At 67.5% G+C, this 56,030-nt stretch carries 55 protein-coding genes and 1 tRNA gene (1 of these 56 running past the window's edge); 31 read left to right on the forward strand and 25 right to left on the reverse strand.

Going from position 1 to position 56,030, the window contains the following annotated elements:
• Window positions 1–254 precede the first annotated feature (254 nt).
• Window positions 255–1,751 carry a M81 family metallopeptidase gene (locus tag J0J01_RS28770; protein ID WP_296387064.1) on the reverse strand — a complete coding sequence of 499 codons (1,497 nt, stop codon included), beginning with the start codon at window positions 1,749–1,751 and terminating at the stop codon, window positions 255–257.
• Window positions 1,752–2,024: 273 nt separating this feature from the next.
• Entirely contained in the window at window positions 2,025–2,912 is an 888-nt protein-coding gene (locus J0J01_RS28775; protein ID WP_296387065.1) for an N-formylglutamate amidohydrolase, read from the reverse strand.
• Between the two features lie 95 nt (window positions 2,913–3,007).
• On the opposite strand from J0J01_RS28775, the gene J0J01_RS28780 reads away from it, so the two are divergent.
• The 7 genes from J0J01_RS28780 to J0J01_RS28810 all read left to right on the forward strand — a co-directional run bounded on the left by J0J01_RS28780 (window position 3,008) and on the right by J0J01_RS28810 (window position 9,039).
• Window positions 3,008–3,082 (forward strand) — tRNA-Val (locus tag J0J01_RS28780).
• 39 nt (window positions 3,083–3,121) lie between these two features.
• On the forward strand, window positions 3,122–5,164 hold the full coding sequence (locus J0J01_RS28785; protein ID WP_296387125.1) for an NAD(+) synthase: 2,043 nt from the start codon (window positions 3,122–3,124) through the stop codon (window positions 5,162–5,164).
• A 172-nt stretch (window positions 5,165–5,336) separates the two neighbouring features.
• On the forward strand, window positions 5,337–5,744 hold the full coding sequence (locus tag J0J01_RS28790; protein WP_296387066.1) for a rhodanese-like domain-containing protein: 408 nt from the start codon (window positions 5,337–5,339) through the stop codon (window positions 5,742–5,744).
• 4 nt (window positions 5,745–5,748) lie between these two features.
• Window positions 5,749–7,362, forward strand: coding sequence for a class I adenylate-forming enzyme family protein (locus J0J01_RS28795; protein ID WP_296387067.1), 1,614 nt, complete (start codon window positions 5,749–5,751; stop codon window positions 7,360–7,362).
• An 8-nt stretch (window positions 7,363–7,370) separates the two neighbouring features.
• Window positions 7,371–7,841: a DUF3237 domain-containing protein gene (locus J0J01_RS28800; protein WP_296387068.1), complete on the forward strand. Its 471-nt coding sequence runs from the start codon at window positions 7,371–7,373 to the stop codon at window positions 7,839–7,841.
• The gene (locus J0J01_RS28805) at window positions 7,838–8,428 is read left to right on the forward strand and encodes a DUF1989 domain-containing protein (RefSeq protein WP_296387069.1); all 591 of its coding nucleotides are present in this window, start codon (window positions 7,838–7,840) and stop codon (window positions 8,426–8,428) included. The genes J0J01_RS28800 and J0J01_RS28805 overlap by 4 nt, the downstream gene beginning before the upstream one ends.
• A 20-nt stretch (window positions 8,429–8,448) precedes the next feature.
• Entirely contained in the window at window positions 8,449–9,039 is a 591-nt protein-coding gene (locus tag J0J01_RS28810) for an urea carboxylase-associated family protein (RefSeq protein ID WP_296387070.1), read from the forward strand.
• Here J0J01_RS28810 and J0J01_RS28815 read toward each other — a convergent pair.
• Genes J0J01_RS28815 through J0J01_RS28850 form a run of 8 tightly spaced genes read right to left on the reverse strand, consistent with a single transcriptional unit; the run spans window position 9,029 to window position 15,497 of the window.
• Window positions 9,029–9,886 carry an alpha/beta hydrolase gene (locus J0J01_RS28815; RefSeq protein WP_296387071.1) on the reverse strand — a complete coding sequence of 286 codons (858 nt, stop codon included), beginning with the start codon at window positions 9,884–9,886 and terminating at the stop codon, window positions 9,029–9,031. The two genes, J0J01_RS28810 and J0J01_RS28815, sit on opposite strands and share 11 nt — an antisense overlap.
• Window positions 9,886–10,263 carry a hypothetical protein gene (locus tag J0J01_RS28820; protein WP_296387072.1) on the reverse strand — a complete coding sequence of 126 codons (378 nt, stop codon included), beginning with the start codon at window positions 10,261–10,263 and terminating at the stop codon, window positions 9,886–9,888. The genes J0J01_RS28815 and J0J01_RS28820 overlap by 1 nt, the downstream gene beginning before the upstream one ends.
• Entirely contained in the window at window positions 10,260–10,952 is a 693-nt protein-coding gene (locus J0J01_RS28825; RefSeq protein ID WP_296387073.1) for a DUF6134 family protein, read from the reverse strand. Before J0J01_RS28825 ends, J0J01_RS28820 begins: the two co-directional genes overlap by 4 nt.
• 40 nt (window positions 10,953–10,992) lie before the next feature.
• Entirely contained in the window at window positions 10,993–12,177 is a 1,185-nt protein-coding gene (locus J0J01_RS28830; protein WP_296387074.1) for a CoA transferase, read from the reverse strand.
• An 18-nt stretch (window positions 12,178–12,195) separates the two neighbouring features.
• Window positions 12,196–12,558, reverse strand: a complete 363-nt coding sequence (locus tag J0J01_RS28835) for a cupin domain-containing protein (protein WP_296387075.1) — start codon at window positions 12,556–12,558, stop codon at window positions 12,196–12,198.
• Window positions 12,555–13,523, reverse strand: a complete 969-nt coding sequence (locus J0J01_RS28840; protein WP_296387076.1) for a hydroxymethylglutaryl-CoA lyase — start codon at window positions 13,521–13,523, stop codon at window positions 12,555–12,557. Before J0J01_RS28840 ends, J0J01_RS28835 begins: the two co-directional genes overlap by 4 nt.
• Window positions 13,524–13,543: 20 nt before the next feature.
• The gene (locus J0J01_RS28845; RefSeq protein WP_296387077.1) at window positions 13,544–15,046 is read right to left on the reverse strand and encodes a tripartite tricarboxylate transporter permease; all 1,503 of its coding nucleotides are present in this window, start codon (window positions 15,044–15,046) and stop codon (window positions 13,544–13,546) included.
• 1 nt (window position 15,047) lies between these two features.
• Window positions 15,048–15,497, reverse strand: coding sequence for a tripartite tricarboxylate transporter TctB family protein (locus J0J01_RS28850; protein ID WP_296387078.1), 450 nt, complete (start codon window positions 15,495–15,497; stop codon window positions 15,048–15,050).
• Between the two features lie 588 nt (window positions 15,498–16,085).
• Between J0J01_RS28850 and J0J01_RS28855 the strand changes: the two genes are divergently transcribed.
• From J0J01_RS28855 to J0J01_RS28865, 3 genes are read left to right on the forward strand one after another with little or no spacing between them, the layout of a single operon-like run.
• Window positions 16,086–17,132, forward strand: a complete 1,047-nt coding sequence (locus J0J01_RS28855; RefSeq protein ID WP_296387126.1) for a phosphotransferase — start codon at window positions 16,086–16,088, stop codon at window positions 17,130–17,132.
• Entirely contained in the window at window positions 17,129–17,776 is a 648-nt protein-coding gene (locus tag J0J01_RS28860) for a TetR/AcrR family transcriptional regulator (protein WP_296387079.1), read from the forward strand. Before J0J01_RS28855 ends, J0J01_RS28860 begins: the two co-directional genes overlap by 4 nt.
• Window positions 17,777–17,786: 10 nt before the next feature.
• Entirely contained in the window at window positions 17,787–18,542 is a 756-nt protein-coding gene (locus tag J0J01_RS28865) for a C13 family peptidase (protein WP_296387080.1), read from the forward strand.
• A gap of 843 nt (window positions 18,543–19,385) precedes the next feature.
• Here the strand turns inward: J0J01_RS28865 and J0J01_RS28870 are convergent.
• On the reverse strand, window positions 19,386–19,772 hold the full coding sequence (locus J0J01_RS28870; protein ID WP_296387081.1) for a RidA family protein: 387 nt from the start codon (window positions 19,770–19,772) through the stop codon (window positions 19,386–19,388).
• Between the two features lie 14 nt (window positions 19,773–19,786).
• Window positions 19,787–21,001 carry an ABC transporter substrate-binding protein gene (locus J0J01_RS28875; protein WP_296387082.1) on the reverse strand — a complete coding sequence of 405 codons (1,215 nt, stop codon included), beginning with the start codon at window positions 20,999–21,001 and terminating at the stop codon, window positions 19,787–19,789.
• 52 nt (window positions 21,002–21,053) lie between these two features.
• Here J0J01_RS28875 and J0J01_RS28880 point away from each other — a divergent pair, with 52 nt between their 5' ends.
• Window positions 21,054–21,836 carry an enoyl-CoA hydratase/isomerase family protein gene (locus J0J01_RS28880; RefSeq protein WP_296387083.1) on the forward strand — a complete coding sequence of 261 codons (783 nt, stop codon included), beginning with the start codon at window positions 21,054–21,056 and terminating at the stop codon, window positions 21,834–21,836.
• A 2-nt stretch (window positions 21,837–21,838) separates the two neighbouring features.
• A complete protein-coding gene (locus J0J01_RS28885; RefSeq protein WP_296387084.1) occupies window positions 21,839–23,044 on the forward strand; it encodes a cobalamin-independent methionine synthase II family protein in 1,206 nt (401 codons plus the stop codon).
• Window positions 23,045–23,135: 91 nt separating this feature from the next.
• On the opposite strand, the gene J0J01_RS28890 is transcribed toward J0J01_RS28885, so the two are convergent.
• Window positions 23,136–24,737 carry an AMP-binding protein gene (locus tag J0J01_RS28890; protein WP_296387085.1) on the reverse strand — a complete coding sequence of 534 codons (1,602 nt, stop codon included), beginning with the start codon at window positions 24,735–24,737 and terminating at the stop codon, window positions 23,136–23,138.
• An 80-nt stretch (window positions 24,738–24,817) separates the two neighbouring features.
• Between J0J01_RS28890 and J0J01_RS28895 the strand changes: the two genes are divergently transcribed.
• From J0J01_RS28895 to J0J01_RS28905, 3 genes are all read left to right on the forward strand, one after another.
• Entirely contained in the window at window positions 24,818–25,786 is a 969-nt protein-coding gene (locus J0J01_RS28895) for a tripartite tricarboxylate transporter substrate binding protein (protein ID WP_296387086.1), read from the forward strand.
• Complete coding sequence (locus J0J01_RS28900; RefSeq protein WP_296387087.1) at window positions 25,783–27,861, forward strand: hydantoinase/oxoprolinase family protein; 2,079 nt, start codon at window positions 25,783–25,785, stop codon at window positions 27,859–27,861. The genes J0J01_RS28895 and J0J01_RS28900 overlap by 4 nt, the downstream gene beginning before the upstream one ends.
• A gap of 106 nt (window positions 27,862–27,967) precedes the next feature.
• A complete protein-coding gene (locus J0J01_RS28905) occupies window positions 27,968–29,590 on the forward strand; it encodes a hydantoinase B/oxoprolinase family protein (RefSeq protein WP_296387088.1) in 1,623 nt (540 codons plus the stop codon).
• Window positions 29,591–29,594: 4 nt separating this feature from the next.
• On the opposite strand, the gene J0J01_RS28910 is transcribed toward J0J01_RS28905, so the two are convergent.
• Window positions 29,595–29,999 (reverse strand): DUF202 domain-containing protein, encoded by a 405-nt coding sequence (locus J0J01_RS28910; RefSeq protein WP_296387089.1) that lies wholly within the window; start codon window positions 29,997–29,999, stop codon window positions 29,595–29,597.
• A gap of 69 nt (window positions 30,000–30,068) precedes the next feature.
• On the opposite strand from J0J01_RS28910, the gene J0J01_RS28915 reads away from it, so the two are divergent.
• From J0J01_RS28915 to clpS, 12 genes are all read left to right on the forward strand, one after another.
• Entirely contained in the window at window positions 30,069–31,049 is a 981-nt protein-coding gene (locus tag J0J01_RS28915) for a tripartite tricarboxylate transporter substrate-binding protein (protein ID WP_296387090.1), read from the forward strand.
• 4 nt (window positions 31,050–31,053) lie between these two features.
• Window positions 31,054–31,521 (forward strand): tripartite tricarboxylate transporter TctB family protein, encoded by a 468-nt coding sequence (locus J0J01_RS28920; protein WP_296387091.1) that lies wholly within the window; start codon window positions 31,054–31,056, stop codon window positions 31,519–31,521.
• Window positions 31,522–31,523: 2 nt separating this feature from the next.
• The gene (locus J0J01_RS28925) at window positions 31,524–33,023 is read left to right on the forward strand and encodes a tripartite tricarboxylate transporter permease (protein ID WP_296387127.1); all 1,500 of its coding nucleotides are present in this window, start codon (window positions 31,524–31,526) and stop codon (window positions 33,021–33,023) included.
• Between the two features lie 81 nt (window positions 33,024–33,104).
• Complete coding sequence (locus tag J0J01_RS28930; protein ID WP_296387092.1) at window positions 33,105–34,781, forward strand: MlaD family protein; 1,677 nt, start codon at window positions 33,105–33,107, stop codon at window positions 34,779–34,781.
• A 101-nt stretch (window positions 34,782–34,882) separates the two neighbouring features.
• Window positions 34,883–35,359, forward strand: coding sequence for a PqiC family protein (locus J0J01_RS28935; RefSeq protein ID WP_296387093.1), 477 nt, complete (start codon window positions 34,883–34,885; stop codon window positions 35,357–35,359).
• Complete coding sequence (locus tag J0J01_RS28940; RefSeq protein ID WP_296387094.1) at window positions 35,356–36,672, forward strand: paraquat-inducible protein A; 1,317 nt, start codon at window positions 35,356–35,358, stop codon at window positions 36,670–36,672. The genes J0J01_RS28935 and J0J01_RS28940 overlap by 4 nt, the downstream gene beginning before the upstream one ends.
• 32 nt (window positions 36,673–36,704) lie before the next feature.
• A complete protein-coding gene (locus J0J01_RS28945) occupies window positions 36,705–37,301 on the forward strand; it encodes a glutathione S-transferase family protein (protein ID WP_296387095.1) in 597 nt (198 codons plus the stop codon).
• Between the two features lie 25 nt (window positions 37,302–37,326).
• Window positions 37,327–38,766 carry a 4-hydroxyphenylacetate 3-hydroxylase N-terminal domain-containing protein gene (locus tag J0J01_RS28950; protein ID WP_296387096.1) on the forward strand — a complete coding sequence of 480 codons (1,440 nt, stop codon included), beginning with the start codon at window positions 37,327–37,329 and terminating at the stop codon, window positions 38,764–38,766.
• Window positions 38,767–38,772: 6 nt separating this feature from the next.
• The gene (locus J0J01_RS28955) at window positions 38,773–39,786 is read left to right on the forward strand and encodes an ABC transporter substrate-binding protein (RefSeq protein ID WP_296387097.1); all 1,014 of its coding nucleotides are present in this window, start codon (window positions 38,773–38,775) and stop codon (window positions 39,784–39,786) included.
• Window positions 39,787–40,533 carry an ABC transporter ATP-binding protein gene (locus J0J01_RS28960; protein WP_296387098.1) on the forward strand — a complete coding sequence of 249 codons (747 nt, stop codon included), beginning with the start codon at window positions 39,787–39,789 and terminating at the stop codon, window positions 40,531–40,533.
• Window positions 40,526–41,311 carry an ABC transporter permease gene (locus J0J01_RS28965; protein ID WP_296387099.1) on the forward strand — a complete coding sequence of 262 codons (786 nt, stop codon included), beginning with the start codon at window positions 40,526–40,528 and terminating at the stop codon, window positions 41,309–41,311. Before J0J01_RS28960 ends, J0J01_RS28965 begins: the two co-directional genes overlap by 8 nt.
• Window positions 41,312–41,377: 66 nt before the next feature.
• Window positions 41,378–41,689 carry an ATP-dependent Clp protease adapter ClpS gene (gene clpS / locus J0J01_RS28970; protein ID WP_296387100.1) on the forward strand — a complete coding sequence of 104 codons (312 nt, stop codon included), beginning with the start codon at window positions 41,378–41,380 and terminating at the stop codon, window positions 41,687–41,689.
• 120 nt (window positions 41,690–41,809) lie between these two features.
• On the opposite strand, the gene J0J01_RS28975 is transcribed toward clpS, so the two are convergent.
• Both J0J01_RS28975 and J0J01_RS28980 read right to left on the reverse strand, forming a co-directional pair.
• A complete protein-coding gene (locus J0J01_RS28975) occupies window positions 41,810–43,012 on the reverse strand; it encodes a pyridoxal phosphate-dependent aminotransferase (RefSeq protein ID WP_296387101.1) in 1,203 nt (400 codons plus the stop codon).
• A gap of 85 nt (window positions 43,013–43,097) precedes the next feature.
• A complete protein-coding gene (locus tag J0J01_RS28980) occupies window positions 43,098–43,523 on the reverse strand; it encodes a heme-binding protein (RefSeq protein WP_296387102.1) in 426 nt (141 codons plus the stop codon).
• Window positions 43,524–43,586: 63 nt separating this feature from the next.
• Between J0J01_RS28980 and J0J01_RS28985 the strand changes: the two genes are divergently transcribed.
• From J0J01_RS28985 to glcE, 4 genes are all read left to right on the forward strand, one after another.
• Window positions 43,587–44,117, forward strand: coding sequence for a hypothetical protein (locus tag J0J01_RS28985; RefSeq protein WP_296387103.1), 531 nt, complete (start codon window positions 43,587–43,589; stop codon window positions 44,115–44,117).
• A gap of 82 nt (window positions 44,118–44,199) precedes the next feature.
• Window positions 44,200–44,325, forward strand: a complete 126-nt coding sequence (ykgO, locus tag J0J01_RS28990) for a type B 50S ribosomal protein L36 (protein ID WP_296387104.1) — start codon at window positions 44,200–44,202, stop codon at window positions 44,323–44,325.
• A gap of 95 nt (window positions 44,326–44,420) precedes the next feature.
• On the forward strand, window positions 44,421–45,908 hold the full coding sequence (locus tag J0J01_RS28995) for an FAD-linked oxidase C-terminal domain-containing protein (RefSeq protein WP_296387105.1): 1,488 nt from the start codon (window positions 44,421–44,423) through the stop codon (window positions 45,906–45,908).
• A 4-nt stretch (window positions 45,909–45,912) separates the two neighbouring features.
• Window positions 45,913–47,061, forward strand: a complete 1,149-nt coding sequence (gene glcE / locus J0J01_RS29000; protein WP_296387106.1) for a glycolate oxidase subunit GlcE — start codon at window positions 45,913–45,915, stop codon at window positions 47,059–47,061.
• Between the two features lie 24 nt (window positions 47,062–47,085).
• Here glcE and J0J01_RS29005 read toward each other — a convergent pair whose 3' ends face one another.
• The 9 genes from J0J01_RS29005 to pyk form a co-directional block, all read right to left on the reverse strand.
• Window positions 47,086–47,367: a hypothetical protein gene (locus tag J0J01_RS29005; RefSeq protein WP_296387107.1), complete on the reverse strand. Its 282-nt coding sequence runs from the start codon at window positions 47,365–47,367 to the stop codon at window positions 47,086–47,088.
• Window positions 47,368–47,466: 99 nt separating this feature from the next.
• Window positions 47,467–47,871 carry a GFA family protein gene (locus tag J0J01_RS29010; protein WP_296387108.1) on the reverse strand — a complete coding sequence of 135 codons (405 nt, stop codon included), beginning with the start codon at window positions 47,869–47,871 and terminating at the stop codon, window positions 47,467–47,469.
• 48 nt (window positions 47,872–47,919) lie between these two features.
• Window positions 47,920–49,200, reverse strand: a complete 1,281-nt coding sequence (gene paaK, locus J0J01_RS29015) for a phenylacetate--CoA ligase PaaK (RefSeq protein WP_296387109.1) — start codon at window positions 49,198–49,200, stop codon at window positions 47,920–47,922.
• Between the two features lie 3 nt (window positions 49,201–49,203).
• Window positions 49,204–51,762 (reverse strand): DUF2339 domain-containing protein, encoded by a 2,559-nt coding sequence (locus J0J01_RS29020; RefSeq protein ID WP_296387110.1) that lies wholly within the window; start codon window positions 51,760–51,762, stop codon window positions 49,204–49,206.
• A 30-nt stretch (window positions 51,763–51,792) separates the two neighbouring features.
• Entirely contained in the window at window positions 51,793–53,025 is a 1,233-nt protein-coding gene (locus J0J01_RS29025; protein WP_296387111.1) for an amidohydrolase family protein, read from the reverse strand.
• Window positions 53,026–53,056: 31 nt separating this feature from the next.
• A complete protein-coding gene (locus J0J01_RS29030) occupies window positions 53,057–53,641 on the reverse strand; it encodes a tetratricopeptide repeat protein (RefSeq protein ID WP_296387112.1) in 585 nt (194 codons plus the stop codon).
• Window positions 53,638–54,948, reverse strand: a complete 1,311-nt coding sequence (gene glcF / locus J0J01_RS29035; protein ID WP_296387113.1) for a glycolate oxidase subunit GlcF — start codon at window positions 54,946–54,948, stop codon at window positions 53,638–53,640. Before glcF ends, J0J01_RS29030 begins: the two co-directional genes overlap by 4 nt.
• 21 nt (window positions 54,949–54,969) lie before the next feature.
• Complete coding sequence (locus J0J01_RS29040) at window positions 54,970–55,230, reverse strand: hypothetical protein (protein ID WP_296387114.1); 261 nt, start codon at window positions 55,228–55,230, stop codon at window positions 54,970–54,972.
• 68 nt (window positions 55,231–55,298) lie between these two features.
• Window positions 55,299–56,030, reverse strand: partial view of a pyruvate kinase gene (gene pyk / locus J0J01_RS29045; protein WP_296387128.1) — the 3' portion only. 681 nt of this gene lie beyond the right edge of the window; only the last 732 of its 1,413 coding nucleotides appear in the window; the start codon falls outside the window, past its right edge; its stop codon occupies window positions 55,299–55,301.

A 56,030-nucleotide genomic window follows, 5' to 3' on the forward strand; every position in this document is an offset into this window, starting at 1 on the left:
TCGGGTTTGCGAAGACAACGGCCGGGGCCCAAGCTCCCCAACGACGTGCAGTCTTGGTGCCAGACGGGCTCTCCTGCCGCGCCAGAGGATCGGGTGCGAGCCGATCCTCTGGCGACCGCAGTCTGCACCCATTCCAAGACACAAGGTGCTCCGAAGGAGCGGAGGGGTCAGAGGCCACAGTGAGGCTCATGACCCCTCCGTCCGCTTCGTGGACACCTCCCCAACGCTACGCGTTAGGGAGGAGGATTGAACCCTCAATCGTTGCGGCCGAGCCGCATGTCCAGATCGAACGGATAGAGCGGCCGCTTGACCCGCTCGTACTTGAAGAGCTTGAGGTCCGACGCCGTGCAGCCGTCGCCGTCGCACATCACGATGTGCCTGGCGATCGGCTCGAAGCCGGCGCGGAAATGCTGGCGCGACTTGATCAGCACGTACTTCTTGCGCCGCGGGTCGATGCCGCAATGGGTGAAGACGCCGAGGTCGTAGGGCTCGGCGCGCTTCTCCGAGACCACGATCTGCATCTTGCCGGTGTCGAGCACGGCGGTGCGGCCCATGCGCACCGTGGTGCCGGTCGCCATCGGGCCGGTGACGACGAAGCTGCCGTCGGTGATCGCCTTGACCTTGCCGCTGACCTTGAGCGGCTTGCCCTTGAGCCCCATGGCCGGCATGTCGACCTTGCCGCCAAGCTCGAGCGTCACCTCGTTGCCGACGCCGGCCTTGATCATCTGGTCGACGCAGGCCGGGTCGCAGATCGGGCCGGCGACGGCGTCCTCGAGGCCCTGCTTCATCGCCTCCTCGATCACGCTCATGACGTCCTGCGTGCCGCCCGAGGCGGTGTTGTCGCCATGGTCGGCCATCACCACCGGGCCCTCGGCATAGCCCTTGGCGCGCGCCACCTGGACCGACAGCGGCTCGGGATGGAACAGGAAGCCCTCGCGCTTCTCCCACGCCGTATCGAGGATCCTGTTCAGCAGCACCTCGCCCTCGGCGGTGCGCTTGTCGCAGACGATCGCCGACGACAGGGCGAGGTGAGGGATGTCGGCCTGCGGGAAGCCGCCGAACACCGAGGCGTTCAGCACCTGGCCGGTGTCCTCGGCCTGGTTGGCCATGCCCATCAGGGTCTTCATCGGCTCGCGCGAGGGCGTGTGGACCAGCGAGCTGCTCATGATCGGGCGGGTGCCCCACACGATCTTCGGCTCGATCTCGCCGTCGAGCATGCGCAGCAGGGTGCGGCCGGCGCGGCGAGCGGTGTCGGCCATGTCGATGTGCGGGTAGGTGCGGTAGCCGGTCATGATCGTGGCGCCCTTGATCATCGCCTCGGTCATCTGGGTGTGGAAGTCGAGCGCGACGGCGATCGGCACGTCGGGCGCGATCTTGCGGAGGCGGTTCAAGAGCTCGCCTTCGCCGTCGTCATGGTGCTCGGCGACCATGGCGCCGTGCAGGGCGAGCAGGACGGCATCGCAGCCCTTCCTCACCGCATCGACGATCGCCGTGGTCATCTGCTCGTAGGCGGCCTTGGTGACCAGGCCGGACGGGTGGGCGGACGCGGCCATCGGGACTGTAAATTCGGCGCCGGCCTTGCGGGCGACCTCGATGAACCCGCCGAGGGAGGTGTTGGTGCCCTCCGAGTCCTTGATCGCGGTCGCGCCGGTCAGGGCGCCGTGGCGGGCAAAGGAGTCGATGGGAGTAGGGAGCGGCGAGAACGTGTTGGTCTCGTGCATCATCATCGCAACAACAAACTTCTTCGCCACAGCCAGTCTCCCCTTGAAACGCTCTAACCTATTGAACCTTCTGGATTTGTGTGCGTTGCAGAAAAGCCACACTGTCCGCACATCTGAAAAAATCTGTAAGCATGTGAATTAAAGAGGCTTTTTGCCTCTTGCATTCACTTCGCAGGTGCACCATTGTTTGGGGGCAGCAAACGCCGCCTCGGCGGCCTCTTTGTTTGCTGTATGCCCGTCTTGGGCGTTTCCTCCCTAAACTCGGGCCGTGCTTGTCACGGCCCCTTTTTTTTGCCTGAACGCTTACTCGGCGGCCATTGGACGGGGCAGCAGCGCCTCGAGGGCGCCCTGGCCGATCGCGTCGAGCAGGCCCGCGATCAGCCGCTGGGTGGCGCCGAAGGTCGGCAGCTTGGTGTGCCGGGCCTCGTCCATGTAGAGCGCCCGGTTGATTTCGATCTGCAGGGTGTGGCGGCCGACGGCCGGCCGGCCGTAGCGCTGGGTGGTGAAGCCGCCGGCATAGGGCTGGTTGCGCCGCACCCTGAGACCCTGGGCGGCCAGCCAGCGCTCGACCGCGTCGACCAGGAGCGGCGCGCAGGCCTCGCCGTGATTGTCGCCCAGCACGACGTCGACGCCATGCTCGCGCAGGCTGAGCCCGGAGGCCGAGGACGGCATCGAATGGGCATCGATCAGCAGCACGCCGCCGAACTGGGCATAGGTCTGCTCGATCAGCCCCGACAGCGCCACGTGATAGGGCCGCCAGCAGGTCTCCAGCCGGCGCTCGATCTCGATGGCCGGCACGCGGCCGCGATAGATCGCCTCGCCGCTCGCCGCCACCCGCGGGATCATGCCGAGGCCGGCGGCAACCCGCGTGGTGCGGTGATTGAGCGCGTGCGGCAGCGGCCCCTCGAACATGCCCGGATCGAGCTCATAGGGCTCGCGGTTGGCATCGACGTAGGAGCGCGGGAAACGGGCCGCCAGCAGCGGGATGCCGAGGCCCGGTGCGGAGGCGAACAGCTCGTCGACGAAGGCATCCTCGGCGCGGCGGAGCGCGGTCAGCGGCACGGCGGCCTGGGCCAGGAATTCGGAGGGGTAGAGCGCGCCGCTGTGCGGCGAGGCCACGACCAGGGGCAGCGACTGGCGGTCGGGCAGGCGGCAATCCAGGGAGTCGTGATCGACCGGCGACAAACTCATGAAAATTGTCATACCGCGCGCAGACCGGCCCGTCACTTGTCGCAGTCACTTGCCAACGCGAAAGTGTCATTGTAGACGAACCGCCTTCCGGCGATGGGCGCGTAGCTCAGCGGTAGAGCACTGTCTTGACATGGCAGTGGCCACAGGTTCGATCCCTGTCGCGCCCACCACCGCCGGGGGGAGCCTTAGCCGCTGGACCCCATCCCTTGATCCCGAATTTCTACTCGCTCTACTCCCATGAGTTCGTGCGCGTCGCGTGCTGCGTTCCGCGCACGCGCGTGGCCGACGCCGGATACAATCTCGGCCAGACGCTGCGGCTCGCCAAGCAGGGCGACGACTCTCGCACTGCGATCATGATTTTCCCCGAGCTGGGGCTGTCGTCCTACGCCATCGACGACCTGCTGATGCAGGACGCGCTGCTCGACGAGATCGAAGAATCGGTCGCCAAGGTGGTCGAGGCGTCGAAGAACCTGTTCCCGATCCTGGTGGTCGGCGCGCCGCTGCGGGTGACCGACCGACTGTACAATACCGCGATCGTCATCCATCGCGGCAGGATCCTGGGCGCGGTGCCCAAGATGTACCTGCCGAACTACCGCGAGTTCTACGAGAAGCGGCACTTCGTGTCGGGCGCCAACACGATCACGAGCGAGACCGAGCTGGCAGGGCAGACGGTGCCCTTCGGCACCGACCTGCTGTTCCGCTCGACCGGCTCGGTGCCCGTCACCTTTCACGTGGAGATCTGCGAGGACATCTGGATGCCGGTGCCGCCGTCGAGCCATGCGGCGCTCGCCGGCGCAGAGGTGCTGCTGAACCTCTCGGCCAGCAACATCACCATCGGCAAGGCGGAGATGCGGCGCCTGTTGTGCGGCAGCCAGTCGGCGCGCGCGAGTGCGGCCTACGCCTACTCGGCCTCGGGCCCGGGTGAATCGACGACCGATCTCGCCTGGGACGGCCATGCCGCGCTCTACGAATGCGGCGATCAGCTCGCGGAGTCCGAGCGCTTCGAGAAGGACTCCACGATCGTGTCGGCCGACATCGATCTCGGCCGCATCCGCCAGGAGCGGCTGCGCAACGGCGGCTTCGCCGACTGCGCGGCGCAGGAGAAGGACCGCGTGGCGCGCTTCCGCACCGTGCGGTTCGAGCTCGAGGCGCCGCAGGAGAGCGTGGCGCTGGCGCGGCCGATCGAACGCTTCCCCTATGTGCCGTCCGATCCGGCCAAGCTGCGCGACAATTGCTACGAGGCCTACAACATCCAGGTCCAGGGCCTGGCGCAGCGCCTTCACTCGAGCGGCACCAAGAATGCCGTGATCGGCGTCTCCGGCGGCCTCGATTCGACGCATGCGCTGATCGTGACCTGCCGGGCGATGGACCAGCTCGGCCTGCCGCGGGCGAACGTGAAGGCGTTCACCCTGCCGGGCTTCGGCACGACCGACAAAACCCACAGCAACGCCTGGAAGCTGATGAAGGCGCTGGGCGTCAGCGCCGACGAGATCGACATCAAGCCGGCGGCGAAACAGATGCTGGCCGACATCGGCCATCCCTTCGCCAAGGGCGAGAAGGTCTATGACGTAACCTTCGAGAACGTGCAGGCGGGGTTGCGCACCGATTACCTGTTCCGGCTGGCCAACCAGCATCGCGGCATGGTGGTCGGCACCGGCGATCTCTCCGAGCTCGGGCTCGGCTGGTGCACCTACGGTGTCGGCGATCACATGTCGCACTACAACCCGAACGGCTCGGTGTCGAAGACGCTGATCCAGCACCTGATCCGCTTCGTCGCGGCTTCGGGCGATGTCGACAGGAACACCGCCGACATCCTGCACGACATCCTGAGCACCGAGATCTCGCCCGAGCTGATCCCCGGCGACAACGGCGCGGTGCAGGCGACCGAGAGCTTCGTCGGCCCCTATGCTCTGCAGGATTTCAACCTGTTCTATCTGACACGGCTCGGCTACCGGCCGTCGAAGATCGCCTTCCTCGCCTGGAATGCCTGGCACGACGCCAGGAAGGGCGCATGGCCCGCGAACGTCCCCGATACGGCGCAGCGCGCCTATTCGATGGAAGAGATCCATCGCTGGCTCGAGCTGTTCCTCAAGCGCTTCTTCGGCAACCAGTTCAAACGCTCGGCGTTGCCCAATGGACCGAAGATATCGTCGGGCGGTTCGCTGTCGCCGCGCGGCGATTGGCGTGCGCCCTCGGACGGCAGCCCCGATGTCTGGTTGGCAGAGCTGAAGGCGTCCGTCCCCGCCAAGTAGGAAGGGTGATGCTCGGGTTCGACGTGCAGGACGTCGACGCCGAGCGCGAGAAAGCCGACCTGGTCGGCGAGGGGCTGTCGCAGTTCGGATTTTCGTGTGTCGAATTCGAAATCAATCGCCTCTGAGCGCGAGCGTTAGTACAAATACCGCATCGGACCGGGAGGGAATGCCGATGCCGCTCAAGATGAAGAAGACCGTGCAGCAGATGGTCGACGAGGCCAGCGCCGAGATCGAGACCGTGCCGGTTGCCGACGCGATCAAGCTGGTCGGCCAGCCGGGCGTCACCTTCATCGACATCCGAGATCCGCGCGAGCTGTGGCGCGACGGCAGCATCCCGGGCGCGATCAACGTCACGCGCGGCATGCTCGAGATGTGGATCGATCCCGAGAGCCCGTACGCCAAGGACTACTTCCAGAGCGGCAACAAGTTCATCTTCTTCTGCGCCGGCGCCTGGCGCTCGGCGCTCGCGACCAAGACGGCGCAGGACATGGGCCTGATGCCGGTCGCACATCTCGAAGGCGGCCTCGGCGCCTGGAAGAAGGCGGGCGGCCCCGTGGCGAAGGTCGAGCCGAAGAAGTAAGGCGATGGCGCCCGACGCACTGCCCGGCGAACTCCTGGTGCCGCAGCCGACGCTCGCGGATTTTCCCGACTTCGTCTCCATTCCCGTCCGCATCGCGCGCCACGCCGAGGCCTGGCCGGACAGGCGCGCCGTGGTATGCGAGGGCAAGACCCGCACCTGGCGCGAGCTCGACCACCGCATCAACAAGATCGCCCGCACCCTCGCCGGCATGGGCATCGGCAAGGGCGACAAGATCGCGATCCTCGCCGGCAACTCGGTCGAGTATGTCGAGACCTTCATGGGCGGCCTGCGCGCCGGCGCCTGCGTCGTGCCGCTCTCGACCATGGCGGCGGCCGACGCGCTCGAGAAGATGCTCGACGATTGCGATGCCAAGCTGCTGTTTCTGTCCGACCAGTACCGCGCGCTGGTCGAGCCCTACGATGCGCGCCTCGGCAAGCTGATCCCCGGCGGCCGCATCGCCTACGACTTCGAGCGGCCGGGCTGGCACGACTTCGAGACCTGGCTCGCCGGGGCGAGCGACCTGCCGTTCGAGCTGCCGATCGAGCAGCTCGACGACTTCAACATCATCTATTCCTCGGGCACGACCGGCCTACCCAAGGGCATCCTGCACACCCATGCCATGCGCGACCTGCTGGCGGTGCGGTTCACGGCCTTCGACTACGATCCGGAGTCGATCTCGCTCGCCTCGACGCCGCTCTATTCCAACACCACGTTGGTCGCGGTGCTGGCGACCCTGGGTGTCGGCGGCACGACCATCCTGATGCCCAAGTCGGACGTGGTGAAGTTCCTGGAGATCGCCCAGAAGGAGCGGGTGACCCACGCCATGCTGGTGCCGGTGCAGTACCAGCGCATCCTGGCGTATCCGGACTTCGACAAGTACGACCTCAGCTCCTTCAAGTGCAAGCTGTCGACCAGCGCGCCGCTGCGCGCCCATATCAAGGCCGATGCGGTGAAGCGCTGGCCGGGCCGGCTGATCGAGATCTATGGTCTGACCGAAGGCGGCGGCTCCTGCACGCTCGAGGCCAACCTTCATCCCGACAAGCTCCATACCGTCGGCAAGCCCGGCCTCGGTGCCGAGATCGTGGTGCTGGACGAGCAGGGCAAGGTGCTGCAGCAGGGCTGTATCGGCGAGCTGGCCGGCCGGGCCCAGGCCATGATGAAGGGCTATTACAAGCAGGACGACAAGACGCGCGAGCTGTTCTGGTACGACGACCAGGGGCGGCTCTACTTCAAGTCCGGCGACATGGGCCGCATCGACGAGGACGGCTTCGTCATCCTGCTCGACCGCAAGAAGGACATGATCATTTCCGGCGGCTTCAACGTCTATGCCGCCGACATCGAGGTGCTGCTGCTGAAGCATTCCGACGTCGTCGACGTCGCGGTGATCGGCATCCCGAGCGAGCAGTGGGGCGAGTCGCCGCTGGCGCTCTGCGTGCGCCGCGACGGCGCCAGCGTGACCGAAGCCGAGGTCATGGCCTGGACCAACGACCAGCTCAGCAAGACCCAGAGGCTGGTCGGCGTCGAGTTCCGCGACTCGCTTCCGCGCAGCACCATCGGCAAGATCATGAAGCGCGAGCTGCGCGAGCCCTACTGGGCCGGCCGCAGCGCCCGCATTTGAGGCCCTTGATGAGCAAAGCCGAGCTCCGTTCCAACCATCTCTTCACTTTGTCGTTGACGGTCGATCCCAACATGACCGACGTCGGCGAGACGCCGTACGGCCGCCGCCGCATCGCCGCCGTCACCGGCGGCACCTTCGAGGGCGAGGAGATCCGCGGCACCGTGCTGCCGGCGCCGGCCGGCGACTGGCTGCTGCTGCGGCGCGACGGCATCCTGATGCTGAACGTGCGGCTGACGCTCAAGACCGACGACGGCCACCTGATCTACATGCGCTACGAGGGCATGCGGCACGGCCCGCAATGGGTGATCGAGGCGCTCAACAAGGGCGAGAAGGTCGACCCGAACCAGTATTACTTCCGCACCACGCCGTGGTTCGAGACGGCGTCGGAGAAGTACCGCTTCCTCAACCGCATCGTCTGCGTCGCCACCGGGCGGCGCGATCCGAGCGGGCCGGTCTACGAGGTCTTCCACATCCTGTGAGCACGATCGTTCCTGCCGGCGCGCCCTGGTCGGGCATCGTCCACCGGGGCCAGGTGCTGCGGATCACCGACCTCGAGGGCCAGCAGGCGGTCGACTTCCTCTGCTACAACGCGGCGGACCCGCAGGAGCGCTATCACGCGCCCAACACGCTGAAGGCCGCCGGCACGATCTTCCTGACTGCCGGCCACAAGCTCTATTCCGATGTCGCGCGGCCGATCTTCACCATCGTCGAGGACCAGTTCGGCGGCCACGATACGATCGGCGGCTGCTGCAGCGCACCATCGAACGAGATGCTCTACGGTGTGAAGAACTGCCCCGGCTGCCGCGAGAATTTCCTGGCGGCGCTGTCGCGGCACGGCCTCGGCCGCAAGGACATCGTGCCCAACATCAACTGGTTCATGCGCGTGCCGGTGACGGCGGAGGGTGGCGCGGCGATTGCTTCGGGAGTCTCGCCGCCGGGCTGCCAGGTGGCGCTGCGGGCCGAGATGGATGCGCTGGCGGTGATCTCGAACTGCCCACAGGTCAACAATCCGTGCAACGGCTTCAAGCCGACAGCGATCCGGGTGGAGATCGCCGGCCAAGGGTAGTGAAGAGGGGAGGAGGATCGATGGAGACCATTCCCGCCCGCCGCGGCAAGGCGGCCTACGTGAAGCAGGGACAGTCGATCCGCATCGTCAACACGCACGGCAGCCAGGTGGTCGATACCTGGGCCTTCACCGCCGGCATGCTGACTGAGTTCATGTCGATGGAGCATACGCGGGCGACGATCACCAGGATGATCCCGCGGCCGGGCGACGGGCTCTACACCAACCGCCGCCGCAGGATCCTGACCATGACCGCGGACACCAGCCTCGGCGCCCACGACACGCTGATGGCCGCCTGCGACAGCGAACGCTACATCCTGCTCGGCGTGAAAGAGTACCACGACAACTGCACCGACAACCTGTTCGCCGCCATGCAGAGCCTTGGCCTCGTGCCGCCGGAATGCCCGAGCCCGCTCAATCTCTTCATGAACATTCCGTGGACGCCGACCGGGGCGCTGTCGTTCGATCCGCCGACCAGCAAGCCCGGCGATGCCGTCACCTTGCGCGCCGAGCTCGACTGCATCGTCGCCCTGTCGGCTTGCCCGCAGGACATCCTGCCGATCAACGGCACGAGCGGCCAGCCGAACGAGGCGCACTACGAGATCATCGGCTGATCTTGTCGAGCACCGGCAGGATGTATTTGCGGAACTGGGCCGGGTTCTCGCTCATCGGGAAGTGGCCGACCTCCTTCATGATCGTCACCTCGACGCCCGGGATCTGCTTGGCGGTGCGCAGCGTGTCCTCGGGCGTGCAGGAGAAGTCGTACTCGCCGGTCAGCAGGTAGAGCGGGCAGACCCTGGTATCGATCGTCTTGACCTTCTCGCGCAGGTCGCCGTCGACGCGATAGAAGTAGAGATCGCCTTTGAAGATGCCGGGGCCGCCCTGCATGTACATCCACAGCGTCTCGTGGCGGCTCACTGCCGGGCTCTGCGGCGCGACCAGGCCCGAGACCAGCGCGGCGCAGACCTCGCCGCCATGAACGTCGGGCCGGTGCAGCCAGGCGGTGTCGTACCAGGGCTGCTGGAAATCGGCGGCCTCGAGCGCGATCAGGGCGCGGAACTCCGCGGCATGCGCGATCGCGAGATTGAGCACGATGCGGCCGCCGATCGAGCAGCCCATGACGACCGGCTTGTCGAGCTCCAGGGCCTGGCAGAAGGCGCGGATCGCGGCGGTGTAGGACTGCGTGGTGAGGCGGTATTCGCCGCGTTCCCAGCCGTCCGGCGGCGTCGACTTGCCGTGCCACGGCAGGTCGAAAGCGAGCACGCGGAAGCGGCTCGTGATCTCGGGATCGGCCATCAGGTGGCGGTACTGGCGGTTGTCGGCGCCGGCGGTGTGCAGGCAGACCAGCGGGATGCCCCCTCCGTCCTTGGGTCCGGCCTCTTCGAAGTAGACGCGGTGCGGCACGCCATCGATCTCGAGCCGCACGTAGCGGCCGACCATGGGCTCCAGTGCGGGCGCCATCAGACGGCCTCCCGGCGCGGCAGGGCGAGCAGGTCCTTGAAGTACTGCAGGTTCTGCAGCAGCGGCCGCAGGTCGCCGTCCATCGAGGCCGCGCCGCGCTTGGTCAGGGCGAAGAGGTCGTGCCAGCCGGGCTCGGGGATCGGCTTCCAATAGTTGGTCCAGGCCTCGTCGGTGGCGCGATAGGAGAAGGCCGTGGATCGCATCAGCCGGGCGCCGCGGTCGAGCGCGGTGAGGGCGCCTTCGCGGATCGACAGGAAGAACGGTTCGCTCCCGACATCGACGCGGCAGTCGACGGCGAGCCAGCGGCCGCGGCGGATCAGGTCGGTGTCGGCGGGGAGGAGGTCGGTCAGGCGCGCGAAGCGGTCGGCAGGCGTCATTCCTGCAGAATGTACTCGATCGTCGATCCGTCGAAAGCGGTGAATGTCCCCTTGATCCAGCGGCCCTTGGCGTCGAACCACTGCTCCATCTTCAGGTCGCCGGTGTAGCGATAGCGCGTGGTCTCGACGCTGCCGGATGGCAGCCGCACCATCTCCTGGCCGGCCGGCGTCACTTGCACGTGGGCGATCTTGCCGTTCTCGGTGTTGAGCAGCGAGGACTGCTTCACCTGCCCGAAATTCCAGCCGCTGGTCGGCAGGAGATTGCCGGGCAGCACCTGCCGGCTGGCGTCCGGCCCCTGGTAGCCCTGGTCGAGCGCTGCGCTCGCCGTCGGGGCCGGCGCCGTGCGATCGACCACCAGCTCACCGCCACGCCGCTCGGCCGCTACCGTGAACCGCTTGCCGTTGTCGTCGGTCTGGGCCTGCAGCGCCTGCAGCTGATCGCCGTTCCATTCCTCTTGGCCGCGATGGCTGTAGCGGTAGGCCGCGACGCCGAGTGCCTTCACCTCGACCTGGCAGTCGACGGTGACGACCTTCAGCGGTCCGCTGTGCCCGAACGTGACCGTGTGCCGGCCGATCGGCTGACCGTCGCGATAGATGGCGTAGGTGATCTTGGACGGATATGGGTCTGCCGCAAAGGCCACCGGGCCTGCCAACAGCAGGGCGACTGTCAAAACAATCAGTCGCAGCATTCCGGAACGACCCTCCAACACCACAGACGCGCCTCAGGGTTCAGACGACGCGGTCGGCCCTCAGCTTTTCGATAACGGCTGCCTCGTAGCCGAGTTCCCGAAGAATCTGATCGGTGTGCTCGCCGAGCTTGGGCGCGCGGCGGCGGATGCTCAGCGGCGTGCGCGAGAGCTTCACCGGCTCCTGCAGCACGGGCACGGGCTTGGCCGCGCCGGGGAAGTCCATCGAATGGAAGAAGCCCGCCTCGTTGACGTGGCGGTCGTCGAGCGCCTGCTGCGGCGTGTAGACGGCGCCGGCCGGGATGCGGTTGGCCTCCAGCAGCGCCAGCGCCTCGGCCACGGTACGGCCATCGCACCACTTCTGCATGATCGCCGACAGCGCCTCGCCGTTGTCACCACGGGCCAAATCGTCCTTGAAGCGCGGGTCGGCGGTGAGATCCTCGTTGCCCATCAGGCGGCACCAGCGCACGAACAGCGGCTGGCCGATGGTCATGGCGTAGATCCAGCCGTCCTTGCACTTGAAGGTGTCGGACGGGCCGGCGGTGAAGCCGCGGTTGAGGGTGGCGATGCGGTCGAGGCTGAGCATCGCCTGCTCGATCAGATGGCTGTTGGTGATGTTGATGGCGGTGCGCAGCAGTGCGGTTTCGACCTTCTGGCCCTTGCCGGTCTTGGCGCGGTCCATCAGGGCGGCCAGCACGCCGACGGTGCTGAGCAGGGCCGAGCCGAAATCGACGTAGGGCGCGTTGGCGCGGGTCGGCACCTTGCCGTCGCCCGAGAGGTGCATGGCCCCCGACATCGCCTGGCCGATCGTGTCGAAGCCGACGCGGGTGGCGTAGGGACCTTCCGAGCCGAAGGTCGAGTTGGTGGCGAGGATGATGCGCGGGTTGATCGCTGAGATGGTGTCGTAGTCGATGCCCATCTTCCTGAGGTCTTCGTAGGGCAGGTTGGCGATCACCACGTCGGACACGGCGACCAGCTTCTGCACCACCTCGCGGCCGGCGGGCTTCACCGGGTTCAGAGTCATGCCGAGCTTGTTGCGGCCCATCTGGAGGAACATCGCGCCTTCGCCGCCGTCGGCGACCGGCGTGACCCAGCGGTCCTCGCTGCCCTCGAGCTTCTCGATGCGGATCACCTCGGCGCCGAGGTCGCCCAGCATGGTGCCGCAGAAGGGCCCGGCGATGTACCGACCGAAATCGAGGACGCGAATTCCTTCCAGCACGCCAGGCATCGGACGCTCGCTAACCGTTCAGTCGAAGAACTTGTTGGGCTTCAGGAACACCGCCAGCATCAGGCAGCCTTCCTTGGTCCAGGCGTCGTGCCGGCTGCCGGCGCGGCGCCAGACATAGTTGCCGGCGGTGCAGGTGCCGGCATGGTCGGAGAAGGAGCCCGACAGCACGTAGGTCTGCTCGATCTCGACATGCTCGTGCAGCGGCAGGCGGGCGCCCGGCGCCCAGCGCATCAGCAGGGTGGCGAGGCCGGTCTCCGCGTTCTCCATCAGGGTCTTGGCCTCGACCCCGGGGAAGCGGGTCTTCACCCACGGCACATTGTCGATATCGACGTAGGTCGAGTCGGGGATCAAGCCTCCGAGTGGCATGGTCTCGGCGTTCATGCGGCGGCCTTCTGGGCGGCTTTCGCCTTGGCGGCCTTGAGCGTGCCGCCGCGCATTACATGACCGGGCAGCAGGCGGCCGACGACTTCTTCGGCGATCTTGGCGGTTTCGATCAGCTTGTCGATGTCGAGGCCGGTCTCCACGCCCATCTCCTCGCACATGAAGGCGAAGTCCTCGGTGCAGATGTTGCCGGCCGCGCCGTCGGTCGCTGCGAACGGACAGCCGCCCAAGCCGGCGATCGAGGCGTCGAACTGGGTGACGCCAAGCTGCAGGCCGGCGTAGGCCGCCGCCATGCCGGTGCCGCGGGTGTCGTGCAGGTGCAGCGAGACCTCGAGTTCCGGCCACTTGGTCCGGATCGCGCCGATCAGGCGATAGACCGATGCCGGCGTTGCCCAGCCCATGGCGTCGGTGAGCTTGATGCCCTTGAGCCTGAAGCCCGCCAGCTCGGCCTCGTCGAGCGCCTGCTGGACGCGATGCAGGATCAGCTCGGTCGACAGCTCGCCCTCGTAGTTGCAGCCGAAGGCGCCGAGGATGATGCCCCATTCGACCGGCATGCCGCGGTCCTTGAAGGTCTTGAGCGACATCCGCTGCTCGACCAGGGCATCGGCAACCGCCTTGCCGATGTTCCTCTTGGAGAAGGTGTCGGAGGCGGTGACCCGCACGCCGCCGTCGACGTGCAGGGGGCCGCGCAGCGCGCGCTCGAGGCCCTGCTGGTTGAGCCACAGGGCGCTGTACTCGATGCCCGGCTTCTGCCGGATCGCCTGCGCCACTTCCTCGGCGTCGGCCATGGTCGGCACGCGCTTGGGGTTGACGTAGGAGACGCAGGCGATGTGCTTGAGCCCGGTCTCGGCAAGTGCCTCGATGAGGCGGACCTTGTCCGCGACCGGGATCATCTTCTTCTCCGACTGGAAACCCTCGCGAGGGCCTTCCTCGGAGATGCTCACACGCTTGGGCAGGTCGGACATCCGCTACTCCTTCGTGGGCGTCAGCCCTCTTCCTGGAACGCTTCCTCGCGTGCCTTCTTGATGCTCGGCAGGGCCATCAGCACCAGCAGGATCGCGGTGGCGATCAGCAGGCCGAGACTGATCGGCCGTTGGATGAAGACCATCGGGTCGCCGCGCGACAGTAGCATGGCGCGCCGGAAATACTCCTCCATCTGCGGTCCGAGCACGAGGCCCAGCAGGAACGGCGCTCCCTCGCAGCCGAGTCGCACGAAGATGTAGCCGAGCACGCCGAAGATCGCGACCTGCACGACGTGGAACGTGCTGTTCTGCAGGCTGTAGGCGCCGATGCAGCAGAACAGCAGGATCGCCGGGGCCAGGAAGCGGTAGGGCACCGTCAGCAGCTTCACCCACATGCCGATCATCGGCAGGTTGATGATGACCAGCATCAGGTTGCCGATCCACATCGAGGCGATCATGCCCCAGAACAGGTCCGGCTTCTTGGTCATGACCTCGGGGCCGGGCTGGATGCCCTGGATGATCATGGCGCCGACCATCAGCGCCATCACGGCGTTGGACGGGATGCCGAGCGTCAGCATCGGGATGAACGATGTCTGCGCCGCGGCGTTGTTGGCGGCTTCCGGCGCCGCCACGCCCTCGACCGCGCCCTTGCCGAAGATCTGCGGCGTCTTGGAGAGCTTCTTCTCCAGCGTATAGGCCGAGAAGGCGCCGAGAGTCGGGCCGCCGCCGGGCAGCACGCCCAGGATCGAGCCGAGCGCCGTGCCGCGCACGACGGCAGGCCAGGCGCGACGGGCTTCGTCGCGGGTCGGCCAGAGCGACGTCACCTTGATCGCGCCGGAGCGCGACATTCGTCGTTCGAGGTTGACCACGATCTCGGCGATGCCGAACAGGCCCATGGCGATCGGCGCGAAGTCGATGCCGTCCGAAAGCTCGGGGATGTCGAAGGTGAAGCGCTGGGCGCCGGTGTTCACGTCGGTGCCGACCAGGCCGAACAGCAGGCCGAGGAACACCATGGCGATCGCCTTGAGCACCGAGCCGCTGGCCAGCACGACGGCCGCCACGAGCCCCAGGGCCATCAGCGAGCAGTAATCGGCGGGGCCGAATTTCTGCGCCATGCGCGTCAGCGGCTCGGCGAAGATCACGATGATGATCGTGCCTACCGTGCCCGCGAAGAACGAGCCGAGGGCCGAGATCGACAGCGCCGCACCGGCGCGGCCGTTGCGGGCCATCTGATAGCCGTCGAGGCAGGTCACCACGGACGATGCTTCGCCCGGCAGGTTGACCAGGATCGAGGTCGTCGAGCCGCCGTACTGCGCGCCGTAATAGATGCCGGCCAGCATGATCAGCGCCGCGGTCGGCGGCAGGTGGAAGGTGATCGGCAGCAGCATGGCGATGGTCGCCACCGGGCCGATGCCGGGCAGAACGCCGATCAGCGTGCCGACCATGCAGCCGACCAGCGCATAGAGCAGGTTCTGGAAGCTGAGCGCGACGCCGAGGCCGAGGCTGAGGTTGTGCAGCAGGTCCATCTCACCAGACTCCGCGGATGACGGAGATGTTCATGCTGAGGCCGACCTTGAACACGATGATACAGAGGATCGCCAACACGACCATGTTCAGGAGCACTTCCGTGAGCTTGAACTCGTCGCCACCCAGTGAGGCGATCAGGATCAGCACGATCAGCGCCGGGATCAGGCCGGCCGATTCGAACAGCAGGGCGAAACAGACGATGCCGATCGTCACCATGGTGATCGGCTTCCACTTCGGCGCCTCGGTGATCTCGCCCGGCGTCAGCAGCGCCACCACGACGATGATGCCGCCCAGCGCCATCATGATGTAGGCGAGCATGTGCGGCACGTAACCCGGGCCCATGCGCACCGTGGTGCCCATTGCCAGATGGCGTCCAAACCAAAGGGCCGTAAGCCCGAAGGCGATGAACATCACCCCGGACAAGAAGTCCTTGCTTAGCAATCGGCTCAACGATGCCTCCCCAACGCAGACACGTTATCGAGATTTTGGGCCCAGAACGCCGGGCCAACAGTCCCAATAAACACGATTCGTCCGCTCAGCCCAAGCCCCAATCTCACGACCGCATCAGAATGCGGACGGCGATGGCGCGCACAGGCAGAGTGCGAACGCCTGTCGCAATAGCATGACCGGAACCCGAGTCGGCCAGCGCTCGGCAATGGGCGCGACAAAGAGCGCGGGGAAAGAGCGCGCCACGCAAAACAAGGCGGCGAGGACCGCCTCGAAGCGAACGGCGGCGACGCTCGCGGAAGCCGAGCGGAGCATCCCGACAGACGACGCGTGAGAACGAGACGCGGGGCGCAAGGCCGGTACGGAACGGCAGACCACGGCGCGTCCGCGATGACGCGGACCGGACGATTGACGCGGACCGGCACAATCCCTTCGAAGGAGGGCGCGCCGGCCGGGCGTGCCGAAAAGTACCGGCGCCAGAACGCCTTATTGTATTCGCCGGACCGGGCGAGCAAACTCGACGGCAAAGTGAACAGGCGTTCAGGCGGGGACCTTTCAGTGGCGAGACGTGGCGCGGACTATGTCGGCACGATGCCGGTGCAGGAGAAGCACCGTTTCGACGAGCGGCGGCTCGCCAGCTTCATGGCGGAGCACGTTGCTGGCTTCACGGCGCCTGCCACGGTCGAGCAGTTCAAGGGCGGCCAGTCCAACCCGACCTATCGCCTGACCGACGGCGCCGGCCGGCGTTACGTGCTGCGGCGCAAGCCGCCGGGCAAGCTGCTGCCGTCGGCGCATGCGGTCGACCGCGAATTTCGCGTGATCTCCGCGTTGAATAGGACCGACGTGCCGACGCCCAGGGCCTACGCGCTGTGTGAGGACGACAGCGTTGTCGGAACGGCATTTTACATCATGGAATTTTGCGACGGCCGCGTGCTGTGGGATCCGCTGCTGCCCGAGGTGCCCAAGGAAGGCCGGCTGGCGATCTACCGGGCGAAGTTCGACGTGCTCGCCCGCCTGCACGCCGTCGACTATGCCGGCCTCGGCCTCGCCGATTTCGGCCGGCCGGGCAGCTACGTCGCGCGCCAGATCTCGCGCTGGGGCAAGCAGTACAAGGCGTCGGAGACCGAGGCCATCGAGGCGATGGACAGGCTGCTCGAGTGGCTGCCCGCGCACCTGCCGCAGAACGACGAGACCGTGCTGGTCCACGGCGACTACCGGCTCGACAACATGGTGTTCCATCCGAGCGAGCCGCGGGTACTGGGGGTGATCGACTGGGAGATCTCGACCCTGGGCGATCCGCTGGCCGAGCTATCCTATCTCTGCATGCTGTGGCGCACGCCCAAGGACTGGGGCGGCCTGCACGGCCACGACCTCGACGCGCTCGGCCTGCCGACCGAGCAAGAGATGGTCGCCTACTACTGCTCTCTGTCGAAACGCGCCGTGCCCGCTCCGGCGCTCTGGGAATTCTACATGGCCTACAATCTGTTCCGTGTCTCGTGCATCCGGCAGGGCGTGTATGCCCGCGCGCTCGACGGCACCGCCTCCAACATGCGCGCCGCCGAGTCGGGCAAGCTGGTGCGGCCCGCAGCCGAGCTTGCCTGGCAGCTTGTCGACCGCATCGCGGGAGCGGCGCGATGAGCAAGCGCAAGATCGCCGTCGTCGAATCGACGCCCGCCCCGGATCGCGACAACCGCCCGCCGGTCGAGGCGATCCGCGCGGCGGCCTTCCAGCAGTTCGCCGAGCGCGGCTATCCGGTGGTGACGGTGCGCGACATCATGAAGGCCTGCGGCCTGACGCAGGGCGCGCTGTACAACCACTTCAAGTCCAAGGACGAGCTGCTGCACGACATCATCGCCTCGACCCAGGCCGAGCTCGAGCGGGTCTGCCAGCAGGCGGTGTCGGGCGCGGGCAGCGACCCGCGCGCCAAGCTGGCGGCGTTCGTGCGCGCCTATGTCATGCGCCACTGCCGGCTCAGGATCGAGGCGCTGGTCGCCAACCGCGAGATCAGCTGGCTCGACGCCGAGCGGGTGAGGGACATCCGCCGCAGCCGCCGTGCCATCCGCGACATCGTCGTCGGCATCCTGACCGAAGGCCTCGAGAAGGGCGTGCTCGATCCGCCGCAGGTCGACGGCCGGCGCGACCTCAAGGCGCTGGCGATGGCGATGCTCGACCAGTGGACGAACGTCTCGATGTGGTACACGCCGGGCGGCCGGATGTCGGAGGAGCAGATGGCGCGGCTCTATGTCGACATGGCCTTGCGCGCCGCCGGGGCGAAGGCCTAATCACCCGTCCGTGTTCAAGCGTCTCCTCGCCGCTGCTCTTGCTGCCAGCCTCGCCGCGGGCTGCGCCGGCGTCTCCGACGAGCCGCCGCTGTCGGCCCAGGCGGTGGCGGCCGCGCCGTCCCTCAGCATTCCGGCAGGCAGGTGGCGCGCGGTGCTGGTGGCCGGCGACAATTCGAGCCCGGCCTTCGACAACGGCATCGACACCCTGCGCGAGCGCTTCGCGGCGCTGGGCGTGCGCAACATCACCCTGCTGGCGGCGTCGCAGGCGCGCGGCGCCCGATTGGCCAGCGCGCGCGCCATCGACGGCAGCTTGCGCGCGGCCGGCGGCGAGGCGTGCTTCGTCTACATGACCAGCCACGGCGACGAGAGCGGCTTCTTCCTGCGCGCCGAGCGGCGGACGCTGAGCCCGGGCGCGCTCGACCAGGCCTTGAGCGCGGGCTGCGGCGAGCGGCCGACGGTGCTGGTCGTCTCGGCCTGTCACAGCGGTACCTTCATCAACGCCGAGACCCGGCGGCCCAACCGCATCATCGTCGCGGCCGCCGCGACCGATCGCACGAGCTTCGGCTGCGGCGCCGACGACGACTACACCTACTACGACCAGTGCTTCCAGCAGTCGCTCGACGGTGCCGCGACCTGGCGCGAGCTCGCCCAGGCGACGCGTGCCTGCGTGGCAACGCTCGAGCGTCGGCTCGGCGTGCGCCGCGAATCGCGGCCGCAGGTCTTCGTCGGACCCGCGGTCGCGAACCTGCGGCTGCCGGGCCGCTAACGATTAGTCGGAAATGCCGGAATTCGATTTTCCGCATTTCCGGCTAATGAATGAGGCTCTCCAACCTTTCCAGGTGAGCAAGTCGAAGACTCCATCTCTCTCCAACTGAAAGGAAGAGAGGGGCTTGGACGACTCTTCTACCCCGGACTCCGACAAGCGCGGACCTTATCCATTAGCCGCAAATGCGGAAAACCGAGTGTGCGCTTTTGAAGTCAGTCGCCTTCAGCATAGCTGATGATGACTTCTTGGATTGTCGGATCGCCGTAGGGCGACTGTTCGCTCGAGTCCTTGTAGTTCATGGACGGTCCACGCAAGTGGATGTGTGAGGCTCCCATGCCTGCCAACTCGGCCAAAGCAGCAAGGTCGCCATACCTTGCCTGTCACGGTCGATTTCAACTGTCCCAGAGTTCACGACGCGAAAACTGAGCACGGGCATCTCCTGGCCGGACATGATCCATTTACGGCTAGTCGATGAGGTCCTCCAGCCTCCCGAGTCGGCGGGGTAAGTCGAAGACTCCGTCTCTCCTCCACTGAAAAAGGGGAGAGCCTTGGACGACTCTTCCATCCCCGGCCCGACGAGCGTGGGCCTTATTCATCAGCCATAAATGCGGAAAATCGAATTTGCGCATTTACGGCCAATCGATACGTCCTCGTGTCGTGCCCTGGCCTGCGCCACGCCGTTTAGGCGACTTGGGCAAAACGGTGAAGAACGGTCGAAAACGGCCCGGTCCCGCGACGGGAAAGAATTTCCGCATTTTCGGCTAATGGATGACCCCGTCGCCCTCGTATGACGAGGGCACTTCTCCTTGCCGGACTCCGGCAAGGAGAAGCAGGCTGACCCGACTAACCGATCACGGCCATGAAATCGCAGGTCACATGGTTGGGATTGTTGGCACCCAGCGCCAGCGTGTGGCGGGCCGGCCGCGAGGCGGTATCGGGAAACATCTCGGTCCATGGGCCATTCAGCATCTTGCGGCCGACTGCGGGATCCTTGACCCAGAAGTTGATCTTGATGACGTCCTCGACCGTGCCGCCGGCGGCTTCGACGCAGAGGCGGATCTGCTTGAAGATGTTGGCGACCTGAGCCTCGGCCTCGGGCGGCATGGTGTGGGTGTCGGGATCGCGGCCGCTGATGATGCTCGACATCAGGATGTTGCCGATCCTGCTGGCGTTGGGGATCGGGTTCTCGTGCTTGAAACCCGGCCAGTTGATGCTCTTGCGCTTGGCCATCTCGTCCTTCTCCTTCACTTCACTCTTGCACTCAGCAGCTCGCCGAACACCTCGAACCGCTCGCCGTTGAAGCGCTGCAACAGCATCTCCTCCATCGGCTGGTAGTCGTCGGGGGCGGTCGTCATGTTGATGCCCTTGAGCAGCATGGCGGGATGGAAGTCCCTGAGGTTGGCCGCCTGCTTCATGACGTTCTCGCGGGTCAGCAGGTCGCCGCACTGCTTCAGGACCTGCACGATCGCCTGGGCCTGCACGTAGCCCACCACGTTCTGCGGGTCCTCGAGGCTGCCGGCGGGATAGTACTTCTTCATCCAGGTGACCCAGGCCTGGAACTCGGGGTCTTCCTTGTATTGCGGGTCGGTCGGGTCCTTCACGAAGGCGGCCGAGACGATGCCTTTGGAGGCCTCGACGCCGGCCGGCCGCATGACGATGCCGATCGAGGCCGCCGGGTTGTCGATGAACTGCATCGGCTTCCAGCCCAGATCGTGCGCCTTGCGGATCGCTTGCACCGCGAACTTGGGCGTCGTGATGTTGAGGAACACATTGGCCTTGGTCGAGGCGAGATCGATGATCTGCGAATCCACCGTGGCGTCGGTGACCTCGTAGCTCACGGCGCGCACGACGATATCCTTGGCCTTCGGGCCCAGCCGCTCGCCGAAACCCTTGAGGAAGTCCTTTCCGAAATCGTCGTTCTGGTAGAGCACGGCGACCTTCGGGTCCTTCACTTCCTTCATGACGTAGGCGGCGTAGATGCTGGCCTCTGCCGTGTAGATCGGCGTCAAGGTCATCGTGTAGGGAAAGTTCTTGGGATCGTTCCAGCGCGCGGCGCCGGTCGCGAGGAAGAGCTGCGGCACCTTTTTCTGGTTGAGGTACTTTTGCACCGCGGCGTTGGTCGCCGTGCCGAGCGAGCCGGAGATCGCCAGCACCTGGTCTTCTTCGACCAGCTTGCGGGTCTGCTCGACCGTCTTGGGCGGGCTGAAGCCGTCGTCGAGCGAGATCATCCTGATCTTGCGGCCGTTCACGCCGGCCTGGGCGTTGATCATGTCGAAATAGGCTAGCTCGGCCTTGGCGAGCGTGATGAATCCCGACAGCGGGCCCGAGTAGGGCATGGTCTGGCCGAGCTTGATCTCGGTGTCGGAGGCGCCGGGATCGTACTTCTTCTGAGCATACGCGAGGCTGACGCTGAACGCGAACGCAACGCACGCGGCTGTCGCTTTTGCGATCATGCCCATGGTTTCCTCCCGATCTCGTCGGTTAGCATGGCACAACCGAACGGAGGAAACGATGGCGCTCGTGAACTATGAGCAGGATGGGCAGGTGGTGACGCTCACCCTGAACCGCCCCGAGAAACTGAATGCCTTCAGCGACGAGCTGGTCGGCGCGCTCGGCGACGCACTGCACCGCTTCGACACCGACGAGACCGCGCACATCGCGATCCTGTGCGGCACCGGCCGCGCCTTCTCGAGCGGTGCCGACGTGCAGCAGCGCCAGCTCCGCAGTCGCGAGGAGTTCCTCAAGCTCGGCGGGCCGCAGGGCCGCGGCACGCATTCTTCCGACCTGCTGACCAAGGCGGTGAACTGGAAGCCCGTGATCGCCGCCGCGCACGGCTACGTGCTCGGCCTGTCGGTCGGCATCGTGCTCGAATGCGACCTGATCGTCGCCGAGGAGGGGACGCGCTTCCAGATCACCGAGACCTCGCGCGGCCTGGGCGCCGGCAAGTACTGGGCGCTGATGCACTATCGCGGCGGCGGCGCCTTCACAATGGAGGCGGCGCTGACCGGCCGGTTCTTCACCGCCGAGGAGGCGTTCAGGGCCAACCTGATCAACCGCGTGGCGCCGAAGGGCGAATATCTCAAGGTCGCACGAGGGCTGGCCGGCGAGGTGCTGAAGAACCCGCCGCTCAGCGTGCGTTCGACCGTGCGCATGCGCCGCTACTACATGGACCGCCTCAGCCGCGAGGTGATGTTCATGGGCGCGCCGGAGAAGCTCTATCTCTCCGAGGATTTCGGCGAGGCCGCGCGCGCCTTCGCCGAGAAGCGCAAGCCCATCGCCTTCAAGGGACGCTGACCATGCGCCGCAGCACCGACGCCATCCTGACCAGCCATGCCGGCAGCCTGCCGCGCCCCGGCGACCTGATCGAGGCCAATCACCAGCGCGAGCTGGGCAAGGTCGACGAGGCAGGCTTCCAGAAGACGCTCACCGAGTCGGTCAGCGATGTCGTGCGCCGCCAGGTCGCCGCCGGCATCGCCGTGCCGGGTGACGGCGAGTACGGCAAGTCGATGGGCTCCAAGGTCAACTACCGCGCATGGTGGAGCTACTCGTTCGAGCGGCTCAGCAACCTCAAGATCGAGGACATCGACCGCGACACCCTGCCGGTCCAGCGCTCGTCGCCGGGCAATACGGTGCTGTCGACCTTCGCCGACCGCCGCGACCGCATCCGTTTCAAGACGGCCTACGGCGATCCCGAATCGGGCATCACGACCGGTCCGCGGCCGCTCAACTGGCCGTTCGCCGTCGGGCCGGTCCGCTATACCGGCCAGGACGCCATTGCCCATGACATCGCGAACTTCAAGGCGGCCTTGAAGGCGAACGGCGTGCAGGAAGGCTTCATGACCTCGATCGGGCCAGCGAGCTGCGCGCGCATCGGCAACCGGCACTACAAGACCGACGATGAGTTCGTGTTCGCCTGCGCCGATGCCATGCACGAGGAATACAAAGCGATCGTCGATGCCGGGCTGATCCTGCAGATCGACGATCCGGCGATCGCCGAGAACTTCGACCAGATCAATCCCGCGCCGACCTACGAGGAATACCGCAAGTTCACCGAGCCCAAGATCGAGGCATTGAACCAGGCGCTGAAGGGCCTGCCGCAGGACCGCATCCGCTTCCATCTCTGCTGGGGTAGCTGGCACGGCCCGCACATGACCGACATCCCGATGAAGGAGATCGTCGGCCTGATGCTGAAGATCAACGCCGGCGCCTACTCTTTCGAGGCGGGCAACGTTCGCCACGAGCATGAATGGTCGGTGTGGAAGGACACCAGGCTGCCCGACGACAAGATCATCCTGCCGGGCGTGGTGAGCCATGCCACCAACGTGGTCGAGCATCCCGAGCTGGTCGCCGAGCGCATCGGCCGCTTCGCCAAGCTGGTCGGCAAGGAGCGCGTGATCGCCTCGACCGACTGCGGCCTGGGCGGCCGCGTCTATCCCGACATCGCCTGGGCCAAGCTCGAGACGCTCGCACAGGGAGCGGCGATCGCCAGCAAGCAGCTGTAGAGAAGAATGAAGGAGACAGGAAAACTGTCATCCTGAGCGTAGCGAAGGATCTCATGCCGGTTGCAAGCGACGATGAGGTCCTTCGCTTCGCTCAGGACGACAGAAAAGCCTCCGCCATCTCGCGCAGCTTGGCGCGCTGGATCTTGAAGCCGTTGGGCGAGGGCGTCTTGGGGAAGTCGTCGATCGCGAACACGCGCGGCGGCACCTTGTAGTTGGCGAGCCCGCGCTTGCAGTGGGCGATGACGTCGGCCTCGTCGAGCGCGGCGCCGGGCTTCAGCATCACGAACGATACGGCGCGCACACCCTCGGGTCGCGGCACGGCGATGGTCTGGCAGCCCTCGATCGCCGGCAGCTTCTGGATGTGGGTCTCGATCTCCAGCGGGTTGACCAGGAAGCCTGAGAGCCGAAGCACGTCGCCCATGCGGCTCAGGAAGGTGAAGCTGCCGTCGGCTTCGATCTGACCGAGATCGCCGGTGCGCACATAGCCATCGGGCGTCATTGCGTCGGCCGTCGCTTTCGCGTTGCCGTAGTAGCCGACCATCAGCGACGGCCCCGTGCATTCCAGCGCGCCGGGCTGGCCGACGCCCAGCAGTTCGCCGGTCTCGGGATCGCGCACCCGGACATGGGCGAAGGGCGAGCTCACGATGCCGCCGCCCTTCTTGCGCTGCGCCACCGGCGCATCGATCGGCTGAATGGCGTACAGCGCCTGCACTTCGCTCATGCCGTAGGGCCCGCGCAGGATCAGGCCGCGTTGCTCGGCGACCTCGGCGATGTTCTCCAGCGCGGCGTTGAAGCCGGCGTAACCCATCCACTTCACCGAAGGGAACGGCCGCTTGCCCGGCACCAGCTCGAGCAGGCGCGCGATCATGTCGTCGCTACCGAGCAGCGACGTCGGCCGGTGCTGCGCGATCAGCCGCGCGATCTCCTCGATCTCGTAGGACTCGACCAGCACGCACGGCTTGCCCGCCGCGAGGGTGGTCATGGTCTGGTTGAAGCCGAACACGCCGCACAGCGGCAGGATGGACAGCGCCAGCGTCTCGGGCGCGTCGAAGCCGAGGGCGCGCGCCACCTCCTGTGCGTGCGTGGCGATGGCGCCCTGGCGATGCAGCACGAACTTCGGCGCGCTGGTGGTGCCCGAGGTGGTGAAGATGTTGCACGGCGCGTTCGGCGCGGCGTGACTGGCGCCATGGCGCGGCCGCGACAGCAGGCGGTCATAGGGCACGCGCCGCAAGCGTTCGATCGCCGGCGGCGTGGTAGGCGGTTCGTCGCCGACGATGACGATCGCGGCGAGGCGCTCGAGCGCGCGCGGCTCGACCTCGGCCAGGATCGACAGGAAGTCGATGCGCCGGAAGCCGGGGGCGCAGGCCAGCACCTTGGCGCCCGAGCGGCCGACGATGTCGGCGACCTCCACCGCCCGGAAGCGCGTGTTGACCGCGACCGCGATCGCGCCCAACCGCGCGCAGGCGAAATAGAGGATCGGATAGGCCGGGATGTTGGGCAGCCACAGCGCCACGCGATCGCCCGGCTCGACGCCGAGATCGGAAAGACCGCGCGCCGCGCGCAGCGACAGCTCGTGCAATTCCGCAAAGGAGATCGTCCTTTCGCCCTGCAGCAGGGCGGTCGCGTCGGGCGTCTGCTCGGCCCATTCGGCGAGCAAGGTCCAGACATCGGCAGCGGGCATGGCGAGGGGCATGGCGAAACCCTAGCGCAAAGTCGGTTGACCGGGCACGGACCTTGCTCGACCTTCGGTCTCGGGAGGATGGGGGATTTCGTATGCTGCGTCGTAGCCTTCTTGCCGCGCCGATGATCCTGGCCGCCGCGTCGGCGCGCGCCGCCGACTGGGTGCCCAAGCAACCGATCAAGATCCTCGTCGGCTATGCGCCGGGCGGTACGGCCGACATCGCGGCGCGCATCGCTGCCGACACCTTGGCCAAGAAGCACGGCCTCACCGTCGTGGTCGACAACAAGACCGGCGCCGGCGGCTTCATCGCCCTGAAGGCGGTCGTGCAGGCGCCGGCCGACGGCTACACCGTGGGCATCGGCATCATGGGCCAGCTCGCGGTCGGGCCGGTGGTGCCGGGCTCGGCCATTCCGCTGGATCTCGACAGGGAGCTGGTGCCGATCGCCAACCTGGTCGGGGTGCCGATGGCGCTGATCGTGCGCATGGATGCGCCGTTCAAGACCATCCCCGAGCTGATCGCTTACGCCAAAGCCAATCCCGGCAAGGTGTCTTATGCCTCGACCGGTCTCGGCTCGACCAACCAGCTCGCCGCCGAGTTTCTTGCCGCGGAGTCCGGCGGGCTGAAGATGATCCACGTACCGTATCGCGGCGGCGCGCCGGCGATCGCTGACGTGGCGGCCGGCAACTGCGACCTGTTCTTCGCCAACGTGTCGGAGATCATGGGCATGGTGAACGGCGGCAAGGTCCGCGCGCTCGCTCTGGCCGCGACCAAGCCGTCGCCGCTCGCGCCCGACCTGCCGCTGCTGACCAAGGACATTCCCTCGCTCGACATCAACAACTGGTTCGGCCTCGTCGGACCGGCGGCGCTGCCGGCCGACATCAAGGCGGGAGTCGCCAAGCTGTTCCTCGAGGCGGTTGCCGATCCGTCGAACAAGGACACGCTCGAGAAGCAGGGGCTCGAGGCGATCGGACAGGGGCCCGAGGCTTTCGCAGCGTACATCCACAAGGACCGCGAGCGCTGGGCGAAGGTGGTCAAAGCGGGCAATATCAAAGCGGAATGAGTACAGAAGCAGCGCCGTTGTCCCTCGGCATCGATATCGGGGGCACCTTCACCGATCTCGTCATCCACGATCCGCGCGACGGGCGCGCCGTCATCTGGAAGGAGAGCACCACGCCCGACGATCCGGCGCGCGGCGCCCTCTTGGGCACGCGCCGGGTGCTGCAGAAGGCGGGCGCCAGGCCCGAGCAGGTCGGCCGCGTCGTGCATGCCACGACGCTGTTCACCAACGCGCTGATCGAACGCAAGGGGGCGAAGACCGGCTTGCTCACTACGGCCGGTTTCCGCGACGTGCTGGAGATCGGCCGCGAGCGCAAGTACGAGCTCTACGATCTCTTCATCGAGATGCCCAAGCCCTTGGTTCCGCGGCCGTGGCGGCGCGAGGCTGAAGAGCGGCTGGCCGCCGACGGCTCGGTCGAGAAGCCGATCGAGTTGGACGGTGCGCTGAAGGAGGTCGCCGAGCTGGTCGAGCAGGGCGTCGAGAGCCTCGCCATCTGCTTCCTGCACAGCTACGCCAACGCCGCGCACGAGCGCGCGGTCGGCGCGGCGATCGCCGAGCGCTACCAGAACCTTTCGATCTCCTTGTCGTCCGACGTCGCGCCGGAGATCCGCGAGTATCTGCGCGCATCGACGACGGTCGCCAACGCCTATATCCGGCCGCTGGCCGAGGTCTATCTCGAACGGCTCGAGCAGGCGCTGCGCGCCGAGGGTATCCCCGGCGGCCTGTTCCTGATGCTGTCCAACGGCGGTCTCACCCATGTCAGCGAAGCCAAGCGTGCCCCCGTGCAACTGCTGGAAAGCGGCCCGGCGGCAGGCGCGCTGGCCGGCGCCTGGTTCGGCCGCAACGCCGGGCTGGAGCGCGTACTGGCTTTCGACATGGGCGGCACGACCGCCAAGCTGGCACTGGTCGACGATGGCGAGCCGCTGGTCGCCTACGGCTTCGAGGCGGCGCGCGAGAAGCGTTTTTTGCGCGGCTCCGGATTGCCCATGCAGATCGCTACCGTCGAGCTGATCGAGATCGGCGCCGGCGGCGGCTCGATCGCCCACAAGAGCGACCTTGGCACGCTCAATGTCGGCCCCGAGAGCAGCGGCGCCCAGCCGGGCCCGGCCTGCTACGGCCGCGGCGGCACCAACGCGACGGTGACGGATGCCGACCTGACGCTCGGCTATCTCAACGCCGACTTCTTCCTGGGCGGCGCGATGAAGATCGACCGCGCCGCGACCGACACGGCGTTCGGTGAGTTGGCCGGTGAACTCGCGGTCGAGCCGTCGCGCGCCGCTTTCGGCGTGCACGACGTGGTAAACGAGAACATGGCGGGCGCCGCCCGCGTCGCGATCGCCGAGCGCGGCCGCGTGCCGTCGGAATACGCGTTGCTGGCGACCGGCGGGGCAGGCCCCGTCCACGCCTGGCACGTCGCGCGCAAGCTCGGCGTCAAGCGCGTGGTCTGTCCGCCGGGGGCGGGGGCAGGCAGCACCATCGGCATGCTGATGGCGCCGGCGCGCGTCGATCGCGTCGCGAGCTTCAGCCAGCCGCTGGCCGGTGCCGACCTGAAGGAAGCCGAGGGCATCTTTGCGGCGCTGGAGAAAGAATCGCTCGAGGTGCTGCGCCTGACCGGCGCCGATGTCGAGGCGCGCACGGTGAAGCGCCTCGCCGACATGCGCTACATCGGGCAGGGCAGCGAGATCACGGTGTCGATGCCGGCTCCGCTCAGCGATGCCGGCGTCCGCACCGAGTTCGAGGCAGCCTACAAGGCGCTGTTCGCGCGCACGCCGCCCGGCGCGAGCATCCAGTTTGTCGCGTTGCGCCTCTCGGTTGCGGCGCCGATGCCGGGCACCGGCGGCAAGCTCGAACTACCGCGCCATGCCTCGGCCGATGCGCAAAAGGGCATGCGGCCAGTGTTCTTCCCCGACGAGAACAAGACAGTGCCGACCAGGGTCTGGGATCGCTATGCGCTGAAGCCCGGCGTCACGATCGACGGGCCCGCGGTGTTCGAGGAAGACGAAAGCACCTTCATCGTCGGCCCGGGCGCCACGGCGCGGTTGCTGGCCGACGGTTCCATCCTGGCGGAGGCAACCTGATGTCTTCGCTGGGAGCGCGCCACTCCAGTGGCGCATCTTCTTGTCTCGTTGGGGCACCCCATGAGCGCCGCTGGAGTGGCGCGCTCCCAGCCATGAGTACCTCACCATGACCCGCACGTTCGATCCGATCGAGCTGGAGCTCCTGTGGCGGCGGTTGATCTCGGCCGTCGACGAGGCGGCGGTCGCCATGGTGCGCACCAGCTTCTCGACCCTGGTGCGCGAGAGCTACGACTTCTCCTGCGTCATCACCGACCAGGACGGCCAGTCGCTGGTGCAGGCCTCGGAGAGCATCCCGAGCTTCATCGGCACCTTGCCGGAGACGGTGAAGCACTTCCTGCGCGCCTTCCCGCCGGGCAAGCTCGAGCCGGGCGACGTGCTGATCACCAACGACATCTGGCTCGGCACCGGCCACCTGCCCGACATCACGCTGGCCAAGCCGATCTTCAAGGACGGCAAGCTGATCGCCTTCAGCGCAACGACGGCCCACGCGCCGGATATCGGCGGCAAGATCCGCAGCCCCGAGCCGCGCGAGGTGTTCGAGGAGGGCCTGCAGATCCCGCCGATGAAGATGATCGCCGCCGGCAAGACCGACGAGACGCTGGTCACCATCATCCGCAAGAACGTCCGCACGCCCGACCAGACGATGGGCGACCTCTATGCCCAGATCGTCGCGCTCGACGTCATGGAAGACCGGCTGCGCACGCTGATGGCCAACTACGGCCTCGACGACATCACCGACCTCGCGCGCGAGATCCAGGGCCGCTGCGAGCAGGCGATGCGGTTGGCGATCCGCGCGCTGCCCGACGGCACCTATCGCAGCGAGCTCAAGACTGACGGCGTGCACGACACGCCGATCACCATGAAGCTCGAGCTGACGATCAAGGGCGACGAGATCGCCATGGACTTCGCCGGCACGGACCCGCAGGTCGACCGGGCGATCAACTGCGCGCTTTGCTACACCAACGCCATGGCGATGTACGGGGTCAAGGTCTGCACCAGCCCCAACCTGCCCAACAACGAGGGCGCGTGGCGGCCGATCAAGCTCACGGCGCCCGAAGGCTGCATCGTCAATCCGGTGTTCCCGGCCTCGGGCGGCTCGCGCATGCTGATCGGCCACTACGTGCCGACGCTGGTGTTCGGCTGCCTCGGCCAGATCGTGCCGGAGCGGGTGATGGCCGCCTGCGGCAGCCCGATGTGGGGCATGAACCAGTCGGGCGTGAGGAACGGCCGGCCCTACGCCAACATGTTCTTCTACAACGGCGGCATGGGCGCCAACACGCAGGGCGACGGCGTCACCTGCCTGTCGTGGCCGTCCAACGTCTCGTCGACCTCGATCGAGATCAGCGAGCACATCGCGCCGTTGCGCTTCCATCACAAGAAGCTGCGGTCCGATTCCGGCGGCGCCGGCCGCCATCGCGGCGGTCTGGGGCAGGAGATCCTGATCGAGAGCCTGAGCGAATCGCCGATCGCGGTGTCCTTCCTCGCCGAGCGCACGGTATTCCCGGCCTTCGGCATCGAGGGCGGCAGCGACGGCGCGCCGGGCGAGCTGCGCATCAACGGCGAGAAGACCGACCCCAAGAAACAGTACGTCTTGCAGAAGGGCGACACAGTGGCACTCGGCACGCCGGGCGGCGGCGGGCATGGCGATCCCAGGAAGCGCGGCGCCGCGGCGCTCGCGGCCGATTTTGCTGCAGGCTACGTGACGGACCGGGCGGCGTACGGGCGCTAGCCCGTCACCACAGCAGCCACACCAGGCTCGCGCCGCCGAGCAGGACGACGACCAGCGACGGCACCACGATCCGGACGCGCGAGGCCCGGTAGTTTCCCTCGTCGATCGCCCGGGCGACGTCGAGATAGTGCCAGATGCCGCCCAGCATCACGACGACACCCAGGATCACCAGGCCGATGCCGAGCTCCTCGGCGTGGGTGTTGGCGGTGCGGCCGCCGGGCACCCCACTGGGCACGATGCGGCTGAATTCGACCAGGAACAGGCTGAAGCGGTTGATCGCGATGCCCAGGGTGATGATCGCGATGGCGGTGCGGACCCAGGCGAGGATCGTGCGCTCGTTGGCGAGATGCTCCGGGACGTGGTGCGGTTCCGCCTGCTGCTGCGGATGCTCGATATTGTTGTCGGCCATGCTAGCCTCCTGCCGCTGCGCCAGCATAGTGTGCCGGCAATCAAGAACGATCCATCCGGAGGAACCTCTTTGCGTACCCTGACCTTCGCCGTCGTCGCGGCCTCGCTCGTCGCCGCGCCGGCCTTCGCCTGGCAGCCGACCAAGGCGATCGAGTTCGTCGCCACCGCCGGTCCGGGCGGCGGCACCGACAATTTCGCGCGCGCGGTGCAGGCGGCGATCGTCAAGAACAAGCTGCTCGACCAGCCGATCGTCGTGGTCAACAAGGGCGGCGGCAGTGGCGCCGAGGGCTACACCTACGTCAAGGGCATGGCGGGCGATCCGTACCACCTGGTGTTCGGCACCTCGAACACCTGGCAGCAGCCGATGGTGTCCAAGGTCGCCTTCAAGGCGAGCGACTTCACGCCGATCGCCGCCATGGTGCAGGACGAGTTCCTGCTGTGGGTGAAGCAGGACGGCCCGAAGGACGTGAAGGAATATCTCGCGGCGATGAAGGCCAAGGGCAGCAGCGCCAAGATGGGCGGCGCGCAGTCCAAGGACACCGACGAGCTGCTGACCCGCATGATCGAGAAGACCGCGGGGCTGAAGTTCATCTACGTGCCGTTCAAGAGCGGCGCCGAGGCCGCGGTGCAGCTCGCCGGCGGCCATGTCGACAGCCACGTCAACAATCCGAGCGAGAGCATCGGCCAGTGGAAGGGCAACACGCAGCGGCCGATCTGCGTCTTCAACGCCAAGCGTCTCGCCGCGGGTCCGAAGGTCACGGCGGCCGAGGGCTGGAGCGACATCCCGACCTGCCAGGAGGCCGGGCTCGCGATCCCGCTGTTCCAGCAGCCGCGCACCGTGTGGCTGCCGCTCAAGGTGACGCCCGAGCAGGTCGCCTTCTACGTCGACCTGATGAAGAAGGTGCAGGCGACCGCTGAGTGGAAGGACTATGTCGAGAAGAGCTCGCAGAGCCAGGTGTTCCTGACCGGCCAGGAATTCACCGACTACATGACCCAGGACAGCGGGCGCGTGCACAAGGTCGCGGAGGAGCAGGGCTGGCTGGTCAAGTAGCCTGATGTTCTCGCGCCGCGCCCTCGAGGCGCTGACGGCCGCGATCACCGGCGCGTTCGGGATCGCGGTCATCGTCCAGAGCCTGGACAACGGCATCGGCTGGTCGACCGCCGGTGTCGAGTCCGGGACCTTTCCCTTCATGACCGGCCTGATCGTCGCCGCCGGCAGCCTGTACAACCTGGCGCGCGGCTGGCTGCGCGGCCGCGAGATCATCGTCGACCGGGTGGCGTTCCGGCGCACGCTGGCGCTGTTCCTGCCGGCGGCGGTGTTCGTCGCGGCGATCCCGCTGGTCGGCATGTATGTGGCCTCGGCGGGCTACCTGCTGGCGACCCTACGGATGCAGAGCGGGCTGGCGTGGCTGCGCGCGCTGGCGATCGCCATCCTGGTCGCGATCGGCCTGTACGTCGTGTTCGAATGGAGCTTCCAGGTGGCGTTGCCGCACGGCCTGCTCGGCGCGTGGCTGGAGCACTGAAGATGGAGAATTTCGACCTCCTGCTGCACGGCTTCTCGATCGCGATCTCCGTCGATCACGTCGCGCTGATGATCGGCGGCGTGCTGCTCGGCATCCTGGTCGGCGTGCTGCCGGGGTTGGGGGCGCCGAACGGCGTGTCGCTGCTGCTGCCGATCACCTTCGGCATGCAGCCGGTGTCGGCGATCATCCTGCTGTCGAGCATCTACTGGGGCGCGCTGTTCGGCGGCTCGGTGACCTCGATCCTGTTCAACATCCCGGGCGAGCCCTCGTCGGTGGCGACGACCTTCGACGGCTATCCGATGGCGCGCAGCGGCCGGCCGACCCAGGCGCTGGCAACGGCCTTCGGCTCGGCGGCGTTCGGCGCGCTGGTCGGCGTGGTGCTGATCACCTGCCTCGCCTCGTGGATCGCCGGCGTGGCGCTGAAGTTCGGCCCGGCGGAGTACTTCGCCGTCTATTTCCTCGCTTTCTCGAGCTTCATCGGCGTGGGCGGGGCGCCGCCGATCAAGACCGTGGTGTCGCTGACCCTGGGCTTCGCGATCGCCGCCATCGGCATGGACACCGTTTCGGGCCAGGTCCGCCTGACCATGGGCGTCGACGAGCTGGTCAAGGGCGTCAACTTCGTCGTCGCCGTCATGGGCCTGTTCGGCATCGGCGAGCTCTTGATCGCGGTCGAGGAGGAGATGCACGCCCGCGCCGTATCCTCGCGCATCGACTGGCGCGAGGTCTTCCGCACCATCGCCAGCCTGCCGCGCTACGGCTGGGTGCTGCTGCGCAGCGCCGCGGTCGGCTGCTGGATGGGCATCACGCCGGGCGGCCCGACCGCCGCCTCGTTCATGAGCTACGGCATCGCCAAGCGCGTGTCGCGCCGGCGCGACAAGTTCGGCACTGGCGAGCCCGAGGGTATCATTGCGCCCGAAACCGCGGACCACGCCGCCGGCACCAGCGCGCTGCTGCCGATGCTGTCGCTCGGCATCCCGGGCTCGGCGACCGCCGCCGTCATGATGGGCGGGCTGATGATCTGGGGCCTCAATCCCGGCCCGGCGCTGTTCATCGAGCAGCCGGATTTCGTCTGGGGCCTGATCGCCTCGATGTATCTCGGCAACATCGTCGCGGTCGTGCTGGTCCTGCTGACCGTGCCGATCTTCGCGGCCCTGATGCGGCTGCCGTTCTTCTTCATCGCGCCGCTGATCTTCATCGTCTGCGTGGTCGGCGCCTATTCGGTATCGAACTCCTATCTCGACGTGCTGCTGATGATGGGCTTCGGGGTGCTGGGCTACCTGTTCAAGAAGCTCGACTATCCGCTGGCGCCCTTGGTTCTTGCAGTGGTGATCGGCGACAAGGCCGAGGACGCCTTCCGCCAGTCGATGCTGATGTCCCAGGGCTCGCTGCGCATCTTCGTCGACAACGCCCTGGTCTCGACCCTGGTCGGGCTGGGATTCGCCCTGTTGCTGGTGCCGCCGCTGGCGCGCACTTTCGGCCGGTTGCGCAAGCGCGCGGCCTGAGTGTGCGGAAATGCACAGGCACCCATATCGATCCTGGGTTAGTTTGTTGGCCAGTGAACGGATGAGGGGCGACGGAGGGAAATGATCGACGGTCAGGTTCCGACCGCGAGCACGCATCGGCGGCGACGTATTTCGCTGATCTGGCTGGTGCCGCTGGTGACCGCGCTGATCGCGGGTTGGCTGGCGTGGGACACCTTCTCCAAGCGCGGCCCCACCATCACCCTCTCGTTCAACACCGCCGAAGGGCTCCAGGCCGGCCAGTCCCAGCTCAAGTTCCGCGACGTCACCATGGGCACGGTGAAGGGCATCAGGATCGCGCCCGACCTGTCCAGGGTGCTGGTCACGGTCGAGACGGTCCGCGAGGCGACGCCGCTGCTGACCGACAAGACGGTCTTCTGGGTGGTCAAGCCGCAGCTCTTCGCGGGCAACGTGCAGGGCCTCGATACGCTGCTGTCCGGCTCCTACATCGGCATGCTGCCGTCGACCGCGGAGGGCACGCCGCAACGCGAGTTCGTCGGCAGCGAGGATCCGCCGATCCTGCAGACCGCGATTCCCGGCACGACCTTCCAGCTGCGCACCAAACGGCTGGGCTCGCTGAGCCTGGGGTCGCCGATCTTCTTCCGCGACCTGGCCGTCGGCACCGTGCTGGGCTGGGACCAGAGCGACCTCGTGAACGGCGTCACGGTCAGCGCGTTCGTGCGCGCGCCGTTCGACAAGTACGTGCGCGAGGATTCGCTGTTCTGGAATGCGTCGGGCATGTCGCTCAAGTTCGCGTCGGGCGGCGTCCGCGTGCAGATCGAATCGATGCGCGCCCTGCTGCTCGGCGGCATCGCCTTCGACACGCCGGCCGATTCGAAGGCGGCCGTCGCTACCGCCGACCATCGCTTCCCCCTCTACGCCAGCGCCGACGCCGCGCAGTCGGCCGGCTTCGGCCGGCACATGGAGTTCGTGTCGTACTTCACGGGCTCGGTCGCCGGCCTCGATCCGGGCGCCGAGGTGACCTTCCACGGCCTCAAGATCGGCGAGGTCACCAATGTCGACCTCGTCTACGACCCCAAGAGCGACAAGATCAGGGTCCCGGTGCATTTCCGCGTCGAGGCGGCGCGGATCGCCAACATTGCCCCGATGCAGGGCATCCCTGCGGGCGCTCTCGCGGCCGAGATGGTGAGACGCGGTCTGCGCGCCACCCTGCAGGCCCCCAACATGCTCACCGGCTCGAAAGTCGTGGCCCTGGTGCTGATGCCCGAGGCGCCCGCCGCCGAGATGACGCGCGAAGGCGACACCTTCGTCCTGCCATCGGACGAGGGCGGCGGCTTCGACAGCATCACCCGCGGCGCGTCGGAGCTGTTGTCGAAGATCAACCGCATCGACTTCGATGCGATCGGCGCCAACATCGCCAGCGCCGCCAAGGGCCTCGACACTACGATCAACGGGCCGGAGCTGAGGCAGTCCCTGGCGTCGCTCAACGCCACGATGGCCGACGTGAAGGACCTGGCGCACAAGCTCGACGCCGACGCCGGTCCGGCCCTCAAGCGCCTGCCCGAGATCTCCGCGCAGCTCCAGGACGCGCTGACCCGGATCGGCCGGCTGGCCGGCTCGCTCAACACCGGATACGGCGACGATTCCCGGTTCAACCGCGACATGACCCGCCTGATGGCGCAGCTCAGCGACACCGCGCGCTCGTTGCGCACGCTGACCGACCTGCTGTCGCGCAATCCCGAAGCCCTGATCCAGGGCCGCTCCGACAAGGGGAAGTGACGATGCCGATGCCGCTCCGCCGGCGCGGGTTGATGAGCCTGCTGCCTCCGCTTGCATTGGCCGCCTGTTCCTCGCCGGACCCTGGTCTCTATGTCATTGCCGTGCGGTCGGGACAGGCCATGCCGTCGGCGCCGCCGGTCGTGCAACTGCGCGACATCGGCCTGCCGAGCTACCTCGATCGCCGCGAGATCGTGCGCTCGTCGGAGGACTACAAGATCGGCGTCCGGTCGAACGACTGGTGGGCCGAGCCGCTGGGGTCGATGCTGAGCCGTGTCCTCTCCCTCGAGCTGTCGCAGCGCCTGCCGGGCAGCAACGTCTATCGCGAGGGCGGCGCCATCAATGCCGATCCCAACGCCATCGTCGCGGTGAACGTCCAGCGCCTGGACGTCGATCCATCGCGCACCCTGCAGTTGCTGGCCCAGGTCGCGGTCGAGTTCAACCGGCCGCGCCGCACGGCGTCGCGCACCTTCACGATCGCCAAGCCGGTATCGGCCGCCACGGTCGTGGCCGAGGTCGCCGCCGCCAGCGACGCGGTGGCCGAGCTGGCCGACGGCATCGCCCAGATGCTGCAGCGATGACCGAGCCGCAGCTGCGCGAGTGCTTCGGCTGCGGCCTGTTCCAGCTCGTGCCGGCGCTCGGCCCGGACATGCGCTCGAATTGCCTGCGCTGCGGCACGACGCTGCGGCACACGCGCGCCAATTCGCTGGACCATTGCCTGGCGGTGACGGCGGGCGGCCTGGTCGCCTTCATCGTGCTGTGGACGGCGACTCTGATGCAGGTCTCGCAGGTCGGCATCGTGCATGAGACGAACCTGATGTCCGGCCCGGCCGAGCTGGTCCGGCATGGGCTATGGCCGTTGGCGCTCGCGGTCGCCTTTACGACGGCGATCGCGCCGTTGGCCATGTTCGCCGGCACGCTCTACGTGCTGGTCGGTCTGCGGATGAGGCGGCCGCCGCCGGGGCTGGCGCGCGTCTTCCTGTTCGCGCGCAAGATGGGCGTCTGGGCGATGCTCGAGGTGCTGCTGCTCGGCGTGTTCGTCGCCTACACCAAGCTCGGCGACCTCGTGCATATCGAGGTTGGCCCAGCGGTCTATGCGCTGGGCGCACTCGCCATTCTCACGGTGTGGGCCGACAATGCCCTCGACCCCGCCCAGGTCTGGGAGGAGATCGAGCGGCGCGGCCAGTCCCACGATCGTCTGCCGCCGGTGCCGCCGATCGCCTTCCTGCCGGGGGCGGTGGGCTGCGAGGCCTGCGGGCTGGTCAGCGTGCCGGCCCATGATCGCGCCCGCTGCCCGCGCTGCGGCTCGGCGCTGCATGCGCGCAAACCCGACGTCATCAACCGCACCTGGGCGTTCGTGATCGCCGGCGCGATCCTCTACATCCCGGCCAACTACTACCCGGTGCTGACCGTCATCCAGATGGGGGCGGGGGCGCCCAGCACGATCATGGGCGGCGTCATCGAGCTGCTCGATTCGAAGATGTATCCGCTGGCGCTGCTGGTGTTCTTCGCCAGTATCCTGGTGCCGGTGTTCAAGCTCGCGGCCCTGACCGCCATGCTGATAACCGCCAAGCTCGCGGCGAGCAACCCGGGGACAGCGCTCTGGCTGCGCGAACGCACGCGGCTCTACTACATCGTCGCCTGGGTCGGCCGCTGGTCGATGGTCGACATCTTCATGGAATCGCTGCTGGGCGCGCTGGTCCAGTTCGGCGCGGCGGTGAACATCGCGCCGGGCATCGGGGCCGTGGCGTTCTGCGCCGTGGTCATCCTGACGATCTTCGCCGCCGAAGGCTTCGACCCGCGCCTGATGTGGGACGCCGCCGCGCGAAATCCGCATCGGTTGCCGGCCGATCCGGCGATCGAGTCAGAGGGTTCCCTCGCCCAGCGGGCTTGATAGATTGTCGGCCCTAACACGAGGAACCGCTCATGAAGCTCGCTTATTCGCCCGCCAGCCCTTACGTCCGCAAGGTCACGGCCTGCGCCATCAAGCGCGGTCTCGACAAGCAGGTCGAGCGGGTGAAGATCGGCACGACCGATCCGGAGCTGCTGAAGTACAACGCCCTGTCGAAGGTGCCGACCCTCATCCTCGACGACGGCACGTGCATCTTCGACAGCCCGGTGATCTGCGAGTACCTCGACAGCGTCGGCTCGGCGCCCAAGCTGTTCCCGCCGCCCGGCGCGGCGCGCTGGAAGGCGCTGACCCAGGAGGCGCTGGCCGACGGCATCCTCGACGCCACCCAGCCGCGTCGCCGCGAGGTCGCGCTGCCGCAGGACGAGGGCCGCAAGGGCTACATCGCGCTGCAGCAGGGCAAGGTCGCCCGCGCGCTCGACGCGTTCGAGGCGCAGGCCGATTCGCTGGGCAACCTCGACACGATCGGCGAGATCACCATCGGCTGCGCCCTGGGCTATCTCGACTTCCGCTATCCCCACGAGCCGTGGCGGCCAGGCCATCCCAAGCTCGAGGCGTGGTACGCCAAGGTCGCGACGCTGCCGCCGCTCGCCGACACGATGCCGGTGGGCTGAGGCCGATTCGGAGAAGGGGGCACCGATGCCGGCACGCACGGGCGAGCAGTTCCTCGAGGGCCTGCGCAAGCCGCGCGCGGTGTGGGTCGACGGCGAGCGCGTCAGCGACGTCGTCTCCCATCCCAAGCTGTGCGGCGCGGCCCATGCGCTCGCCGAGATCTACGACCTGCAGCACGTCCAGGCCGCGACGTGCCTGATGCCCGACCCGGAGACCGGCGAGCCGATCCCGGTCAGCCACATGATCCCCAAGTCGCGCGAGGATCTGGCCAAGCGCGGCCGAGCGCTGCGCGCCGTGGCCGAGTACTCGGTCGGCCTGATGGGCCGTACGCCCGACTACATGAACGTCACCTACGCGGGCTTCGCCGGCCGGCCCGACGAATGGGGCGCGCATGGCAACGAGGCCGGGGCAGAACGCCTGGTCGCCTACCAGAAGTTCCTGCGTCGGGGCGACATCTCGCTGACCCACACCATCGTCCAGCCGACCGTCGACAAGGCGACCGGCGATGCGCCGGTCGCCGGCAACGAGCACGCCCTGCGCAAGGTCGGCGACACCGAGCACGGCATCGTGGTGCGCGGGGCGCGGGTGCTGGCGACATTGGCTCCCTTCGCCGACGAAATAGCGGTCTATCCGGCGGCGCCGCTGCCGCAGGGCTCGGATGACTATGCGCTCTCCTTCTGCATCCCGATGGACACGCCGGGCCTGAAATTCCTGTGCCGCGACAGCGTGTCGAGCGGCGGCAACCGCTTCGACCATCCGCTGTCCAGCCGCTTCGACGAGCAGGACGCCTTCGTGATCTTCGACGACGTCGAGGTGCCGCGCGACCGGCTGTTTATCGACTGCAACCTCAAGTCCTACAACGCGGTGATGACCACGAGCTGGCCGCCGAACATCCAGCAGCAGACCATGATCCGCGCCTCGGTGAAGCTCGACTTCGCGTGGGGCGTGGCGCTGCGCATGGCGGCGGCGATTAACGCCGCCGATCCCGAGACCAACCGGCTGATCGGCGAGATCTGGAGCTATGCCGAGCTCGCGCGCTCGGCGGTGATCGCGGGCGAGGCCGAAGCGCGCGAATGGCCGAGCGGCCTGTGGACCTGTGCGCCGGGCCCGATGCACGTGCTGCGCGGCATCCTGCCGATCTGGTTCCCGCGGGTGAACGAGATCCTGCGCCTGATCGGCTCGCACAACCTGTTCGCCACGCCGACCGCGGCGCAGATGGCCGACCAGGACCTGCGCGGCCTGATCGACCGTTACCTGCCGGGCGCCAAGGGCATGCCGGCGGAGGAACGCATCCGCATCTTCCGCCTGGCCTGGGATTTCGCCGGCAGCGCGCTCGCCAGCCGCAACGAGCAGTACGAGCGCTTCTACCTGGCGTCGTCGGCCCGCAACATGGCGCGCCATCTCGCCTTCACCGACCGCAGCCGTGCGGATCGGTTGGTTGACCGATTCCTCAAGGAGCCGTACTAGCACACCATGAGCAACTACCGCCTGTCGAGACGTGCTGCCGGCCTGATGCTGGGCGCTGCCGCCGTCTCTCCCGCCATCGGCCTTCGTCCGGCGCGCGCCCAGACATTGGACAAGTTCAGCTACCAGACCAACTGGCGCGCCCAGGCCGAGCATGGCGGCTTCTACCAGGCGCTGGCGACCGGCCTCTACAAGGAGGCCGGGCTCGACGTCGAGGTCCGCCAGGGCGGGCCGCAGCTAGACGTCAACGCGATGCTGCTGGCCGGTCGCGCAGACCTGGTGGAGACCGACGCCTTCCGGGTGTTCAACTTCGCCCGCGACAACGTCCCGGGCCTGGCGATCGCCGCAATGTTCCAGAAGGATTTGCGCGCCATCCTCTCGCACCCCGGCGTCGGCAACGATTCGCTGGCCGCGCTCAAGGGCAAGCCGATCCTGATCGGCGCCGCCGGGCGCACCTCGTTCTGGCAGTGGCTGAAGGCCAGGTACGGCTACACCGACGAGCAGGTGCGACCCTACACCTTCAACCTGGCGCCGTTCCTGGCCGACAAGCAGATCAGCCAGCAGGGCTTCGTCACCAGCGAGCCCTTCGCCATCCGCCAGGCCGGCGTCGATCCGGTGATCCACCTGCTGGCCGACAACGGCTTCGTCAACTATCCCAGCATCTCGATCTGCCTGCCCAAGACCGCGACCGAGCGGAAGGACGTGGTGCAGCGCTTCGTCGACGCCTCGGTCAAGGGCTGGAAGAGCTACCTGACCGGCGATCCGGCGCCAGCCAACGCGCTGATCAAGCGCGACAACCCCGACATGACCGACGACAAGATCGCCTACGCGATCAAGGTCATGCGCGACGCCGGCGTGGTCGGCGGCGGCGATGCGGCGAGCCTCGGCATCGGCGCTCTCAACGCGCAGCGCTGGAACGACTTCTACAAGGACATGGTCGACTGCGGCGCGCTGCCCGGCGGCTGGGACGTCGCCAAGCTGATGACACCTGAGTTCGTGAACAAGAAAGTCGCGATGATCTAGGTGGCCGCACCCGTCGTCACCTGCCGCAACATCAGCAAGCGCTTCGCCAACGGGACTGTGGCGCTGGGCGACGTCGCGCTCGACATCCTTGAGCACGAGTTCCTGTCTCTGCTGGGGCCGTCCGGCTGCGGCAAGAGCACCTTGCTGCGCCTGATCGCGGGCCTCGGCGATCCCAGCGGCGGCGCCATCGCGTGGCGCGGCCAGCCGTCGCTTTCCTTCGTCTTCCAGGAACCGACCTTGATGCCGTGGGCGACCGCGCTGTCGAACGTCATGCTGCCGCTGCGGCTGGCGGGCGTGAGCGGCGACGAGCGTCGCGCGCGGGCAACGGCTGCGCTGGCGCAGGTCGGGCTGGCGGGTTTCGAGAAATCCTATCCGCGCGAGCTGTCGGGCGGCATGAAGATGCGCGTGTCGATCGCCCGGGCGCTGGTGACGCAGCCCAAGGTGCTGCTGATGGACGAGCCGTTCGCGGCGCTCGACGAGATCACGCGCTTCAGGCTGAACAACGACCTGCTCGAGCTGTGGCGGCGCGAGGGCTTCACCGTGATCTTCGTCACCCATTCGGTGTTCGAGAGCGCCTTCCTGTCGCAGCGCATCGCCGTCATGAGCGCGCGGCCGGGCCGCATCGTCGACGAGATCGCCCTCGAGGCGCCGTATCCGCGCACGCCCGAGTACCGCACCTCGGCGCAGAACAACGAGTATTGCCGCCGCGCCTCGGCCGCGCTCGAGAAGGCGATGGGTCATGGCTGAGCGCTGGTCCCGCGTCGTGGCGCCGCTGGTGCTCGGCCTGCTGGCGCTCGGCCTCTGGGAGGGCCTGGTGCAGGCCTTCGAGATCCCGGCCTACCTGCTGCCCGGGCCGATCCTGATCTTCAGGACCCTGGTCACCGACTGGCGCACGCTGATGGAATCGTGGTGGATCACCATGAGCATCTCGCTGGCGGCGCTCGCCGTGGCGGTGGTGCTGGGCGTGGTGCTGGCGCTGCTGTTCGCCAGCTCGAAATGGATCGAGCGCTCGTTCTTCCCCTACGCGGTGATCCTGCAGGTGACGCCGATCGTGGCGATCGCGCCGCTGATCATCATCTGGGTCAACGACGTCAAGCTGTCGCTGCTGATCTGCGCCTGGATCGTCGCCTTCTTCCCGATCCTGTCGAACACCACGGTCGGCCTGAATTCGGCCGACCACAATCTGGTCGACCTGTTCCGGCTCTACCGGGCGCGGTGGTGGCAGACGCTGCTGCACCTCAAGCTGCCGGCGGCGATGCCGTATTTCCTGGCGGGCCTTCGCATCTCGGGCGGCCTGTCGCTGATCGGCGCGGTGGTCGCCGAGTTCGTCGCCGGCACCGGCGGCACCTCGTCGGGCCTGGCCTACCGCATCCTCGAATCCGGATACCAGCTCCGCATCCCGCGCATGTTCGCGGCGCTGCTGCTGATCTCGGTCTCGGGCATCCTGCTGTTCCTGGCGCTCAGCCTGCTATCCCACCTCTGTCTCCGGCGCTGGCACGAAAGCGCCATCAAGCGGGAAGGGTAGTTATCCGCCCTACCGCCGGTGCGGCGATCTGGCTAAAATTCGATGGCATCCGCAACGGAGCGGCCGATGAGTGACGACATCGACGTCCTGAAACCGGAAACGATCCTCAAGCCCAAGACCGAGCGGCCGCGCCTCTACAAGGTCGTGCTGTTGAACGACGACTACACGCCGCGCGAGTTCGTGGTGCAGGTGCTGAAGGCTGTCTTCCGCACCACCGAGGATCAGGCCTATCGCATCATGATGACGGCGCATCAGAAGGGTGTCTGCGTCGTGGCGACCTTCACGCGCGACGTCGCCGAGAGCAAGGCGACGGAGGGCACCGACATGGGCCGCCAGAAGGGCTATCCGCTCGCCTTCTCGACCGAACCCGAGGAATAAGCCGGGCGCGTCTTCCCATGCTCATATGGACCGCGAGGCTGCGGTAGGCCGTGTCGCTCATGCGATCAGGCGCTCGGTCGCCGGGCATTGCGCGGCAATCGCCGCCCGGCACAAGCCGGTTCAGCGCAGGTCGGCGCAGAACTCCTGGATGCGCTTGCAACCCTCGCGCAGGCTCTCGAGGTCCGTTGCATAAGAAATGCGGAAGTAGGGGCTCATGCCGTAGGCCGTGCCCTGCACGGTCGCGACATGGCGCTCTTCCAGCAACGCGGTGACGAAGTCGGTGTCGGTCTCGAGCTTGCGGCCGGCCTTGGTGGTCTTGCCGATGCAGCCGGCGATGTTCGGGAAGACGTAGAACGCGCCTTCGGGCTTGTGGCAGGTGATGCCCTTGGCTTCACGCAGCCAGCCGACCACGAGGTTGCGCCGGTTCTGGTAGTCGGCGCGATGGCTCTCGATCAGGTCCTGCGGCCCTTCGAGCGCCGCCGTCACCGCAGCCTGGCCGACGGTCGAGACGCCGGCCGTCGCCTGGCCCTGCATGTTCATCATCGCCTGGATCATCGGCTTGGGCCCGCCAGCATAGCCGACGCGCCAGCCGGTCATGGCGTAGGCCTTCGACGCGCCGTTCACCGTGAGCGTGCGGTCCTTGAGCTTCGGCTCGACCTCGGCGATGGAATGCATCTTCACGTCGTCATAAACGAGGTGCTCGTAGATCTCGTCGGACATCACCAGCACCTTGGGGTGCTTCAACAGCACCTCGGCCAGCTCCTTCATCTCCTCGCGCGTACAGACCGCGCCGGTCGGGTTGTTGGGGAAGTTCAGCACCACCCACTTGGTCTTGTCGGTGATCGCGGCATCCAGATCGGCGGCGCGCAGGCGGAACTGGTTGTTCTCCGGGCACGACACCGAGACCGGCACGCCGCCGCACAGCTTCACCTGGTCGGCGTAGCTGATCCAGCCGGGGGCGGGGATGATCACCTCGTCGCCAGGGTTCACGCTCGCCATGGTCGCGCCGAACATGATCTGCTTGCTGCCGTTGGAGACCATGATCTCGTCGAGCGCGTAGTCCAGGTTGTTGTCGCGCTTGAACTTCTTCTGCACCGCCTTCTTGAGCGGCACGATGCCGTCCTGCGGCGGATACTTGGTCTCGCCGGCGAGGGCGGCCGTGTTGGCCGCCTCGATGGCGTTGATTGGCGACTTGAAGTCGGGCTCGCCCGACGAGAGACCGACGATCTTGACGCCCTGGGCACGCAGTTCGCGCACCTTGCGGGTCATGGCGGCGGAGGCGGAAACCTTGACGTTCTTCAGACGCTCAGCGGGCTCGAACATATGACCTTCCAGATGGTGGGCGAGCATTATGACGGCGCGCCCGCAGGCGCAACCAATCCACTCATTTCGAGGTGTAGAACTTGAATCAGCCCCAGGCGAGGCCCGCAGCCTCGATGCCGGCGATGCATACGGCTTCGTCCTCGTCGCCGGTGCCGCCCGAGCCGCCGGCCGCGCCGAGCACAGTGCCGTCCTTGTCCTTGATCAGCACGGCGCCGGTCTGCGGCACGAACTTGCCCTGACCGACGACGGTGAGCGCGCCGTAGAACTGCGGATTGTCCTTGGCCCGCTGCAACAGGCTGCGGCTGGCGGCGCCCATGCCGACCGAGGCGAACGCCTTGCCGATCGCGATGTCGTTGCGGAACATGTTGGCGCCGTCCTCGCGCTGCAGAGCCTTGATGTGGCCGGCATCGTCGAGCACCACGACGGTGAGCGGCCGGGTCTTCATCTCGCGCGCCTTCTTGAGTGCCACCTCGACGATGGTGTTGGCCTGCTGAAGCGTCAGTCTGGACATCGGTTCCCCCTTGGACGACGCACTCTAGCCGGAACCGGGCAGCGGGCAATTCGTTCTGCCTGCATGGCCGCTACGCTCTCGAAGATCGCCCGCGAGGCCAGGCGATGCAGGCGCTGCCCGCTCTACCGGAATGCGACCCAGACCGCGTTTGGCGAGGGGCCTGCCGGCAAGATACTCGACCGCGCGCTCGCGGAGGCTGACATCGACCGCGACGCGGTCTACGTCGTCAACGTGGTGGAGCACTTCAAGAACGGGCCGCGCGGCAAGCGGCGGCTGCACAAGAAGCCCAACCGATCCGAGATCGAGGTCCTGCAAGGTCTGGTTCGACCAGGTACGGGCGCTGGTCCGGCCTCGGATGGTCCTGGCGATGGGCGTCACGGCGGCCTCGGCGTTGGCCGGCAAGGCCGTCACCCTGTCGCGCACGAGCGGCAAGCCGATGGTATTCGCAGATGGCCAGCGGAGAATGGTGACCATCCATCCCTCGGCAATTCGGCAATCCTGCGTGCGCCGGACGAGGCGGGTCGCCGCAGGGCCTATGCCGGGCTGGTCAAGGACCTGAAATCGCTGGCAAAAGCAGCTTCAGAACGGGGTTGACTGTGTAGCGATCCCTAACTATTTTCCGCCCGTCTTTGGAATTCACCCCGGCTCAGCCGGGGCTTTTTGTTGAGATAGTGCCATGAAGATCCGCCATTCGCTGAAGTCCGTGAAGACGCGCCACAAGGATTGCCGCATCGTCCGCCGCAAGGGCCGCGTCTACGTGATCAACAAGACCAACCCGCGCTTCAAGGCGCGTCAGGGCTGAAACAGCGCTTCATAGCGCGGGCGAGCGCCTCGCGCGAACCAGAGCGGCGGAGCCTCCGGCTTCCGCCGCTTTTTCATTTGGCGTAAGCATCCTCCATGCAGATGCCGCCGCTCGACCCCGACATCCTGCGCCGCCGCGGCGAGATCGTGGCCGCGCTCAAGGCCATCGTGCCGGGCGAGGGCGTGATCGACGAGACAGACGGCATGCGCCCCTACGAGTGCGACGCGCTGTCGGCCTACCGCCAGATGCCGCTCGTGGTGGTGCTGCCCGAGACGGTCGCCCAGGTGTCCGCCATCCTGCGCTACTGCCAGGACCACAAGGTCAAGGTCGTGCCGCGCGGCGCCGGCACCTCACTGTCGGGCGGCTCGATGCCGGTGGGTGACGCCATCCTGCTCGGCATGGCCAAGTTCAACCGCATCCTCGAGGTCGACACCGCCAACCGCTGCGCCCGCGTACAGCCGGGCGTGACCAACCTCGGCGTGACCGATGCCGTCCAGCACGAGGGCTTCTACTACGCTCCCGATCCCAGCTCGCAGATCGCCTGCTCGATCGGCGGCAACGTCGCGGAGAATTCCGGCGGCGTGCACTGCCTGAAGTACGGCCTCACCACCAACAACCTGCTCGGCATCGAGATGGTGCTGATGAACGGCGAGGTGATGCGGCTGGGCGGCAAGCATCTCGATGCCGGCGGCTACGACCTGCTCGGCCTGATGACCGGCTCCGAGGGCCTGCTGGGTGTCGTCACCGAGGTCACCGTGCGGCTGCTGCGCAAGCCCTCGACGGCGCGCGCGGTGCTGCTCGGCTTCCCGACCGAAGCAGGCGCCGCCGACTGCGTCGCCGCCGTCATCGCCTCGGGCATCATCCCCGGCGGCATGGAGATGATGGACAAGGACGCCGTCCAGTGCGCCGAGAACTTCGTCGGTGCCGGTTATCCGCTCGACGCCGAGGGCCTGCTGATCGTCGAGCTCGACGGCCCGCCGGTCGAGGTCGACTACCTGGTGGCGCGGGTCGAGGAGATCGCCCGCGGCCGCGGCGCCACCACCTGCCGGGTGAGCCGCGACGAGCAGGAGCGGGTGCTGTTCTGGGCCGGCCGCAAGGCGGCGTTCCCCGCGGTCGGCCAGATCACGCCGGATTACATGTGCCTCGACGGCTCGGTGCCGCGCGGCCGGCTGGTCGAGGTGCTGGGCGAGATGCGCCAGATGAGCAAGACCTATGGCCTGCGCGTGGTCAACGTCTTCCATGCCGGCGACGGCAACCTGCATCCGCTGATCCTGTTCGATGCCAACGACCCCGACGAGCTGCATCGCGCCGAGCAGTTCGGCGCCGACATCCTGCGGCTCTGCGTACGGGTCGGCGGCGTACTGACCGGCGAGCATGGAGTCGGCATCGAGAAGCGCGACCTCATGAATGTGCAGTTCACGGATACGGACCTCGACCAGCAGATGCGCGTGAAGTGCGCCTTCGATCCTGACCATCTGCTCAATCCGGGCAAGGTGTTCCCCAAGCTCAGGCGCTGCGCCGAGCTCGGCCGCGTGGTCGTGCACGACAACAAGATCCCGTTCCCCGATATCCCGCGGTTCTGAGACGATGGCGGGCACGATCAAGCCGCGCGACGCGAAGGAGCTGCGGCAGGCGGTGGAATGGGCGCTGAGCGACGGCGCCACGCTCGACGTGCGCGGCAGCGGCAGCAAGACCGATCTCGGCAAGCCGATGCGCTGCGACCAGGTCCTCGATCTCTCGGGGCTGAGCGGCATCGTCGACTACGCGCCGGAGGAGCTGGTCGTCACCCTGCGCGCCGGCACGCCGATGCGCGAGGTCGAGGCGCTGCTCGCCCAGCGCAACCAGATGCTGGCCTTCGAGCCGCCCGATCTCGGGCCCCTGCGCGGCCGCAGCGCAGGCGAGGGGACGCTGCTCGGCACGATCATGGGCAACTTTGCCGGCCCGCGGCGGCTCTCGGCCGGCGCGGCGCGCGATCACCTCTTGGGATTCAGCGGCATCAACGGCCGCGGCGAGGCTTTCAAGTCCGGCGGCCGGGTGATGAAGAACGTCACCGGCTACGACCTCTCCAAGCTGCTGGCCGGTTCCTGGGGTACGCTCGCCGTGCTCGACGAGGTGTCGGTCAAGGTGCTGCCCGCGCCCGACCAGACCCGCACCCTGCTGCTGCACGGCCTCGAGGACGAGGCCGCCGTGACGGCGATGTGCGCTGCCATGGGCAGCCCGCACGAAGTCTCCGGCGCGGCCCATGTCGGCGAGCGCACAGCACTGCGCGTCGAAGGTGTCGCGCCGTCGGTCGAGGCGCGCATCGAAGGTCTGCGCACGCTCTTTCAGGGCACGAAGATGGATGAGCTCGGCACGCTCGAATCGCGCGCCTTCTGGCGCGAGGTGCGGGATGTGGTGCCGCTCGGTGCCGACCCTGACGATGCGATCTGGCGTATCTCCTGCGCGCCGACCGACGGCGCTGCGGTTGTCGCGCGCATCAAGGCAGGGCAGCCATCCGCCAAGGCCTTCTACGACTGGTCGGGTGGCCTGATCTGGTTGGCGCTTCCCATGCGCGCCGACCACGCGCTGGTGCGCGCCGGTCTCGCCGGCCACGCGACGCTGATCCGCGCGCCGGAGATCGTGCGCGCGGCCGTTCCCGTCTTCCAGCCGCTGTCGCCGGCACTTGCGGCGCTCAGCGCCCGCGTGAAGGAGAGCTTCGACCCGAAGGGTCTCTTCAATCCAGGGCGCATCGGCTAGGGATCGTCTTGACCAGGAAGGCGCTTAGCCGCTGCCGACGCTGTCGGTCACGCATTTCTTGGTGAAGCTGGTCTTGGCGGCGCCATTCAGCTTCTTGTCGGTCGCGGCCGCATCACAGGCCTTCTGCGCATCCGTCTCGCATTTCTTCATGAAGCTGTTGAGCGCCGCGCCGGCCAGCTTCTTGTCGGACGCCTGCGCCTTGCAGGAAGGTTTGGTGTCGGTCGTGGGAGAGGCGGGCGTGCTCGTCTGAGCGAATACCGTCCCGGCGAGTGCCATGCAAAGCACGGCCAACGACATCGTTTTCATGTCCAGTCCTCCGAGGTTCGACCGGCTCCAGAGTCGCAGAAGCCGGTCGGGGGAGGTGTGTCATCGTCGTGGCTGCTCGCGCTTCACTGCCTGCGCAAACTAGCTCGATGGCGGAAAGCGCTCGAACGTCGGCAGCTCGTGCACGCGTTCCATCCAGCCGATGCGCTCGGCGACCTGGATGTGAGCCTGGGCCGGAACAGCGTTCGGGTCGTCATAGGTCGCGCTCTGGATGTCGATGATGCCCGGCAGCATCTGGGTGTTGACGTAGAAGAGGCCGGTGCCGCAGTCGGGGCAGAAATGTCGGCGGCCATTCTCCGAGGAGCTGTAGACCTTCGGAATCCCCTTGGTGATCTTGACGGCATCGACCGGGTACATCGTCCAGCCGACCATCGGTGCGCCCGCGCACCGCCTGCAATCGCTGCAATGGCAGAGCGCATGGGTCAGCGCTTCGCCCTCCGCTTCGTATCGAATCGCGCCGCAATGACAGCCGCCGGTGATGGCCATGTCGTCGCCCTCCTGCATCACGTTACCCAACACGCGACGGCAGCCTACCTAGCCCTGCGGCCGCTTGTCGATGACGCGGCGGGCCTTGCCCATCGAGCGCTCGATGCCGCCGGGCTCGGCGACCTCGATGATGGCGCTGAGCCCGCATATGCCCTTCAGCCGTTCGCCGAGCGCGGCCGCCGATGTCGTCCGCGCCTCGTGCACGGCTTCGAGCCGCGCCTCGACCCGCACCAGCAGGTCGTCGAGCGGCCCGCTGCGGCTCAGCTCGATCACGTAGTGGCCGGAGAGCGCCGGGTCGCGCAGGATCTGCTCCTCGACCTGGCTGGGGAACAAGTTGACGCCGCGCACGATCAGCATGTCGTCGCTGCGGCCGGTGATCTTGGCCATGCGGCGCATCACGGTGCGCGAGCCGGGCTCGAGTCGCGTGAGGTCGCGCGTGCGGTAGCGGATGATCGGCATCGCCTCCTTGGTGAGGGAGGTGAAGACCAGCTCGCCCGGCTGGCCATCGGGCACCGGCGCGCCGGTCTCCGGATCGACGATCTCGGGATAGAAGTGATCCTCCCAGAGGGTCGGGCCGTCCTTGGTCTCGACGAACTCGCAGGCGACGCCCGGACCCATCACTTCGCTCAGGCCATAGATGTCGACGGCGTCGATGCCGACCCGGCGCTCGATCTCGGCGCGCATGCCCTCGGTCCACGGCTCGGCGCCGAAGATGCCGATGCGCATCGCGGTGTCGCGCGGGTCGACGCCCTGGCGGTCGAACTCGTCGGCGATCGCCAGCATGTAGGAGGGCGTCATCAGCACCACCCGCGCGCCGAACTCGCGGATCAACTGGACCTGCCGCTCGCCGAACCCACCGGACATCGGCACCACCGTGCAGCCCAGCCGCTCGGCGCCGTAATGCGCGCCCAGCCCGCCGGTGAACAGGCCGTAGCCATAGGCGTTGTGGATGATGTCGCCCGGCCGCGCGCCGCCGGCGTAGAGCGAGCGCGCCATCAGGTCCGACCAGGTCTCGATGTCCCTGGCCGAATAGCCGACGACGGTCGGCCGTCCTGTGGTGCCGCTCGAGGCATGGATGCGCACGCACTTCTCTCGCGGGATCGCGAGCATGCCGAAGGGATAGGCGTCGCGCAGGTCGCTCTTCTGGGTGAAGGGGAAGCGTCGCAGGTCGTCGAGGGTGCGCAGATCGTCGGGATGAACGCCTGTGGCCGCGCACTTGGCGCGGTAAGGCGCCTGATGGTCGTAGGCGTGGTGCAACGCCTGTTTCAGCCGCTCGAGCTGCAGCGCGCGCAGCGCGTCGAGGGTCAAGCCGAACTCGCGGAAAAGCATGAGTTACTTCTGTGTCCTGGGTTCCAATCCGAAGCGGCGATAGGCATAGCCCAGCCCGAGCAGGGCCGCACCGAGGCCGAGGAAGGAGAAGACCCGCAGCAGGCCCTCGAGCCCGGCCATGTCGATCAGGAACACCTTGGCCACCACCAGGCAGACCAGGACCATGCCGGCGTGCCGCAGCGCCGCGACGTCGCGCCAGAAGCCGAGCGCCAGCAGCGCCACGCCGAACAACAGCCAGACGATCGAGTAGGCGTAGAGCTCGAGTCCTTCGGCGGCGAACCCGTGGCGTTCGAATCCCGGATCGAAGGCGTGTCGGACCTCGAACGAGATGTAGACCAGAGCGAGGATGCTGACCGAGGCCTCGAGCAGCAGGTCGAGGCCGCCGCTGCGCTCGATATCGCTCCACCGTCGCGCCAGGAAGACCATCAGTGCGGGCAGGGCGTAGGCCAGCAGCAGCCCGTTGAAGATTGGCAACGCTCCAACGTCGGCATGCAGATCGATCGGATTGGCCGCGAACACCTGGACGAACATCACGGTGCCGAGGGCCAGGCCGCCGCTCAATCGCCACGCCCATAGCGCCACCGGATCGTGGCGCAGGCGGGCGATCCACAGGGCGGCCAGCGCGAAGGCGCCCCACACCACGACATGGACCGCGCGCTCGAGGAAGGCCGCCTCCAGTGCGTCCATCGAAACGGGGCGGAACAGGATGCGGACCTCGAGGGTCACCATGACGAAGGTGAGCAGGGCGGCCCCGGCCTGGACGGCGCGGCGCAGTCGCTCCTCGCCGAGGAAGCGCGAGGCAACGGCGAGCGCCACGATCGATATCGCGTAGCCCCAGAAGACGCGGCCGTAATGCAGCACCTCGGGATTGAGCACGAAGCGGATCAGCACCGCGGCGAGCAACGGCCAGCAGAGCCAGCGCATCGCGACCAGCGCCAGCCGATCAGCGATGTAGGCCACAGCGGCGAGCTCGATCGCATAGGCGACGGTGATCCACTCGCGGCTGAGCTCGAGCGGGATGGCGGCGGCGATGAAGAACGACACGCCGGCGGCGAGGAAGCCCAGCGCCTCGGTAGCGCCGGCCATGCGCTCGCGCCAGTGCGCCAGCCGCTCGGCGCCGACCAGGAACGGCGCGGCCAGCCCGATGCTGATCAGGCCCCACGGCGTGCCGGCCTCGAGATTGCGCAGTGCCCACCAGGTGAACAGGAAATGCGCCAGCGCCGCCGATACCGATAGCGCCGCCCAGAAGCCCGGTCGCGCCGCGTTCCACATCAGCGCGAAGGCGCCAGCGGCATAGAGCGTGCCGAACACGATGGTGCGCGGGCCGAGCCCGTCGGTGTGGCCGTCGAACCACCACAGCGCGATCGTCGCCAGCGACAGCGCCGGCGCGAGAGCGGCGACGTACTGGAACCGCGGCGTCCAGCGGCCGAGCGCGTAGAGGCCGACGCCGTGCGCGCCCAGCGCCACCCAGCCGGCGGTCTGCCGGCCTTCATCGAGCACGACAAGCACGGCCAGCAGCGCGCCGGTCGTCGCCAGCGCGGCCCAGACCATCGCAGCGACATCGATCGGCGGGTTGTCGCTTTCGCCGAGGCGCCGCCACGTCGTCCAGACGAACAGGCCGGCGACGGCGACCAGGAACAGGCCGACCCAGTGCAGGCCGCTCACATCGGCGAGCAGCCAGATGATCGTCCAGCCGGCGCTGCCGGCCAGCACTCCCCAGCCGAGCAGCCACCATCCCCTGTAGCGGATGACGGCCATCGTTCCCGCGGCGATCGCGAACAGATAGCCGAACAGCACCGGCGTGTTGGGCGTCTCGCTGCCGATGATGGCGGGGCTCGCGAAACCGCCGACGAAAGCGAGGGCGGCGACCAGTATGCCGTGGCGCAACGACAGGCCGATGGCGAAGGCGGTCAGCGCGCCGGCGGCGACGCCCGCCATCGGCTTGGAGACCATGCCGTACAGCGTGACCGCCGCGAACAGTGCGCCGTAGATGGCGGCGATGCCGGCGGCGGCCATTGCCTGGGCGACGCGATCGTCACGCGTCTTCACCTTCTCGGCGCCGCCGATCAGCGCGAAGCCGAACAGCGCGGCGAGGATCACCCGCACCTCGGGTGAGAGCCAACCTTCCTCGATCGAGTAGCGGACCAGGAAGATGGCCGCGAGAGCGAGCGTGATCGCACCGACCCAGATGAAGGCGCGCGCCCCCAGCCGCTGCTCCCAGCCGACCGGCTCGGGGCGTGGAGCCGGAGTCTCCCAGACCGGTGCCGGCGGCGGCACGGTCTCGGCGAAGGGCGGGGGCAGCGCGTCCGAAGGTGCTGGCGGCGGCTCCAGCTCCTGGACCGGCAGGGGCACGGGCGCGGCCTCGACCTCGACGCCGGGCGGCGGCACGGCCGGGACGACGCCTTGCTCGATCCGCCGGCGCAAGGCGGCGACCTCCGACGCGAGCCGGGCGTTCTGCTGCCGCAGATCGGCGGTGCGGACAAGGGCGACGATGGCGGCGATCGGCGTGCCGATCGCTACGAGCAGCACGATCAGTCCCAGCAGGACCAGTCCGCCGTCCACCGCTGCCCCCGCTGAGGTGCCGTTTGGCCGTTACTCCGCCGCCACCCGCTGGGCGGATGAGGCGAAGTCGGCGCGGCGGTCCTTGGCGACCTGGCCGCGCTTGACGACGAGACGATGGTTCTCCTTGCGCGCGGCGCGCTTGATGTCGGCCAACGGATCGCCGTCGCACAGCACGAAGTCGGCCGAGTTGCCTTGCTTGATGCGACCTTCGTCGATGCGCATCAGGTCGGCGGCGCTGGCGGTCGAGAAGAACAGCGAATCGCGGGTCGAGATGCCGATCTCGCACATGAACTCGAGCTCCTTCGCGTTCTCGCCGTGGCGGTTGTGCGGCGTGCCGGCGTCGGTGCCCATCGCGATCTTGCCGCCGGCCTTGTAGTACATCTTGATCGAGGCGATGTGGCGGTCGAACACGCGGCGCGCCTTCTCGATGACGTATTCGGGGATCGAGCGGTCGCCGTCGTCGTAGCCCTTGAGGATGTTCTTCACGGCGGCCAGCGTCGGCACCAGCCACACGCCGCGCTCCTTCATCTCCTGGATGCACTCGTCAGTCATGAAGATGCCGTGCTCGATCGAATCGATGCCGCCGCGCACGGCGTTGAGGATGCCGAGCGCGCCCTGGGCATGGCTGGCGCAGCACTTGTGGAAGCGATGCGCCTCGCTGATGCCGGCCTTCATCTCCTCGGCCGAGTAGTGCGCGTCCTCGGGGTTGACGCCCGGCGTCATCACGCCGCCGGTCGCCATGATCTTGACCAGGTCGGAGCCGGCATGGACCTGCTCGCGCACCGCCTTGATCACCTCATCGACGCCGTCGGCGATGCGGCCGGTGCGGTTGCCGTGGCCGCCGGTCATGCAGATCATGCGGCCGGCGCAGCGCATGGTCGGTCCCAGGAAGCGGCCCTGGTTGTAGGCGTCGCGGATCGCGAACTCGATGTAGTCCTTGCCGCCGCAGTCGCGCACCGCGGTCACGCCGCCCTCAAGCGTGGCGCGCATGAACTCCATGCCGCGCACGGTGAGCTGGGCGGGGCTCATGCGGTCCTGCACCACGCCCGGGTTGCCCTCGGCGCCGCTCAGCGAATGGACGTGGCAATCGATGATGCCGGGGATCAGCGTGCCGCGGGAGGTGTCGACCCTCTCGCCGGCAAAGCCCGTGAACTCGGCCGTCGGCGCCACCTTCCTGACCTTGCCGCCCTCCTCGAGGACTGCCTGGCCATCCAGCACCTTCTCGCCGTCGAAAAGACGGCCGCCGACATACAACGTTGCCATGAACAAAGAACCTCCGATTAGGTGCTGGGCACTATCGTCCTGCGGTGCGCTGGCCGCAACCCAAGGGGTCGTCCGAAACCACGCCGCCCGCCTCGGCCTTTTGGCGCTCGATCTCTGCATCGATGCCGACGATGTGCGGATTCCATTTCTTCGCCAGCTCGAAGGCGGCGGCGGCGCGGGCATGCTCGCCCATTTGCGCGCGGATCATGCCGAGACCGGAATAGGCCCCGAAGTGGCGCGGCTCGCGCTTCACGGTCTCGCAGATGTCGGCGATCGAGGCGGGGAAGTTGCCCATCAGCCAGTGCACGGTGGCGCGCTTGTTCCAGGCCTCGGACAGCTCGGGCGCAATGTCGATCAGCCTGGTGAAGGTGACGACGGCGCTCTGCAGCTCCTGCTGACTCATTTCGGCGATGCCGCGCGCCATAAGCTGGCGCTGCGCCGGATCGGGCGCCATCGTCCACTGCTCCCAGATGCCCTCCTCGAGCGCCTGCACGGCGGAGGGATCGGTCGCGGTCCGCAGCTTTTCGAACAAGGTGTCGAGCACGCCCTGGCTCCCAACGGTCGTCGCCAGCATCAACCCGAGCACCGCCAGCAGGCAAGCCCGCAGGTGTATCATCGGCGCAGACCTGCGGGCCGGGGTCCGCCGGTCGCCCAGTCGAGCAGCTCGACGGTGTGAACGATCGGAATGGTCGTGCCGGCGCCGATGTTGCCGACACAGCCAAAGTTGCCCGAGGCGATGACGTCGGGCCGGACGCTCTCGATGTTGGCGACCTTGCGGTCGCGCAGCCGGCGCGACAGCTCGGGCTGCAGCACCTGGTAGGTGCCGGCCCAGCCGCAGCAGAGATGGCCCTCGGGCACGTCCTTCACGACGAAGCCCGCGTCGCGCAGCAGCTTCTTCGGGGGCTCCGTCACTTTCTGGCCGTGCTGCATGGAACAGGCCGAATGATAGGCGACGGTCAGGGGATGCGGCGTCACGTTGGCGAGACCGACCTCGACCATCAGCTCGCTCACGTCCTTCGCGAGCTTGGCGATGCGCGCAGCCTTGTCGCGCCAGGCGTCGTCGTCGGCGAACATATGGCCGTAATCCTTGACCGTCGTGCCGCAGCCCGAGGCATTGATCACGACGGCGTCGACGTCGGCGGCAAGCCAGGCGTCGATGTTGCGCCGGGCCAGATCGAGCGCCTGCTCGTTGTGGCCGAGGTGCTGGACCGAGGAGCCGCAGCAGCCGGAACCCGCGACATTCACCACCTCGACGCCGTGGCGGGTCAGCAGCCGTACCGTCGCTTCGTTGACCTCGGGGGCCAGCACCTGCTGGCCGCAGCCGGGCATCAGCGCGACCCGCTTCACCTTGCGGCCGACCGCCGGGAAGGTCTGCGGCCGGTCGACCGGCGAGAAACCGGGGATGGTGAACGGGATCGCCTCGATCATCGCCTTCACCCGGCGCAGGAAGGTGGCGCCGCCGGGGTCGGCGCTGCGACGGGGAAGCGCGGCGGCGAGCGGCTTGGCCAGCCGGCCCAGTACCAGCGCCCAGCGGAAGAGCCGGGGCCGCGGCATCAGCAGGCCGAGCAGGCGGCGCATCAGGCGGTCGGGCAGGGCGCGGCGGTAGGTCTGCTCGATATGGTGCCGGCCGTGATCGACCAGATGCATGTAGTTCACGCCCGACGGGCAGGTGGTCATGCACGACAGGCACGACAGGCAGCGGTCGACGTGGCGGACCTCGGGTTCGGTCGGCGCGCGGCCGCCCTCGAGCATGGCCTTGATCAGGTAGATGCGGCCGCGCGGGCTGTCGCGCTCGTCACCCAGCAGAACGAAAGTGGGACAGGTGGCGGTGCAGAAGCCGCAATGCACGCACTTGCGGAGGATCTGGTCGGAGCGCGCCGTCGGCGGATCGGCGAGCTGGCTGAGGGTGAAATTGGTCTGCACCCTCTCTTTTAAGCGCGGAAGCTAGCGGCCGGCCAGAGCCAGCCCAATTCTTGCCTTGATCAGGCCCGACTGCTCGCCGGGAGCGCTCACCTGGGCGGGCAGCTCGGCCGCTGGGATAATGGTTGAGGTGGTCTGCGCCCGCGCGGCGTGCGGGTTGTTGGCGGCGACGACGGCAGCAAAGGTGAGCGCGGTGGCGGCGATCACCAGATAATCGACCCAGTTCAGGGCTGCCCGCCGGGGGCGGTAGGGAACGGCTTTCGCTTTTTGGTCGGGGCTGTTCACGAGCGCCTCACAACTGCTTCTGAAATTTCTACGGAGGTTGCGGCAGCAACATCCCTAGATTTTTCAGATCAGACGTAGGCAATTCTAAGGATATTTGTGGCCCCTGGTGTGCCGAACGGCACGCCGGCGGTGATCACCAGCCGCTCGCCCGGCTTGGCGATCTTCTGCTGGCGCGCCACACGCGTGGCGCGTGCCACCATGTCGGCAAAATTGTGTGCGTCTTCGGTCTGCACCGGATGGACGCCCCAGGTCAGCGTCATGCGCCGCGCGGTGTCGAGGTTGGGCGTCAGGCAGAGGAGGCGCACGTCCGGCCGCTCGCGCGCCGCCCGCAGTGTCGTCGAGCCGGTGTTGGTGTAGGTGACGATCGCCGCGGCGCCGAGCGTATGGGCGCACTGCCGCGCGGCGGCGCTGATCGCGTCGGCGGTGGTCGCCTCGGGCTCGCGGCGGCTGGCATCCATCAGCTTGCGATAGAGCGGGTCGGCTTCGACGCTCTTCAGGATGCGGTCCATCATGGTGACCGCCTCGATCGGATAGTCGCCCGAGGCCGATTCCGCCGACAGCATCACCGCATCGGTGCCGTCGTACACGGCGGTCGCCACGTCCGACGCCTCGGCCCGCGTCGGCGTCGGCGAGTGGACCATCGACTCGAGCATCTGGGTCGCGACGATCGCCGGCCGGCCGAGCGCCCGGCAGGCGGCGAGGATGCGCTTCTGCAGCGGCGGCACCGCCTCCGGCGGCATCTCCACACCGAGGTCGCCGCGCGCGACCATGATGCCGTCGCTCTGCTCGATGATCTCGTC

The sequence above is a fragment of the Reyranella sp. genome (assembly GCF_017305915.1).
Lineage (GTDB): Bacteria > Pseudomonadota > Alphaproteobacteria > Reyranellales > Reyranellaceae > Reyranella.

Bases quoted from the DNA above. Each gene is read 5' to 3' on its own strand.
- J0J01_RS28845 (WP_296387077.1), bottom strand. From the start codon at position 15,046: ATGGACCTGCTGCACAACCTCAGCCTCGGCCTCGGCGTCGCGCTCAGC.
- J0J01_RS28870 (WP_296387081.1), bottom strand. From the start codon at position 19,772: ATGGCCAAGCGCAAGAGCATCAACTGGCCGGGTTTCAAGCACGAGAAC.
- J0J01_RS28995 (WP_296387105.1), top strand. From the start codon at position 44,421: ATGCAGATGCCGCCGCTCGACCCCGACATCCTGCGCCGCCGCGGCGAG.
- J0J01_RS28875 (WP_296387082.1), bottom strand. From the start codon at position 21,001: ATGGGCATGATCGCAAAAGCGACAGCCGCGTGCGTTGCGTTCGCGTTC.
- clpS (WP_296387100.1), top strand. From the start codon at position 41,378: ATGAGTGACGACATCGACGTCCTGAAACCGGAAACGATCCTCAAGCCC.
- J0J01_RS29025 (WP_296387111.1), bottom strand. From the start codon at position 53,025: ATGGCAACGTTGTATGTCGGCGGCCGTCTTTTCGACGGCGAGAAGGTG.
- J0J01_RS28895 (WP_296387086.1), top strand. From the start codon at position 24,818: ATGCTGCGTCGTAGCCTTCTTGCCGCGCCGATGATCCTGGCCGCCGCG.
- J0J01_RS28980 (WP_296387102.1), bottom strand. From the start codon at position 43,523: ATGTCCAGACTGACGCTTCAGCAGGCCAACACCATCGTCGAGGTGGCA.
- J0J01_RS28910 (WP_296387089.1), bottom strand. From the start codon at position 29,999: ATGGCCGACAACAATATCGAGCATCCGCAGCAGCAGGCGGAACCGCAC.
- J0J01_RS28835 (WP_296387075.1), bottom strand. From the start codon at position 12,558: ATGAACGCCGAGACCATGCCACTCGGAGGCTTGATCCCCGACTCGACC.
- J0J01_RS28965 (WP_296387099.1), top strand. From the start codon at position 40,526: ATGGCTGAGCGCTGGTCCCGCGTCGTGGCGCCGCTGGTGCTCGGCCTG.
- paaK (WP_296387109.1), bottom strand. From the start codon at position 49,200: ATGCTTTTCCGCGAGTTCGGCTTGACCCTCGACGCGCTGCGCGCGCTG.
- J0J01_RS29005 (WP_296387107.1), bottom strand. From the start codon at position 47,367: ATGAAAACGATGTCGTTGGCCGTGCTTTGCATGGCACTCGCCGGGACG.
- J0J01_RS28975 (WP_296387101.1), bottom strand. From the start codon at position 43,012: ATGTTCGAGCCCGCTGAGCGTCTGAAGAACGTCAAGGTTTCCGCCTCC.
- J0J01_RS28925 (WP_296387127.1), top strand. From the start codon at position 31,524: ATGGAGAATTTCGACCTCCTGCTGCACGGCTTCTCGATCGCGATCTCC.
- J0J01_RS28950 (WP_296387096.1), top strand. From the start codon at position 37,327: ATGCCGGCACGCACGGGCGAGCAGTTCCTCGAGGGCCTGCGCAAGCCG.
- ykgO (WP_296387104.1), top strand. From the start codon at position 44,200: ATGAAGATCCGCCATTCGCTGAAGTCCGTGAAGACGCGCCACAAGGAT.
- J0J01_RS28825 (WP_296387073.1), bottom strand. From the start codon at position 10,952: ATGCTGCGACTGATTGTTTTGACAGTCGCCCTGCTGTTGGCAGGCCCG.
- J0J01_RS28840 (WP_296387076.1), bottom strand. From the start codon at position 13,523: ATGTCCGACCTGCCCAAGCGTGTGAGCATCTCCGAGGAAGGCCCTCGC.
- J0J01_RS28905 (WP_296387088.1), top strand. From the start codon at position 27,968: ATGACCCGCACGTTCGATCCGATCGAGCTGGAGCTCCTGTGGCGGCGG.
- J0J01_RS28985 (WP_296387103.1), top strand. From the start codon at position 43,587: ATGGCCGCTACGCTCTCGAAGATCGCCCGCGAGGCCAGGCGATGCAGG.
- J0J01_RS28930 (WP_296387092.1), top strand. From the start codon at position 33,105: ATGATCGACGGTCAGGTTCCGACCGCGAGCACGCATCGGCGGCGACGT.
- J0J01_RS28790 (WP_296387066.1), top strand. From the start codon at position 5,337: ATGCCGCTCAAGATGAAGAAGACCGTGCAGCAGATGGTCGACGAGGCC.
- J0J01_RS28820 (WP_296387072.1), bottom strand. From the start codon at position 10,263: ATGACGCCTGCCGACCGCTTCGCGCGCCTGACCGACCTCCTCCCCGCC.
- J0J01_RS28900 (WP_296387087.1), top strand. From the start codon at position 25,783: ATGAGTACAGAAGCAGCGCCGTTGTCCCTCGGCATCGATATCGGGGGC.
- J0J01_RS28920 (WP_296387091.1), top strand. From the start codon at position 31,054: ATGTTCTCGCGCCGCGCCCTCGAGGCGCTGACGGCCGCGATCACCGGC.
- J0J01_RS28890 (WP_296387085.1), bottom strand. From the start codon at position 24,737: ATGCCCCTCGCCATGCCCGCTGCCGATGTCTGGACCTTGCTCGCCGAA.
- glcE (WP_296387106.1), top strand. From the start codon at position 45,913: ATGGCGGGCACGATCAAGCCGCGCGACGCGAAGGAGCTGCGGCAGGCG.
- J0J01_RS28810 (WP_296387070.1), top strand. From the start codon at position 8,449: ATGGAGACCATTCCCGCCCGCCGCGGCAAGGCGGCCTACGTGAAGCAG.
- J0J01_RS28860 (WP_296387079.1), top strand. From the start codon at position 17,129: ATGAGCAAGCGCAAGATCGCCGTCGTCGAATCGACGCCCGCCCCGGAT.
- J0J01_RS28880 (WP_296387083.1), top strand. From the start codon at position 21,054: ATGGCGCTCGTGAACTATGAGCAGGATGGGCAGGTGGTGACGCTCACC.
- J0J01_RS28815 (WP_296387071.1), bottom strand. From the start codon at position 9,886: ATGGCGCCCGCACTGGAGCCCATGGTCGGCCGCTACGTGCGGCTCGAG.
- J0J01_RS28800 (WP_296387068.1), top strand. From the start codon at position 7,371: ATGAGCAAAGCCGAGCTCCGTTCCAACCATCTCTTCACTTTGTCGTTG.
- J0J01_RS29010 (WP_296387108.1), bottom strand. From the start codon at position 47,871: ATGGCCATCACCGGCGGCTGTCATTGCGGCGCGATTCGATACGAAGCG.
- J0J01_RS28945 (WP_296387095.1), top strand. From the start codon at position 36,705: ATGAAGCTCGCTTATTCGCCCGCCAGCCCTTACGTCCGCAAGGTCACG.
- J0J01_RS28855 (WP_296387126.1), top strand. From the start codon at position 16,086: ATGCCGGTGCAGGAGAAGCACCGTTTCGACGAGCGGCGGCTCGCCAGC.
- J0J01_RS28940 (WP_296387094.1), top strand. From the start codon at position 35,356: ATGACCGAGCCGCAGCTGCGCGAGTGCTTCGGCTGCGGCCTGTTCCAG.
- J0J01_RS28885 (WP_296387084.1), top strand. From the start codon at position 21,839: ATGCGCCGCAGCACCGACGCCATCCTGACCAGCCATGCCGGCAGCCTG.
- J0J01_RS28775 (WP_296387065.1), bottom strand. From the start codon at position 2,912: ATGAGTTTGTCGCCGGTCGATCACGACTCCCTGGATTGCCGCCTGCCC.
- J0J01_RS28795 (WP_296387067.1), top strand. From the start codon at position 5,749: ATGGCGCCCGACGCACTGCCCGGCGAACTCCTGGTGCCGCAGCCGACG.
- J0J01_RS28955 (WP_296387097.1), top strand. From the start codon at position 38,773: ATGAGCAACTACCGCCTGTCGAGACGTGCTGCCGGCCTGATGCTGGGC.
- J0J01_RS28830 (WP_296387074.1), bottom strand. From the start codon at position 12,177: ATGCCTGGCGTGCTGGAAGGAATTCGCGTCCTCGATTTCGGTCGGTAC.
- J0J01_RS29030 (WP_296387112.1), bottom strand. From the start codon at position 53,641: ATGATACACCTGCGGGCTTGCCTGCTGGCGGTGCTCGGGTTGATGCTG.